The organism is Streptomyces sp. NPDC059373, assembly GCF_042751495.1.
Lineage (GTDB): Bacteria > Actinomycetota > Actinomycetes > Streptomycetales > Streptomycetaceae > Actinacidiphila.
In genome coordinates this window covers 1-55,105 of record NZ_JBHYXC010000005.1, presented here as the reverse complement: position 1 = coordinate 55,105, position 55,105 = coordinate 1, and the positions used below count along the sequence as shown (strand labels likewise).

Sequence of the window (55,105 nt, the reverse complement as noted above, 5' to 3'; positions counted from 1 at the left end):
GACCTCTGGAAGCCGGTCATCGCCGCAGTCAACGGCATGGCCTGCGGCGGCGCCTTCTACCTCCTCGGCGAGAGCGAGTTTGTCATCGCCGCCGAGCACGCCACCTTCTTCGACCCGCACACCACCTACGGCATGGTCAGCGCGTACGAGGCCATCTCCATGGCCCAGCGCATGCCGTACGGCGAGGTCATGCGCATGTCCCTGATGGGCACCGCCGAGCGGATCTCCGCCCACCGCGCGTACGAGACCGGGCTGGTCAGCGAGGTCGTCCCCGGCCACGCCCTGCTCGACGCCGCCTTGCGGGCCGCCGCCGTCATCGCCTCCCACCCCACCGAGGCCGTCCAGGGCACCGTCCGCGCCGTCTGGTCCGCCCGGGAGGCGGCGCGGGCACAGGCCCTCGCCCATGCCCCGCACCTCATCGCCCTCGGCAACCTGCCGCCCGACCGCCAGACGGAGCTGTTCACCGGCCGGTCACGGCACTTCCGGGTGCGCTGAAACTCAGGCCGCTTCCTTCGTGGCGCTGCTGATGGAACAACCGCTCGACGTGGTGGGCGCCTCGACCCCGCCCGCGCTGTCCGTCACGACGGCCCCGACGGTCTTGATCTCCCCCGCCCCGACCAGCGTGTCCTTCAACGTCGCCGTCCCGACCGCGCTGCCGCCCTCCCCACTCATCCGGACCACCGCGCTGAAGTAATAGCCGCCGGACCCACCGCTGTTGTCGATCCTCAGCTGGGGCGCCGGCTTGCCCGTGTCGGGATCCGTGCAACCGACGACGGTGATCTGGGAGGTGGCGTCCGTCGAGCCGGCAGTGCTCGACGTCGAACTGCCACTGCCGGCAGAACTGTACGAATGCGAGGTGCTGTGACTGCTGCTGCAGCCGCCTCCCCCACTACTGGTGTGGTGACTGTGGATGCGGCTGCGGGACTGGAACCCGGTCAACGAGACGACTACGACGGCGAGTACGGCGACAAGCCGCAGCCTGCCGAGACGGCGCTGCATGAAATGAACCCCCGTGGATACCTGACAAAACGTCGATCACCCTAGCAGCGCGCTCATGTGGCGCCCTGCCGCCTCCGGGCGTAGCGTCTGGCCCGGGGCGGAAGAGAGCGAGGTACTCCGGTGATGCTCCGCAACGTCGTCGGGTCCATCATCGCTCTCGCCGGAGCGACGGCCGCCGTCCTGAGCCCCTTCCGAGCCTGGTACGACGGCCGTCACGGCTCCGACTTCCGCGTCGAGAACCTCTTCTCCGGCCTCACACCCGCCCACGCCGTGCTGCTCGGCTCCGTCTTCCTGCCCCTGGCCCTCGCCGCGCTTCTCACCCTCGCGGCGATCCTCTTCGGCTCACGCACCGTGATGGCGATCTCCGGCCTCCTGGTCCTCGCCACCGCCGTCCTGTGGATGGTCCAGCGCTCCCGCCTCCCCGCCGGCCTCAACACCAACTCCGTCGGCCCCGGCCTCGCCTACGTCCTCATCGGTGCCGCGCTCCTCCTCCTGGCCGCCGTCGTCATGCGCGGCCGGCGCCCCCACCGCGTCCCCGACGCCACCCACGGCCACGACCACCCGCTGCCGGGCTCGTACGACCCGTACGGGGACACCCAGACGATGTGGCGGCCCCCGGAGCAGTAGTACAGCGGGCCGGCAGCCGCCAACGGGCGCTCAGACCCGGCGGGCGGCCGCCCCGGTCCCCTTGACCGCGTCGAGGGCGTAGACGCACCGGTCCTTGCTGCTGGCGTAGACAACGCCGCCGCTCACCACGGGGGACCCGGTGATCTCGCCGCCCGTCTCGAGCTTCCAGCGCAGTTGCCCACCCCCCGCGTCGACCGTGTACAAACAGTGATCCTTCGATCCGAAGTGCACCCGCCCGTCCGCCGCCACCGGCGAACCGACGATCTCGGCCTGCGCGGCGAACCGCCACTTCGGCGTGCCGGACACCGCGTCCAGCGTGTAGAGCGCGTTCCCCGCGCCCAGCATCACGGCCCCGCCGACAGCGAGCACCGGCTCGACCGACTGCCGTTGCTCCGTGGCGACCCGCCACCGGTCCCGCCCGTCCACCGGGTCCAGGGCGTACACCGTGCCGAGGTAGTCGGCCACGTAGACACCGCCCCCGGTCACCCCGGCCCCCGGCACATACGTCGGCGGGCCGAACATCACGGCCGGCGCGTCGAAGCGCCACCGCTCACCACCCGTACGAGCGTCCAGCGCGAGCACACGCGCCCCCGCCGTGACGTACACGGCCCCGTCGACGACCACCGGCCGCGTCGGCATGCTGCCGGGCGCGCCAGGACCGCGGACCGGGTAGGCCCACATCTCGGTGCCCGATTCCGCGTCCAGCGCGCGCAGCCGGCCGCCGCCGTGGAAGTAGACGATCCCGCCCACCACGCACGGCCCGGACTCCGGCGTCTCGAACTCCGTCTGCGCGCCGCCCCGCTCCCACTTCAGCCGCCCGCCTCCCGCGTCCCAGGCCTGTACGCCGCCGCCTCTGGTCCCGGTGACGACGACGCCGCCCTCGGCCCGCAGCGAGTAGATCCAGCCCTCCACGCCCGTACGCCAGCGCTCCGCGCCGTCCGCCGCGTCCAGCGCGTACAGGCTCGGCCCGTCCGACCCGTGGATCCGGCCCCCGTCGACGGCCATGGTCCACGCCACGTCACGCGTCTTGAACTGCCGCCGGCCGGTGGCCACGTCGAGAGCGTGCACCTCGAAGGACGTCACGTAGAGCCGCCCGCCCGAGACGACAGGCGTGCCCCAGACGTCGTTGGACATACGGAACCGCCACGGCCGCCACTCCCCGGCCGGTGGCCCCTGTACGGGCACCGGCGAGGGCGCGGGCCCCTGCGCGGGACCGTTCGCCTGCCCGCCGCCACCGCCACCACGGCCGACCCACCCCGGAACGGGAGCCTCCGCCTGCTGCTCCTTACGGTCGGCGACCCGCAGCCCAGGCCCTATCGGCGCCGACCCGGCGAACTGCACCGGCCCCGCCTCCGGCCCGCCCCCGGGTCCCGCCGCAGCCGCCGCGTGCCGCCCGCCCGCGCCACCGGGCCCACCGGCGCCACCCGGAGCCCCCTGCGGAGCCTCCTGCGGCATCGGCGGAGCCACCGGCGGCTTCGCAGGCATCGGCGGCACCCCAGGCCGTCCACCACTGCGCCGCTGCTCTATCAACGCCACCGCATCCGCCGGCAGCCACGCCGACGCCGTCCCCGTGTCGTCACCGCCCGCCGACGAGAAGAGATGCGGCGCGAGCTGCGCCTGCAGGTCAGCCGGGCTGGGCCGCTGGTCGGCCCCCATCCGCATACAGGATTCGATCAACGGGCGAAGCTCGCTCGGCAGCCCCTTGAGATCAGGCCCTTCCCTGAGCAGCATGAAGACCGTCTCGACGGGATTCGCCCCGTGGAAGGGCGCGTGGCCCGTCGCCGCGAAGACCAGAGTCGACCCGAGCGAGAAGACATCGCTCGCGCCGGTCACGCTCCGCGAGTCCTTCGCCTGCTCCGGCGACATGTACGCGGGAGTGCCCACCGCGACGTTGGTCATGGTCAGCCGGGTGTTGGACACCCCGCTCGCGATGCCGAAGTCGATCACGCGCGGCCCGTCCTCGACGACCAGCACGTTCGACGGCTTCAGGTCCCGGTGCACCAGCCCGGCGCCATGGATGGACTGCAGCGCCTCCGCGACGCCGGCCGCCAGCCACCGTACGGCCTGGGCGGGCAGCGGTCCGGACTCGTTGACGATCTCCTCGAGCGAGGGCGCGGGCACGAAGGCCGTGGCCAGCCACGGCACGGCGGCCCGCGGGTCGGCGTCCACCACGGCAGCCGTATAGAAGCCGCTCACCGCCCGCGCGGCCTCGACCTCACGGGCGAACCGGACGCGGAACAGCTGGTCCTCGGCGAGCTCGGCGCGCACTGTCTTGATCGCCACCCGCCGGCCCGATGCCGAGCGGGCGAGATAGACCAGCCCCATGCCGCCGGCGCCGAGCCGGCCCAGCACCTCGAAAGGGCCGATCCGTCTCGGGTCGTGCTGCGTCAGCTGCTGCACCACTGCCCTGCCACCTCCCCGTGGGTTCCCCCCGTCCCGGGGTCCGGAACCTGATTCTTCCTGGGATGCGTGCCAGTTGCGAACCCGGGGCGGTGTCGACACGGCGATTCTTGAGACGCATTGCCGTTACCCATGGGTACGGCTGCCGTCCGATCAGGGTTCAATCCGCGTTACGCGGCCTACTCGACCTACGCCGGGACCTGGCCCACGGTCGTCGACTGGTCGATGATCGAGAAGTTCGCACCCTGGTCATCCGCGACAACCGCGAAGCGCCCGAAGGGCGAGTCGTCGGGCCCCCGGTTGACCCGCCCGCCGAGCCGGCGGATCGTTTCGGCCGCCCGGTCGGCGTCCTCCACCGCGAAATAGACGTCGTAGTGGGCAGGCAACTCGGCGGGAAACTCCGAGCCCATGCGAAAGCGCCCCAGCACCACCTTGGCCGGCGCGACCTCAACGCCCTCCGGCGCGAAGACCTTGTAGTCGAAGTTCTCGCCGTCCCCGATCTGCCGGCTGCCGTAGCCGAACACCGTCTCGTAGAAGGTGTCCACCCGGTCCACCTCGCGCGTGAGGATCTCCGCCCAGGTGTACGACCCCGGCTCGCCGGACTTCTCGAAGCCCTCGTGCGTACCGGCCTGCCAGACACCGAACACCGCCCCGCCCGGGTCGGCGGCCATCAGCATCGTCCCGTACGACCCGACGGTCATCGGCTCCGTGACGAGCTGCCCGCCCGCCTCCCGGATCCTGGCGGCGGTCGCCCGCGCGTCCGCCGAGGCGAGGTAGAGGTTCCAGACGGTCGGCATCCGTCCGTCCGGCTTGGGCGAGAGCGCCGCCACGTTCTTGCCGTCGGCCGCGAACGCCTGGGTGTAGTAGCCGTACTCCTTGTCGCCGGCCTGGAAGGTCCAGCCGAACAACTCCCCGTAGAACCGCTTGCCGGCCTCCAGGTCGGACAGCATGGCATCCACCCAACAGGGGACCCCATCGGCGTAACCGGCCATGGCCTCGATTCCTCTCGATAGGTCGCGTCAGACGGAGTGTCTGACTTGACACGCTATCTGGGGATCTTCAACGCCGCCCGGGGAAAATTCGAACATTTGCCCTTCCCCATTTGCAGGCACCGAATCGCGCGCTGATCACCCGCCAGTAAACTGACGGCATGACAGGACAAGTTCGCACCGTCGACGGACGTGTGGCAGGACGTCGTGGACAGGCGACGCGGCAGAAGCTGCTCGACTGCCTCGGCGAAATGCTCAGCACGTCGCCGTACCGGGACGTCAAGGTCATCGACGTAGCCCGGATGGCGGGTACCTCCCCCGCAACGTTCTACCAATACTTCCCCGACGTCGAGGGCGCCGTCCTTGAACTCGCCGAGGAAATGGCCAAGGAAGGCGCCGGTCTCACCGACCTCGTCGCCGGACGGTCCTGGGTCGGAAAGTCCGGCGCCGCGGCCGCCGACGAACTGGTCGACGGTTTCCTTTCCTTCTGGCGCAAGCACGACGCGATTCTGCGCGTCGTCGACCTCGGCGCGGCGGAAGGGGACAAGCGGTTCTACAAGATCCGCATGAAGATCCTCAACGCCATCACCAACTCCCTTACGGATTCCATCAAGGAGCTCCAGGGGAAAGGCCGGGTCGACAAAGACGTCAGCCCCGCCGCCATCGCCGGCTCCCTCGTCGCCATGCTCGCCGCCGTCGCGGCACACCAAAAGGGCTTCCAGAGCTGGGGTGTCAAACAGGCCGAGCTCAAGCCGAATCTCGCCCTGCTCGTCCACCTCGGCGTCACCGGCAAGAAGCCGACGCGCTGACGCCCACCAGGGGCGCCTTGCCACAAGTCCTGCCTGCACCGACGCGGGCGTCGACCGACCGGTCCTCGGGGGAGGTTGCCGGCAGTGGGCGCCCGCGCCGCCATTTCCGCGGACCGCCACCCGGTTGTGGGAGAACGCACAACCCACCCACCCACCCATCCACCCGCACCGGACAACCGCACCCGGGGGTCCAGGGGCCCGCCCCCTGGTTTCGGGAAGGGGCGGGGTGGGGAAACCCAGCCCCCGCACGCGCAGCTACCGCGGTGTCAGCCGGAAGAGCCGGATCTCCCGCTCCACCCGCGCCGCATACGCCCCGTACGGCGGCCAGAACCGCAGCAGCGCCGCCCACGCCGCCTCCCGGTCCTCCCCTGCGAGCAGAACCGCCCGCACCGGAACGTCCCGCCCCTTCCAGCTCACCTCCGCCTCCGGATTCCGGAGCAGATTCGCCGTCCAGGCAGGGTGATCAGGTCGCCCGAAGTTGCTCCCGACCAGCACAAACGTGCCGCCTTCCTCGGGCATGCACGCCAGCGGCGTCCGCCGCGGCAGCCCGCTCTTCGCGCCGACGGCGGTGAGCACCACCCCCGGCAGCATCTGCGCGCTCAGCAGCACCCTCCCACCGCTCAGCCGGTGCACGGCCTTGTCCATCACCGGCACCACCCGTGGCGCGACTTTCGCGAAGCCCCGCGTAGCGGAAACCCGCTGCACCAGCGGCGTCATGCGCTCGATCAGTCGACGACTCCGACTCACGCCGCACTCTCCCCCTCGAAGATCCCCGCCAGCCCCGCCGCCTGCCCGCGCAACGCCCTGACCGGCCCGAACAGCAGGTCGTCGGCCACCGCCCGCTTGAAGTACAGGTGCGCGTGGTGCTCCCACGTGAAGCCGATGCCCCCGTGCAGCTGGATCGCCTCGCCCGCTGTGGCCCGCAGCGCCTCCAGCCCCTGCGCCAGCGCGAGGCGTGCGCTCACCGCACCCGCCTCCCAGGCCGCGTAGTACGCCGCCGACCGCGCCGCCTGGACCCGTACGTACAGGTCCGCGAGCCGGTGCTTGACGGCCTGGAAGGAGCCGATGGGCCGCCCGAACTGCTCGCGTACCCGGACGTACTCCACGGTCGAGGCCAGCGCGGCGTCCGCGGCGCCGACCGCCTCCGCGGCGAGGGCGGCAGCGGCACGTACGCCCGTACGGGTGAGGGCCGGGCCGGGGTCGGCATCGGGCTCGCCCAGCAGCTCGGCCGGGACGTCCCGGAGCTGGACGCGGGCCTGCGGGCGGGTCTCGTCGAGGACGGTGAGCCGCCGGCGTACGACCCCGGGGGCGCCGGCCTCGACCACGAAAAGCCGGGTACGGCTGCCCGCATAGCCGCCGACGTGCGCGGCCGCCAGCAGCAGCCCGGCGCTGTGGCCGCCGAGCACCTGGTCGGCCTGTCCGTAGAGCCGCCAGCCGCCTTCCGCCAGCCGCGCCTGGATACCGCCGGCCCGGCCGCCGCCCGCCCAGTCGCCGTCGGCCCCGCCGGTGAGCCCGAGCCCGGCGAGGGGCGCGGCGAAGGCGGCGGTCAGCGTGCCGTCGGCGAACCGCGGGAGCAGGGCGCGCCGCTGGGCCTCCGTACCGAGTTCGGCCACGAGGGGCGCGACGAGCAGCGCGGTGCCGAGCAGCGGCGACGGCAGCAGCACGCGGCCGGTCTCCTCGCAGGCCAGCGCGAGTTCGGTCGGCCCGAAGCCGGCGCCACCGTACTCGGCGCCCAGTGCCAGCCCCGGCAGCCCGAGTTGGCCCGCGAGGTGCTGCCGCCACAGGCCCTCGTCGTAACCGGCCTCCGCACGGGCTGCGGCCTTGACGTCGTCCGGGCCGCAGCGCTTGTGCAGCAATTCCCGCAGGGTGCGCCGGATTTCGTGCTGCTCCTCGGTGAACGCGGTATCCATCGGAACTCCACATCTGATGTACCGTCAGATTCATGCCGCTTCAGGGTACCCGCAACAGCCGCAAAGGCAGCCACCCGCGCCGCCGCGAAGTCGCCGTCCTCGGTGTGGCCCTCTCCGACTGCGGCCGCGTCGACGACGCCACCCCGTACGCCCTGCACGCCCAGGCCGCCCGCCGCGCCCTCGCCGACTCCGGCCTGGACCGCTCGGTCGTCGACGGCTTCGCCTCGGCCGGCCTCGGCACCCTGGCCCCCGCCGAGGTCGCCGATTACCTGGGCCTGTGCCCCACCTGGGTCGACTCCACCTCCGTCGGCGGCTCCACCTGGGAGGTCATGGCCGCCCACGCCGCCGACGCCATCGCCGCCGGCCACGCCGAAGCCGTCCTGCTCGTCTACGGCTCCACCGCCCGCGCCGACCTCAAAGCCGGCCGCCGCACCGCCAACCTGTCCTTCGGAGCGCGCGGCCCGCTGCAGTTCGAGGTCCCGTACGGCCACACGCTCGTCGCCAAGTACGCGATGGCCGCCCGCCGCCACATGCACCAGTACGGCACCACGCTCGCCCAACTCGCCGAGATCGCCGTCCAGGCCCGCGCCAACGCCGCCCGCAACCCCGACGCGATGTACCGCACACCGATCACCGTCGACGACGTGCTCTCCGGCCCGGTGATCGCCGACCCCTTCACCAAACTGCACTGCTGCATACGCTCCGACGGCGGCTGCGCCGTGCTGCTCGCCGCCGCCGAGTACGCCGCCGACGCCGCGAAGCCCCCGGTCTGGATCCTCGGCAGCGGTACCGCCCTCTCACACACCACCATGTCCGAGTGGGACGACTTCACCGTCTCCCCGGCCTCCGTCTCCGGTCCCCTCGCCTTCCGGCGAGCCGGCGTCAGCCCCGCCGACATCGACCTCGCCGAGATCTACGACGCCTTCACCTACATGACCCTGGTGACCCTCGAAGACCTCGGCTTCTGCGCCAAGGGCGAGGGGGGCGCCTTCGTCGAGAAGGGCCGTCTGACCATCGACGGCGACCTCCCCGTCAACACCGACGGCGGCGGACTCGCCGCATGCCACCCCGGAATGCGCGGCCTTTTCCTGCTCGTCGAGGCCGTCCGCCAACTTCGCGGCGAGGCCGGCGACCGCCAGGTCCGGAAGGCGGGCGGGCGGCTTCCCCGTCTCGCCGTCGCCTCGGGCACGGGCGGCTGGTTCTGCTCCTCCGGGACGGTGGTACTCGGCCGCGATTGAGTACCCGCACTCATGTGGGGGCCGGGCGCGCGACGGCACTCTCATGCCATGACCAACAGCAGCGTGCCGAGACGGATCCTGAGGACCGTCGCCGGCAACTGGGCCTCCGCCGCCTACCTGACCTTCGTCGCCGGTGTGATCGTCTGCACCGGAACCGATCTCTCCGACTTCGGCGCGGTGATGCCGCTGCTGTCGACGTCACCGACGAGCTGGCTCTTCCTCGGCCTGATCGAGACCGGCGGTATCGGCGCCCTCGGCTTCTACGGCATCATCGTCGCCGCCGCCCTGGTGAACTCCGCCGCCATCGGCCTGTTCGCCCACTGGATCGGCCGGGTTGCCGGGGCGGGCCGGGTGGGCGACCGCGCGTCGGCGGGGCGGGTCACGTCCCCGGCAGGGCATCCGTAGGCAGGGCATCCGTGGCCAGGGCATCCGTAGGCAGGGCATCCGTAGCCAGGCGGGCGTGCAGGTGGATGTCCCGCGGCATCCCGGCGATGTCGATCATCGCCCCCCGCAGCAGGCCCTCCAGGGCATACGCACAGCGCCGGGCGACCCCGCACGACGCGTCGTTGCCGATGGCATGGCCGAGCTCCAGGCGGTGCAGCCCCAGGTCGCGGAAGGCCCAGCGGGTGACCCCTTCGAGGGCGCGGGAGGCTATGCCGCGCCCTCGGCCCTCCGGCAGGACCCAGTACCCGACGCGGGCGTTGCGCATCGTGAAGTCGATCATGCCGAGGCCGACTTGGCCGATCACCGTGCCGCCCTCGGTGACGGCGAAGGAGGCCGTCGTACCGTGCTCCCAGCCCTCGGTGCGGCTGCGGATGAAGCGGCGGGCGCCCCCTTCGTCGGGAGTCGGGGAGTTCGCGGTGTTCCAGCGGCGGAAGTCGGGGTCGGAGAGGCCGCGCTGGGCGGCGCCCAGGTCGGACTCCTCCCAGGGCCGCAGCAGAAGTCCGTACGCCTCCAGCTCTACGGGTTGCAGCATGTCCCCATTCAAGCAACCGGGCGGAACACCGGCACCGCCGGGCCGCCGCGCTCTCCCGCCGCCCCCGCCTGCCGGAAGTGGACCCGCAGGCGCATCCCGATCCGCAGTGCGGCCCCCTCGCAGTCCGTCACCTCGGTCATCATCCGGGGCCCCTCCGCCAGGTCGACGACGGCGGCGACATACGGCACGCGATCGCCGAACGGCGGCAGGTCGTTCCGATGGACGACGGACCACGTGTAGAGCGTGGCGAGCCCGGACGCCTGCTCCCACCCGACATCGTCGCTCCAGCAGCGCGGACAGAACTCACGCGGGTAGTGATGCGGCGCCCCACAACCGGCGGCGCGACAGCGGCGGATCAGGAGACGCCCCTCGGCGGCGGCGTCCCAGTAGGCGCGGGTGAAGGCATCGGTCTCGGGAAGATCCGTCATCCGAAGATCCCGAAGGCGTTGTCGAGCGACCAGGTCTGCCAGCTCATCGCGAAGAGGGCGACGCATGAGATCAGCGCCATCATCGCGTTCTGCCCCTGCTCGGCCCAGTCGTGGATCATCAGCACGAGGTAGAGCAGGTTGAGCAGCAACCCTCCGACCAGGGCGATCGGCGTGAGGAAGCCCAGCGTCAGGCCGAGGCCGAGCGCCAGCTCGGCGTAGACGACGAGGTACGCCATCGCCTTGGGGCGGGGGGCGACCACTGCCGCGAAGCCGCCCTGGACCGTGCTCCAGCGGTGCTTGGCCGCGACATCGGCGGCCCAGGCGATCCCGGTGCCGCGCTCGAACCAGCCCTTCTTGTCCTTGTGCCGCCAGCTTTCCAGCCACCACAGGCCGAGGCCGATGCGCAGCACGGCGAGCCATTCGGCACCGGTGAGCCATATCGTCTCCACGGCGACCTCCTATCTGACGGTACGTCAGTTCACTGGATACGGACAGCCCTGCGCAAGGCCCTCTGGCGAAGCCGCGCTACCTTCCGTTAGGACGACTTTGCACGCTCTTTCCACCAACCCCACACATCCGGGAGCACGCCATGGCCGACACCTCCGCCACCACATCGGCAACGACCGGCGCCGCAGGCACGGCCGCAGGCACGGCCGCAGGCACGGCCGCAGGCACGGCCGCAGGCACGGCCGCAGGCACGGCCGCAGGCACGGCCGCAGGCACGGCCGCAGGCCCCGGCGCCGGCGCTTCCACGGCTGAGCCCGACGCCATCGTCATCGGCGCCGGTCCCGGTGGCCTCGCCGCCGCGGCGGCCCTGCAGAGGCGCGGCGTACGCACCCTCGTGCTGGAGCGGTCCGATGCCGTCGGCGCGTCCTGGCGGCAGCATTACGACCGGCTGCATCTGCACACCACCAGACGGCTGTCCAGCCTGCCCGGCTTCGCGATACCCCGGGCGTACGGGCGCTGGGTCGGCCGGGACAACGTGGTCCGCTACCTGGAGCAGTACACGGAAGCCCACGACCTCGACATCGCCACCGGCATAGAGGTGTCCCGGATCGAGCGCGCCCCGGAGGGCACCGAGGGCTGGGCGCTGCCCGCCACCGGTGGCCGCCGGCTGAGCGCCCGCGCCGTCGTGATCGCCACCGGGACCAACCACACCCCGCGCGTGCCGGACTGGCCCGGCCGCGACACGTACGGCGGCGAGCTGCTGCACGCCTCCGGCTACCGCAACGGCAAGCCCTACGAGGGCCGCGACGTCCTGGTCGTCGGCGTCGGCAACACCGGTGCGGAGATCGCCGTGGACCTGGTGGAGGCGGGCGCGGCCCGGGTCCGGCTCGCGGTGCGCACGCCCCCGCACATCATGCGGCGGTCCACGGCCGGCTGGCCGGCCCAGGCCACCGGGATCCTGGTGCGGCGCCTGCCGACCGGGCTGGTGGACCGGATCGCCCCGTACGTGGAGCGGATCAGCGTGCCCGACCTGTCGGAGTACGGCCTGCCGCGCCCGGACAACGGCCTCTACTCCCGCGTCCTGGACGGCTCCATCCCGGTCCAGGACGTCGGCCTCATCGCCGCCGTCCGTGCCCGCAAGGTCGAGCCCGTAGCCGCCGTCGAGAGTTTCGACGGTCACGAGGTACTGCTCGCCGACGGCTCCCGCATCACCCCGGACGCCGTGATCGCCGCGACCGGCTACCGCAACGGCCTGGAGCCACTGGTCGGCCACCTCGGCGTCCTGAACGGGCGCGGCCGCCCCACCGTGCACGGCTCCCGGACTCCCAAGGAAGCCCCGGGCCTGTACTTCACCGGCTACACCAACCCCATCAGCGGCATGTTCCGCGAGATGGCCATCGACGCGGAGCGCATCGCCAAGTCGGTCGCCAAAGCCGTGGCCAAGCGATAGGACACCCCCCTTTCCGGGTAATCGAACCTACGGAGGGCACTACAGGCGCCCGTACGGCGTGTACGGGCAAAGAACTCCACCCGCTCCCTCATGATCCGGCGGGTCGGCCGACCCACTCCCCCTCAGCCGACCGGCCCGCCCCGTGCACCGTCGGTGCACCGTCCCGTGGGCCGCCCGGCTGCCCTTCCCCTGCTGTCCCCAGCCGCTCCCGCCTCCCCTCGTAGGATCCTCCACAGGTTTCCCCCAACCGCACCCATTCCTGACGGTCCGTCAGTTCAAGTAATCTGACATCACGTCAGTTCTCGTGGACCTACCGGCAGGAGCGGGCGAGACCATGCTTGGATCGTCGTACAGCACCCGTGACCCCGACCCCTCCGGCCCCGGTCGGCTCGAACCACGCCCGGACGACGTGGACGTCAGCGGCCGTCCGTTGTACGCCGCCGTCCCGGACCTGGACCGGTTCTTCCGGCCCGAGGCCGTGGCCGTCGTCGGCGCGTCCGACGCCGAGGGGCGCCCCAACACCGGCATCACCCGGCAGCTCATCGCCTGGGCCGAGCGGGTCGGCGCCCGGCTCTACCCGGTCAACCCCGGCCGCGAGACCGTGTTCGGCCTGTCCTGCCACCCTTCCGTGGCGGGGTTGCCCGAGACCGCGGACCTCGCGGTGCTGCTGGTCGCCGACCCCCTTCCCGTCATCGAGCAACTCGGTGAGGCCAAGGTCAGGTTCGCCGTCGTCTTCGCCTCCGGCTTCGCCGAGACCGGCGAGGAGGGCGCCGCCGCGCAGACCCGGCTGGCCCAGGCCGCCGCCAGGGCCGGGCTGCGGCTGCTCGGCCCCAACACCAACCTCAACGCCTTCGAGACCTTCCGCGAGGACCTGACCGGACCTGCCATCGCCCTGATCACCCAGTCAGGCCACCAGGGCCGGCCGCTCCACACCCTCCAGGAACTCGGCATCCGGCTCAGCCACTGGGCGCCCACCGGCAATGAGGCCGACCTCGAAACCGCCGACTTCATCTCCTACTTCGCCCAGCGACCGGAAACCGGCGCCATCGCGGTCTACGCCGAAGGACTCAAGGACGGCCGCTCCTTCACCCTCGCCGCCGACCGCGCCGCCCGCAACAAGGTGCCGGTCGTCATGGTCAAGGTCGGCCGCACCGAGACCGGAGCCCGCACCGCCGCCTCACACACCGGCAAGCTGACCGGTGCCGACGACGTGATCGACGCCGCCTTCCGGCAGTTCGGCGTCATCCGCGTCGACGGCCTCGACGAGCTGCAGGACACCGCGACCCTGCTGGCCCGGGCCAGGCCCCCGGCCGCCGAGGGCGTCGTCGTGTATTCGATATCCGGCGGCACCGGCGCCCACTTCGCCGACCTCGCCACAGCGGCCGGCCTCCCCCTGCCCACCCTTTCCGAGGCCAAGCAGGCCGAGCTGCACCAGTGGATCCCGGAGTATCTGCAGGTCGCCAACCCCGTCGACAACGGCGGTCACCCCGTCGGCGACTGGCGGGGCCGCAAGATCATCGACGCGATCCTCGCCGACCCGGACGTCGGTGTCCTCATCTGCCCGATCACCGGCCCCTTCCCGCCGATGAGCGACAAGCTGGCGCAGGACCTGGCCGATGCGGCGGAGGCGACCGACAAGCTGATCTGCGTCGTCTGGGGCTCCCCCATCGGCACCGAGGACGCCTACCGCCACACCCTCCTCGGCTCCTCCCGGCTCGCCACCTTCCGTACCTTCGGCAACTGCATCACTGCCGTACGGGCCTACCTCGGCCACCATCGCTTCACCGCCGCCTATCACTCCCCCTTCGACGACGCCCCGCGCACGCCGTCGTCCTCCGCCCGCAAAGCGCGCGGCCTGCTCCGCCCGGGCACGCAGCTCAGCGAGCACGCGGCGAAGCAGCTTCTGCGGGCGTACGGCATCCGCGTCCCGCGCGAGCAGCTGGTCACCAGCGCCGCCGGCTCCGTCCGGGCGGCCGGGCTGGTCGGCTACCCGGTGGTGATGAAGGCCTCCGGCGCGCAGATCGCCCACAAGACCGAACTCGGCCTGGTCAAGGTCGGCCTCACCTCCGCCAGCCAGGTCCGCGACGCCTATCGCGAGCTCACCGACGCCGCCCGCTACGAAGGCGTCGACCTCGACGGCATCCTCGTCTGCCAAATGATCGAGCGCGGCGTCGAGATGGTCCTCGGCGTCACCCACGACCCCCTCTTCGGCCCCACCGTCACCGCCGGCCTCGGCGGCGTCCTCGTCGAGGTCCTGCGCGACACCGCCGTCCGCATACCGCCCTTCGGCGACGCCACCGCGCGGGACCTGCTCCGCGAACTGCGCGGCGCGCGGCTGCTCGACGGCGTACGCGGCGCGCCCCCCGCCGATGTCGACGGGCTCGTCGACATCGTCCTCCGCGTCCAGCGCATGGCCATGGAACTCGGCGACAGCCTCGCCGAGCTCGACATCAACCCGCTGATGGTCCTGCCCCGCGGCCAGGGTGCGGTGGCCCTCGACGCGCTCGCCGTCTGCCGCTAGGAGCTGCTCTCCCATGCCCTCCATGACCGATTCCCCCCGTGAAGATCCGGTTGATCCCGTTGATTCAGTTGTACGGCACGCCACTGACAACGGGGTCTCGTGGATCACCCTCGACCGCCCCGAGGCCATGAACGCCCTGACCTGGGACCACCGCGAGCGGATCATTCACCTGCTGGAGGAAACCTCCGCCGACCCCGCCGTACGCGCCGTGGTGATCACCGCCACCGGCCGGGCGTTCTGCGCCGGCGCGGACCTCCGCGGCGGCGCGGCCGCCACCGATCCCCGACCCGGCGACGTGGCCCGTACGATCCGGCGCGGCGCGCAGCGCCTCATCGCCGCCGTCCTGGACTGCGAGAAGCCCGTGCTCGCCGCCGTCAACGGCACCGCCGCCGGAATCGGCGCGCACCTCGCCCTGGCCTGCGACCTCGTGATCGCCGCCGACAGCGCCAAGTTCGTCGAGGTCTTCGTCCGCCGCGGCCTCGTGCCGGACGGCGGCGGCGCGTACCTCCTTCCCCGCCTGGTCGGCCCGCAGCGCGCGAAGGAACTGCTCTTCTTCGGCGACGACCTCCCCGCCGTCGCCGCCGAGCGCCTCGGCCTCGTCAACCGCGTCGTCCCCGCCGACGACCTCGCCAAGACCGCCCGCGCCTGGGCCGAACGCCTCGCCTCCGGCCCCACCCGTGCCTTCGCCCTCACCAAACAGCTCGTCAACGCCTCCCTCGACTCCGACCGCAGCACCGCCTTCGCCGCCGAAGCCGCCGCCCAGGAGCTCAACATGGCCACCGCCGACGCCCAGGAAGGCGTACGCAGCTTCATCGAACGCCGCCCGCCCGAATTCCGGGGCCGCTAAGGGCTCACGCCCACCCTCCCCCACCCTTCCTATCTGACGATGCGTCAGCTTCAATGGGAGATGTGATGGGACACGCAGGCATGGCGGCCGCGGCCGTCCGCTATCTACGGTCGGTCGGCGCCGCGACAACTGCCGGCCCGCTCGACCCGCTGCCACGCCCCGATCTGCGCGCGGTGCGGCCGGACGAGCGGGCACCGGTCGAGCCGGGCGAATTCCGCCGGGTGCTGGGCAACTTCGCGAGCGGGGTCACCGTGATCACCGCGCCGGGCGGCGCCGAGGACGGCCCTGCGGGCTTCGCCTGCCAGTCGTTCGCTTCGCTGTCCCTGGATCCGCCGCTGGTCGCCTTCATGGTGGGGCGTACGTCGACGAGCTGGCCCCGGATCGCCGGTGCGGGCGTCTTCTGCGTCAACGTCCTGGGCGCGGGACAGGAAGCCCTGTGCCGGCAGTTCGCGGCGAGCGGGACGGACAAGTTCGCGGGCGTGGCATGGGATCCGGCGCCCGTGACCGGCTCTCCACGCCTGGGCGGCGTGCCCGCATGGATCGACTGCACGATCCACGCGGTGCACACCGGCGGCGATCACCTGATCGTCGTCGGCCGGGTGGAACGTCTGGGCAGCACGGACGAGGCCGAGGGGCCGTTGCTCTTCCACCAGGGCCGCTTCGGGACTTACGCGCGTGAGTAGACGACGATCCGCCGTGTGTTCCCGGCCTCCTCGGTGACGAAGAGCCCCCGGTCGTCGAATACGGCGACCGGTATCTCCAGCCCCTTGGTGAGCGCCTTGGCCGAGCCGGAGGTGAGCGACACGGGGACGGGCGGTACGGAGAGCTTGGTGAGCGGTGAGGCGGACGCGCCGTTCCCGGACAGGCCGGCCGGGTCGGAGCCGTTCTTGCCGCCGCCGTCGGATCCTCCGCCGCAGGCGGCCGGTGACACAGCCACCGCGGCGGCAGTCACCGAGGCCACCGCGGCCACCAGGGTCCTCACGTGCCTCACCCGATGCCTCCCTCCGTACCGAAGGAGGCCGGCATGTGCCGCCGCAGTCGTCCCCCGGCGACGCGAACAATGTGCCGCCAGGCTACCAACAGCCTCAGACAGTCGCCGGAGCTGCCGTCGGGGCCGCCGTGACCCCCCGCTGCCGGATCACCAGAGCCATCAGCGCGGCCACCGCGCACAGCGCGCCGGAGCTGTACCAGACGACGTCGTACGAGCCGAAGGCGTCCCGCGCGACGCCGCCGAGGAAGGCGACAAGGGCGGCGCCCACCTGGTGGGAGGCGAGGACCCAGCCGAAGACGATGGCGGCGTCGTCACCGTAGTGCTCGCGGCACAGCGCGATGGTGGGCGGGACGGTGGCCACCCAGTCGAGGCCGTAGAAGACGATGAAGAGCACCATGGGCGGGTGCAGGGTGTCGGCCAGCAGCATCGGCAGGAACATCAGCGACAGACCACGCAGTCCGTAGTAGACGGCCAGCAGCCGCCGAGGACTGAAGCGGTCGGTGAACCATCCCGAGGCGACCGTCCCCACGATGTCGAAGATCCCGATGACCGCGAGCAGGGACGCGGCGGCCGTCACCGGCATGCCGTGATCGTGGGCGGCCGGCACGAAGTGGGTTTTGACCAGACCGTTCGTAGAAGCGCCGCATATCGCGAACGTGCCGCCGAGCAGCCAGAAGGTCCCCGTACGGGATGCCGAGAACAGCGCCTTCACCGCCCGCCTGGCGGCCCCCGGCACAGGTGCGGGCTTCGGCACGAAGGCCTCGGCACCGTACGCGGCCAGGCCCACGTCGGCCGGGTGGTCGCGCAGCAGCAGCCATACGAAGGGGACGACCGCGAGCGCCGCACAGGCGACGGTGAGCGCGGCCGGACGCCAGCCGGAGTGCTCGACGATCACCGACAGCAGCGGCAGGAAGACCAGCTGGCCTGCCGCGCCCGCCGCCGTCAGGACGCCGGTGATCAGGCCGCGCCGGGCGACGAACCAGCGGTTGGTGACGGTCGCGGCGAAGGCCAGCGCCATGGAGCCGCTGCCGAGTCCGACCAGGACGCCCCAGCACAGCACCAGTTGCCAGCTCTGCGTCATGAAGACGGTCAGCCCGGCGCCGACCGCGATCGTGGTGAGTGCGCACGCCACGACCCGCCGGATGCCGAAACGATCCATCAGCGCGGCGGCGAAGGGTGCCGTGAACCCGTACAGCGCGAGGTTGACCGACACCGCGAAGCCGATCATGCCCCGTGACCAGCCGAATTCGGTGTGCAGCGGGTCGATCAGCAGGGAGGGGAGGGAGGCGAAGCCGGCCGAGCCGATCAGCGTGACAAAGGCGACCGCCGCCACCGACCAGGCGCGGTGGACGCGGGGCTTGCGTGGCAACGGAGGGCGGGTGTCCTGGGCGGCGGCGAGTTGAGGTGTCTGCGTCACCGGATCAGCCTCGGCCATCGGGTCGTACGAAACGAGTGGCCCGATAGCCATGATGTGCAAGGATCGGGCCATGACAGTCGTCAGCAGCGTAAGGACGCCCCACCGCGTCGCCGTCCTCGTCCAGCACGGCGTCATCCCCTTCGAGCTGGGCATCCCCTTCCGGATCTTCCGGGGCGCGAAGACCCCCGGCGGTGAGCCGCTCTACGAGGTGCTGACCTGCACCCCGGACGGACCTGGGACGGTCCGTGCCGACGCCGACTTCGAGATCGACGTCCACCATGGACCGGAGGCCCTGGAGACCGCCGACACCGTCATCGTCCCCGCCGCGCACGAGCAGTCGCGCGCCCATACGGAAGGCCGTAACCCGGAGCCTCTTGCCGCCGCCTTCGACCGGATCCGGCCGGGTGCGCGCCTAGTTTCCATCTGCACGGGTGCGTACTTCCTGGCCGCCGCCGGCCGGCTCGACGGCCTGCGGGCCACCACCCACTGGAACAGCGCCCAGCACTTCCAGTCGCTGTTCCCCAAGGTCAAGGTCGAGCCGGACGTCCTCTACGTCGACAATGGCGACGTCCTCACCTCCGCCGGCGTCGCTTCCGGCATCGACCTGTGCCTGCATCTCGTACGACGCGACCACGGCACCGCCGTCGCCAACTCCAGTGCCCGCTCCAGCCTCGTCCCCCCACACCGCGAGGGCGGCCAGGCGCAGTACGTCCAACGGCCCGTCCCCGAGCCGCAGCTCGCCACCACCGCCGCCGCCCGCGCCTGGGCGCTGGCCCGCCTCGAACGGCCGCTGGTGCTGCGCGAACTGGCCGAGCACGAGTCGATGAGCGTTCGGACCTTCACGCGCCGCTTCCGTGAGGAGGTCGGCGTCAGCCCGGGGCAATGGCTGGTCGCGCAGCGCATCGAACGCGCCCGCGGGCTGCTGGAGTCCAGCGATCTGTCTGTCGACCAGGTCGCCCGGGAGGCCGGCTTCGGAACCGCCGCTTCTATGCGGCAGCACCTTCAAACGGCGCTCGGGGTCTCCCCGACGGCGTACCGGCGCACTTTCAGAACGTGACCTTCAGAAGCCTCAGAAGGTGAGTACGCCCCGCGCCACGCGCCCGTGGTGAGCGTCGTCGGCAGCCTTGGCGAAGTCCTCGACCGGGTAGGTCTCGGTGACCAGTTCGTCGAGGAGGAGCTGCCCTCTGCGGTAGAGCTCGGCGTACAGGGCGATGTCGTGCTGCGGTCGCGAGGATCCGTAACGGCAGCCGAGAATCGCCTTGTCGAGGTACATCGAGGAGACCAGGAAGGACGCCTCGGCATCGGCGGGCGGGACGCCCAGGAGGACGGCCTGCCCGTGGCGGTCGAGCAGGTCGACGGCCTCCCGGATGAGCGAGGTGCGGCCGACGCATTCGAAGACGTGGTCCGCGCCGGTGCGCAGCAGGCGGCGTACGTCCGCCGCCGAGCCGACGAAGTCCGTGGCGCCGAACTGCCTCGCCAGCGCCTCCTTGGCCGGATTCGTCTCGACGGCGACGATCCGGACCGCCCCGGCGAGGCGTGCGCCCTGAAGGACGTTGAGGCCGATGCCGCCGGTGCCGATGACGACCACGGTCTCGCCCCGGGCGACCTTGGCCCGGTTGAGGACGGCGCCGACGCCGGTGAGCACGCCGCAGCCGATCAGGGCTGCGGAGGTGAAGGGGATGTCCTCGGGGATCCGGACCGCCTGGACGGCCTTGACGACGGTGCGCTCGGCGAAGGCGGAGTTGGAGGCGAAGTTGAACACGCCCTCACCCTGCCGGGTGAACGGTCTGGTGGGGCCGCCGATCGCCTTGCGGCACATCGTCGGGCGGCCCCGGTCGCAGTCCGCGCACGTACCGCAGCTGGCCAGGGTGGACAGCGCGACATGGTCGCCCGGCACGACATGGCCGACCCCCGGGCCGACCGCCTCCACGATCCCGGCGCCCTCATGGCCGAGCACGACGGGGGCGGGGAAGGGGATGGTGCCGTCGATGACGGACAGGTCGCTGTGGCAGAGGCCGGCGGCCTGGATGCGTACGAGCACCTCACCGGGACCCGGATCGCGGACGGTCAGGTCATCGACAACCGCGGCTGCCGTACCGTCGAAGATCACGCCTCTCATGACCACACCACCGCCTGGAGTTCGCTGTACGCATGGAGGCCGAAGGAGCCGCCGTCGCGGCCGACACCGCTCTCCTTGAAGCCGCCGAACGGCGTCTCGGGGTGCCGCTGAGCGGTGTTGATGCCGACGTTTCCGGTGCGGAGCCGGGCGGCCACGGCCCAGGCACGGCCGGGGTCGGCGGAGAAGACGTAGTCGTAGAGGCCGTAGGGGGTGCCGTTGGCGATCTCGACGGCCTCGTCCTCGGTGTCGTACGCGATGGCGACGACGACGGGGCCGAAGATCTCCTCCTGGGCGACGGTCATGTCGGGGGTGACGTCGGCGATGAGGGTGGGGGCGGCGTAGAAGCCCGGTTTGAGGTCCGGGCGTTGACCGCCAGTGACGATGCGGGCGCCCTGGTCGCGGGCGCCGGCGATGAATGTCTCTACACGGTCGCGCTGAGCTGCGCTGATGAGGGGGCCGACGATGGTGGAGTTATCCACAGGGTCCCCGATTGTCAGTGACTGAGCGTATTGTTCAAGTGTGGTGATCACCAGCTCGTATTGATCACGGTGTACCAGCACGCGTGTTGGCGCCGTGCAGATCTGACCGGAATGGAAAGCCCATGTCGAACCGACAGCAGATATCGCTGATCTGAGGACCGAGGCGTCGGCCTCGGCGTCCCGCAGGACGATGGCGGCGCCTTTGCCGCCGAGTTCCAGCAGGGTCCGCTTCATCGTGGTTCCGGCCGAGCGTGCGATCGCCTTCCCGACCGCCGTCGAGCCGGTGAAGCTGACCATGTCGACGCCCGGGTGCGCGACCAGTGCCTCGCCGGCCGCCGCACCCGAGCCGGTGACGACATTGAATACGCCGTCGGGCAGGCCTGCTTCCTTCATGACCTCACCCAGCAGGAGGCAGGTCAGCGGGTCCTGCTGGGCCGGCTTGGCGACGACCGTATTACCCATGGCCAGCGCGGGTGCCACCTTGCCCGCGAGATTCACCAGAGGGAAGTTGTAGGAGGTGATGCATCCGACCACACCCACAGGACGGCGTACGGCGGCGGCGCCGATGAGCCCGCCCGCTGCGAGCGGCGTGGCCCTGACCGGCTGCGGCGCCAGCGGGAGCGTGTCCGGCTCGACGGCCCCGCGCGCATAGCGCCGGAAGCGCTCGACAGCCGTAGGAATCTGCATGCTTGACGCGACCCGGATCGTCGCCCCCGTCTCCGACTGGAGCAGCGGTACGAGATCCGCCGACCGCGAGGCGAGGACGTCCGCGATCCGCTCCAGGACCGCGGCGCGCCCCCGAGGGCTCGTACGGGACCACTCCCCGTACGCCTCCCGGGCCGCGCGCACCGCAGCGTCCACGTCCGCCGGGCCCGCTTCGGGGGCGTGCCCGACGGTCTCCTCAGTGGCCGGATTGACAACTGCATAGTGTGCTTCCGCCTGGCGCCACTGCCCGCCGATCCAGTGCCCGTACCGATGCCCGTACGCCTGCCCGTACGCCTGCCCGTCCGTCTGCCCGTGCCTTTGCTGGGTCATCCTCGGGGCTCCTTCGGGAGGCCGAGCACCCGCTCGGCGATGATGGTGCGCTGGATTTCGTCCGAGCCGCCGTAGATCGTGTCGGCACGGCTGAAGAGCAACAGCCGCTGTGTCCGGTCGAGTTCGTACGGCGCCTCCGGGGACCACGCCGTCGGTCCGGCGGTCGCCGCCGCCCCGCGTACGGCCACCGCCAGCTCGCCCAGCCGCTGATGCCAGCCGCCCCACAGCAGCTTGGCCACGCTGGGGGCGGCCTGGTCGGCTGTCCCCAGCGTGCGCAGGGCGTTCCAGCGCATGGTCTTCAACTCGGCCCACTGGCGGACGATGCGGTCGCGGATGACAGGGTCATCGGCGGCGCCCGAGGTGATGGCCTGCGCGATCACCTCATGCAGTTCGAGCCCGAATCCGATTTGCTGGACGAGGGTCGACACCCCCCGCTCATAGCCCAGCAGGGCCATGGCCACGCGCCAGCCGTTGCCCGGACCGCCGACGATGTGATCGGCGGAGGCCTGCGCACCGTCGAACCAGACCTCGTTGAATTCGGCGCTGCCCGTCAGCTGGCGGATCGGCCGGACCTCGATCCGGCCGGGCTGACGCATGGGGACCAGGAGGAGGCTCAGGCCGTAGTGGCGCCGGGAGTCCGGCTCCGTGCGGGCCAGCACGAAGCACCAGTCCGCCTCGTGCGCGAGGGACGTCCAGATCTTCTGGCCCGTGACCCGGTAGGTGCCGTGGCCGTCGTGTGCCGCCGAGGTCCGGATCCCGGCGAGATCCGAGCCCGCACCCGGCTCGCTGTAGCCCTGGCACCACAGCTCCTCGCCGCGCGCGATGGCCGGCAGGAAGCGGCTTCGCTGCTCCTGGCTGCCGTGGGCCTCCAAGGTGGGCGCGAGCAGGTTCTCGCCGATGTGCCCCGCCCTGCCGGGCGCCCCCGCCCGGGCGTACTCCTCGCCCCAGGCGACCTGTTGGGCGAGGTCGGCGTGACGGTTACCGTAGTCGCCCTGCCAGGCGAGACCGATCCACCCGTCGGCGCCCAGTGTCCGCTCCCACTCACGTCCGCCGTCCCCGGCGGGGTGCGCGGCGAGCCATGTGCGGGCCTCAGCGCGGAAGGTCTCGGCCTCAGGGCCGAAGCTGAAGTCCACGTCACGACTCCGCCGTGCCCGAGGCACGGGACGCGGCGGCTGCCCGCATGGCCTCGAGCTGGGCGAGCATCGGCATCGGGTCGGTCCCGACCGTGCCGGGCAGGCAGTCCGCGATCCGCTGCGGCGTCCAGGCCCCGCCCTCGGCGTAGGCCGAACGCAGTTCACGCGGCTGCGCCCACACCGCGATCTTGGGTCCTGCGACCGTGTAGACCTGCCCGGTGATGCCGGCCGCACGGTCGCTCAGCAGGAACACCACCATGGCGGCGACGTCCTCGGGCTCGCCGATCTCCGTCAGCTCCATCGGCACGTTGGCGGACATCCGGGTCCGCGCCACCGGGGCGACGCAGTTGGCGGTGACCCCGTAGCGGTTCAGGCCGAGTGCCGCGCTGCGCACCAGGGAGATGATGCCGCCCTTGGCCGCGGAGTAGTTGGCCTGCGAGACGCTGCCCTGGTGGTTGCCGCTGGTGAAGCCCACCAGCGTGCCGGCGCCCTGTTTCCGCATGACCGCGCCGGCCGCCCGGAAGACGGTGAAGGTGCCCTTGAGATGGGTGGCGATGACCGGATCCCACTCCTCCTCGGCCATGTTGAAGAGCATCCGCTCCCGCAGGATTCCGGCGACGCAGACCGCGCCGTCGATCCGCCCGTACGTCTCGACGGCCGTCGAGACGATCCGCTCGCCGCCCGCCATCGTGGCCACGTCGTCGGCGACGGCGACGGCCTCGCCGCCGGCCGCCTCGATCTCCTTCACGACCGCTGCCGCGATCTCGCTGGTCGGTTCGCTGCCGTCGATACCGACTCCGTAGTCGTTGACGACCACTTTCGCGCCCTCGGCCGCACAGGCCAGGGCCACTGCCCGCCCGATGCCGCGACCGGCGCCGGTCACTGCCACGACCTTGCCCGCAAGGAAATTGCCCACGTCCCGTCCCAGCCCTTCTCAGAGTTTCTGACGGACCGTTAGATTCTAGAAGCAGATACGCGCCCCAGCACAAGCCCTACGACCGGCCCTACGACCAGGAGGCATCGATGTCCCTCCCCGCCGAGTTCCACGCCATGGCCAAGCGCGTCAACAACTGGGGCCGCTGGGGCGAGGACGACGAGATCGGCACCCTCAACCTGATCACCGATGAGGTGGTCCGGCAGGCGGCGGCCACCGTCCGCACCGGGCGCCGGATCCCGCTGGCACTGCCCCTGCAGCAGGACGGCGTGCAGACCGGGATGATCCCGGGCCGGGTCAATCCCCTGCACACCATGGTGATGCTGAACTGGGAGATGTTCGGCCCCGGCACCGTCGCCACCAGCGACGACGCCGTCACGATGGGCCTACAGGCGGCGACCCACTGGGACGGCCTGACCCATGTCTCGCACTCCGGCCGGATATACAACGGCCGCCCCGCCGACTCCGTCACCGCTCACGCCGGCGCGGCCTTCAGCGGCATCGAGAAGGTGACCAGCCTGGTCTCCCGGGGCGTACTTCTCGACGTGGCCCGGGCCCGGGACGCCCAACGCCTGCCGGGCGGCCACGCAGTGACCCCCGAGGACCTGGAAGCGGCCGAGGAACTGACCGGCACCAGGGTCCGGTCCGGGGACATCGTGCTGGTCCGCACCGGGCAGATCCAGCTCTGCCTCGCCGGGGACAAACATGCCTACGCGTTCCCGTCACCGGGCCTGTCGGTGCGCACACCGGAGTGGTTCCACGCGCGGGACGTGGCAGCCGTCGCCAACGACACGCTGACCTTTGAGATCTTCCCGCCGGAGATCGAGAATCTATGGCTGCCCGTGCACGCGCTCGACCTCGTCGAGATGGGCATGCTTCAGGGCCAGAACTGGAATCTGGAGGCGCTGTCCGAGGCGTGCGCCGATGCCGGGCGGTACGAGTTCCTGCTGGACGCCACCCCGGAGCCCTTCGTCGGCGGCACGGGCAGCCCGGTCGCACCGGTGGCCGTTCTCTAGGCCCCTGAGGCTCAAGGCTCTCGAGGCTCTAGGCCTGGCGGCTGAGCAGCCCCCCGGGCTGCTTGGGCACGGTCGCGGACGGCAGCGCGGCACGGTCGATCTCGCACCAGATCTGCTTGCCGTGACCCTCGGGCTCCCAGCCCCACCGGTCGGCCAGCCCGTCGACCAGTTCCAGGCCCCGGCCGCCCGTCTCGTCCCGTTCGGCGTGCCGGGGGCGGGGCGGGCAGTCGCTGGTGTCGGCGACCTCGACGCGCACGGTGTCGCGCTCCGGGGACTGGGCGGACTCGAAGAGCATCCGCAGGACAGCCGGGCAGCCGGTGTGCACGACGGCGTTGGTGACCAGCTCCGAGATCAGCAGGATCAGCGTCTCGGCAAGTGGCTCATCGGCCCCTATCCCGGACCCCATGAGCCGCGAGCGCGCCCACCGACGGGCTCGCCCCACCTCGGCAGGGTCGGGACCCACTTCAAGCTGAACCTGAAGGACCTGCACCTCTCACACCATCCGAACCGGCGGACACATCGCCTGGCGCCCTGCCACGCTCACCGAGCGTGACCTCGACGCAACACAGCATGATTTACCTGCGGTCACCCCAACAAGCGCTTCAGGCATATTCCAGCGCAAAGGGGCATCAGTGCTGCATACTGTGCGGGGCTCATTACAGAGAGTCGGACAGCGCGAAGCTCGCGGGACCTCATTCCTGAGATCCACGCAATTGCCGCGCCTCGTCACTACTCGCACCCGATGGAGCGTACCCGAGCCGGGCCTCGACTCCACCGCGTGACAAGTCACACCTCGGACACAACCCGATATCAACACTCGGGCACCACTTATCCCTGCCCTATCGGACATAGCTCGCAAATCACCTCACATGCTGACATCGAGCAACCGCTCGGCGAGTGCCTCCTCGTAGTCGCCCGCACCCCCACAGCGGGCCGCCAACACCCAGGAACGCTTAATGTGCAGGTGCACCTCCGCCTCCCAGGTGAAGCCCATCCCCCCGAATATCTGCAGACAGTCACGGGCGTTGCCGCCGGCCGCCTGGTCGGCGAGGAGCTTCGCGGCGGCGGTCTCGCCGCGGTCGCCGGTCACCGCAGCCGCGTACACTGCGGTACGCGCCATCTCGACGCGCAGCAGCATGTCCGCGCACAGATGCTTGACGGCCTGGAAGGACCCGATGGGCCGTCCGAACTGCTCTCGCGCCCGGGCGTGTTGTACGGCCAGTTCGAGGGTCCGGCCGGCACTGCCGAGCTGTTGGGCCGAGGTCAGCAGAACGATCTCCGGGCCGGGCGGCCGCACCGGTCCACCCGACGCGAGGTGCAGGGGGGTGAGCGGGTCGACGGACCGGATGGGCTCGGCGCTCTCGTAGGAGCCGACGACTTGGTCCGCCTCGTCGAGCCACTCGATGAGTTCGCCGTCCACAGCGGTGACGACGGCCTCGCCGCTCGCGGCGCCGGGGATCCGTCCGGCCGCGAGGTGTGTCGCCGCCAGAGGCCCGGGCAGTAGCGCCCGGCCCGCCTCCTCGAAGAGCAGCACCGCCTCCGGGAGGCCCAGCCCCACCCCGCCCTCCGCCTCCGGCAGCCGCAGCGCGAAGAAGCCGGCCCCGGCCAGCTCCCGCCACAGCCCTCGGTCGAGCGCGGGAGCACCGGTCGGTGCCCCGGCAAGAGCGCGCAGCGCCTCGGGCGGGAACCGGGCTGCCAACAGCTGGCGCATACCCGTCCGCAGGGCCCGCTGTTCCACGGAGAGCTGGAAGTGCACCGCCGCTCACCTTCCCTTGGGGAGGCCGAGGATCCGCTCGGCGACGATGTTCTTCTGGATCTGCGAGGTGCCCGCCGCGATGGTGTACGACAACGAGGACAGACGGTCGGCGGTCCAGGGGCGCCCGCCGCCCAGATCCAGCGCGCGGGGGCCCAGGATGTCGGCCGCCGTGTCGTACAGCTCCTGCCGGGCGTGCGAGTACCGCAGCTTGAACACCGAGCCGCCGACCCCCGGCTCGCCCGCGCTGACGTTCCACTGGATCAGCCGCCACAGGACGGAGAACTCGGCGGCGAGCCGGCCGAGGCGTCGCCGCAGCACCGGGTCGTCCCAGGTCCCGGTCTCCCTGGCGGCGCGGGCGAGCTCGCCCAGCACCCGACGGCAGGCCACGACCTCACCGACGAAGGCGGTGCCGCGCTCGAAGGAGAGGGTGACCATGGTGACCCGCCAGCCGTCGTTCTCGGCGCCGACCCGGTTGGCGGCCGGCACCCGCACCTCGTCCAGGAAGACCTCGGCGAACTCCGCCGTCCCGGCAAGCGTGCGCAGCGGGCGGATGGTGATGCCGGGAGCGTCCATCGACATGGCCAGCCAGGTGATGCCCCGGTGCTTCGGCCCGGTGGCGGCGGGGCCGGTGCGCACCAGCAGCTCGCACCAGTCGGCGACCTCGGCGTGCGAGGTCCAGATCTTGCTGCCGCTGACGATGTAGTCGTCGCCGTCCCGGACCGCCCGGGTTCGGAGGGACGCCAGGTCCGAGCCGGCCTCCGGCTCGCTGAAGCCCTGGCACCACACCTCGTCACCGCGCAGGATCGGCGGCAGCCACCGCTCGCGCTGCTCCGGCGTTCCCTCGGCGGCGATCGTCGGCCCGGCGTGCAGCAGCCCGACGAAGTTCGCTCCCACATAGGGTGCCCCGGCCCGCTCGGTCTCCTCAAGGAAGATCAGTCGCCGGGTCGGCGGGGCGTTCCAGCGCAGGTCGGCGTATCCGGCGACGTACAGCATCCGCTGCCATCCGGCGTCGTACGCCCGCCGCCCGGGCCAGTCCGCCGGGTCGGGCTTCGGGGGAAGGGTGGGCAGCGCCTTCCCGAGCCAGTCCCGCAGCTCATGCCGGAAGGCTTCCTCGGCCTCCGTGTATCTCAGGTCCATCTCAACTACCCACGGTCCGGCTCCAGCCCCAGCATCCGGATGGCGTTGCCGCGCATGAGCTTGTAGACGGTCTCGTCGTCGAGCCCCTTCACATGGTCGAGGGCGACTTCCTTGGTGTGCGGGAAGGTCGAGTCGACGTGCGGGTAGTCGGTCTCGAAGGTCGCGTTGTCGCGGCCCACGACATCGATGGACGCGACGCCGTGCTTGTCGCGGAAGAAGCAGCAGAAGATCTGCCGGTAGTAGTACGTCGACGGGGGCTCGGGGATCAGGTCGCGCACCCCGCCCCAGGCGCGGTGCTCCTCCCAGACGTCGTCGGCGCGCTCCAGGGCGTACGGGATCCATCCCATCTGGCCCTCGCTGTACGCGAGCTTGAGGCGGGGGAATTTCACCAGCACCCCGCTGAAGAGGAAGTCCATCATCGAGGCCATCGCGTTGTTGAAGCTCAGCGAGGCCTGGACGGCGGGCGGCGCGTCCGGGGATGCGGCCGGCATCTGCGAGGACGAGCCGATGTGCATGTTGACGACCGTGCCGGTCTCCTCGCAGACCGCGAAGAAGGGGTCCCAGTAGCCGGAGTGGATGCTGGGCAGGCCCAGGTGGGTCGGGATCTCGCTGAAGGTCACTGCCCGCACCCCCCGCGCGGCATTGCGGCGGATCTCCGCGACGGCGAGGTCGACGTCCCACAGCGGGATCAGGCAGAGCGGGATCAGCCGGCCGCCGCTGTCGCCGCACCATTCCTCGACCATCCAGTCGTTGTAGGCGCGTACGCAGGCGAGGGCGACCTCCTTGTCCTTGGCCTCGGCGAAGGTCTGGCCGCAGAAGCGCGGGAAGGTCGGGAAGCAGAGCGAGCCCTCGACGTGGTTGAGGTCCATGTCGGCGAGGCGGGCCTTGGGGTCCCAGCAGCCGCGTCGCATCTGGTCGCGGGTGATGCCCTCCAGGGTCATGTCGTCCCGGTCGAAGCCGACGGCCGCGATGTTCCGCTTGTACGGGAACTTCAGGTCCTCGTAGATCCACCAGTCCGTCGGCGGCCCGTCCGGGTCCATCGTGATCTGGTACTTCCCGCCCACATAGGCGAGCTCCCCGATTCCCGCGGTGAGCGGCTGCGGACCCCGGTCCCGGTATGCGGCGGGCAGCCAGGTCTCGAAGAGGTGTGCGGGCTCGATCACGTGATCGTCGACACTGATGATCCGGGGCAGTTCCATCGGCCTCTCCCACCGTTTCTGACTATCCGTCAGATCCAAGGTACGCCCCGCCAGGACGGTCGTCCATGCGCGCACCCTGGACCCGCACGGCAGGTGCGCCTACGCTCCGGGCGGGCAGATCTGACAGACCGTCAGCCGAATGCGGGGAGGCGTGCCATGGACGACACCGTCAAGGCCCTGAATGACTCACCCACCCTCTGGGCACTCATCGCGGGCCGGGCGGCGGCGAGCCCGCTGGCACCCGTGCTCCTGGACACCGACGACCGGAGGATGACCTTCGGCGAGCTGGCCCGACGGGCCGAGCGCGTGGCGGCGGGCCTGTACGGACTCGGCGCGCGGCCCGGCACCAGATTCGCCTGGCAGCTCCCGACCCGGATCGAAAGCGTCGTGCTGTCGGCGGCGCTCGCCCGCCTCGGCGCGGTCCAGACGCCCGTCATCCCGATCTACCGGGACCGCGAGGTCGCCCACATCATCCGCCGGACCAGGGCGGAGTTCTTCGTCGTGCCCGGCGAGTGGCGCGGCTTCGACTACACGGCGATGGCCCGCCGCGTCTCCCGCGAGCTGCCCGAGCCACCGCTGCTGCTGACCGCCTACGACCGGCTCCCCGAGGGCGATCCGGCCCTCCTGCCCGAGCCGCCCACCGACGGCACCGCCGTCCGCTGGATCTACTGGACCTCCGGCACCACCTCCGAACCCAAGGGCGTCCTGCACACCGACCGCAGCCTCATCGCGGGCGGCTCCTGCCTCGCCCACGCCCTGGAGATGCGCCCCGACGACGTGGGCTCGATCGCCTTCCCCTACGCCCACATCGGCGGCCCCGACTACCTCGTCATGCTGCTGCTGTACGGCTTCCCGGCGCTGCTGCTGGAGAAGTTCGCCCTTCCCGACTGCCTGGACGCCTACCGCCGCCACGGCGTCACCATGGCCGGCGGCAGCACCGCCTTCTACTCCCTCTTCCTCGCCGCGCAGCGCGGACTGCCCGCCGGTGAGAAGCTGATCCCCACCCTCCGGCTGCTCTCCGGCGGTGGCGCCCCCAAGCCGCCCGAGCTCTACCACGAGGTGGCCCGCGAGCTCGGCTGCCGGCTCACCCACGGCTACGGCATGACCGAGGCCCCGATGATCACCATGGGCTCGCCACGCGATCCCGAGGAGCGCCTCGCCGCCACCGAGGGCCGCCCGCCCGCGTCGATGGCCATCCGCATCGTCGACGGTGAGGTCCGGCTGCGCGGCGAGGCCGTCTGCCAGGGCTACACGGACCCGCTGCTCACCGCCGAGGCCTTCGACGCCGACGGCTGGTTCCGCACCGGCGACCTGGGCCGGCTCACCGAGGACGGCTACCTCGTCCTCACCGGCCGCCTGAAGGACATCATCATCCGCAAGGGCGAGAACATCTCCGCCAAGGAGATAGAGGAACTCCTCTACGCCCATCCCGACATCGCCGACGCCGCCGTCATCGGCCTGCCCGACCCGGAACGCGGGGAGCGCGTATGCGCGGTCATCGAGCAGCCCGCCGACGCCAAGCCGGTCGGCCTCGCCGACATCACCGCGTATCTGCGCGAGGCGGGCCTCGCCCCCCAGAAGCTCCCCGAGCAGTTGGAGGTCGTCGACGCGCTGCCGCGCAACGAGACCCTTCGCAAGGTGCTGAAGTACCAGCTCCGCGAGCGCTTTGCGAAGCGGTGACACGACAGGGGTTTATCCGGTGCGCAGCCGCAACACAGCCGCTGTAACCTCCTCCGCATGACGGAGATATCCGCGACGGAGGCCGACGCGGAACAGGCCTTCGCCCTGCTGCGGCTCGGCGAGGCGGCACTTGATGCCGGCGAACTCAACCAGGCGCGAGAGCACTTCGCCGCCGCCGAAGAACGTTTCGCCGACGGCCCCGTCGCGCAGCGCTCCGCGGCCGTACGCGGCCGGGCGGTCTCCCACCTGCTCGCCGGCGAAGTGCGCTACGCCTCCCACCTGCTGGAACAGGCCATCGCCCAACTGGAGCTCGACGAGCGCCCCGACCCCGACGCCCTGCTCCTGCTGCATGTCGCCGCCATCGGCCCCTACACCGACCTCGGCGCCTACGCACGCGCCGCCCGCGCCGCCGAGCAGGCGCTCAACCTCGCCCCCAGCGCCACCGATCCTGCGCTCGTAGCCCTGATGCACCGCAGCATCGCCCGCACCCTCATCGTCGCCGGCCGCACGAGCGAGGCCGAGGCCTCGCTCGCCAGGGCCCAGGAGATCTTCCAGCGCCTGGAGCTCCACACCGACCTCGCCCACTGCCATTGGATGCGCGGTTACGTCCACGCCCAGGACGGCGACCTCGAACAGGCCGAACGCGAGCTGCGCACCGCCCGTGACATGCTCGCGGCGGGCAACTCGGTGCTCTTCACCGTCCAGGTGGAGGTCGAGCTCGCCGACGTCCTCCGGCGGCGCGGCAAGGGCCCCGAGGCGGAACGCCTGCTGCAGGCCCTCCTGGACGAACTCACCCCCTGGCGTGGCGCCGTCCACGCGGGCGGCGCCCACCGCCTGCTCGGGCTGCTTGCGGAGGAACGCGGCGACAACGAGGCGGCGGAGGAGCACTACGTATCCGCCCTCGCCCTGCTCGAACGCGCCGGCGCCGCAGGGGATCTGGCCGACATCTGCCGGCTCCTGGGTGACCTGATGCGGCGTACGGGCCGTGTCGAGGCCGCACTCGACGCCTACCGGACCGGGCTCGGCCACCGCGCGGCGATCGGCACGACCACCCTGGGCCCGGCACCGGCCGACTCCTGAACCGACTGCCGGGGCAAGCCGCGCCCGGCAGTCCTAGGCGGACAGCGGGCGGGCCGCGTCATCCGTGGCGGCGGCGAGATCGGGGAAGACCTCGAAGAGCCGGCGGACACCCAGCGCCGACAGGACCCGGTTGACGTGCGAGCCCTCCAGGCCGCCGTCGGGCGGGAGGATGAGGCGCAGCCGGCCCGCGCAGGAGCGCATCAGGCGACGGGCCGCGATCAGGACACCGACGCCGCTGGAGTCGCAGAACTGCACGTCGGCGAGATCGAGAACGATGTCGCGGCGGCCCTCGGCCACCGCGTCATGCACTTGCTGCCGGACAGCGGGCGAGGTCACCAGGTCCATTTCGCCCGATACGGACACAATCGCCCAGCCGTCCTGTTCGGCCTGCGTCACCTTCAGCGCCACTGTCTTGGGCCTTTCGTCCGGCAGTGGGTCCTCCGACCTTATGCCCTGCCCGCAGCCGCTTGTCGCCCTCATCCGGTCACACCCGCATAACGCATTATCAAAACCGGTCCGCATCGGCAGCAGGTTGGCGCAAAGGGGCGTACGCCGTCGGAACCGCCGGTTACATTCGATCTGAGGCAGTGGACACAGCCGCATCGGGCTACGAGGGCGATGAGGGGGACGGCCGCATGGTGACACCCGCACCACCTCGCTGGGACCGCAAGATGCAGCAGCGGCTGGCGCGTGGCGAAGAGGCGGCACTGGGCGAGCTGTACGACCGCTTCGCCTCCCTTGTGCACAGCCTCGCCCACCGGGTGATGGACGACGAGGACGCGGCGGCGCAGATCACCCGCGAGGTCTTCGGGTACATCTGGGAGAATCCGGACGCGTACGACCCCAAGCACGGCTCGCTGCGCTCCTGGATCGCGGGCCTCACCCAGCGGCAGGCCGTGCACCGGCTGCGGCAGTTCGAGAACTCCGGCGAGGGCACGCCGGACGAGGTCGAGGCCAGGGTGCGCGAGGCCTCGGCGGCCGCCCGCGCCGACTACATCGTGACCTCGATGCCCGCCCCACTGCGGCAGGCCCTCGACCTGGCCTACCGCGGGCGCCAGGACTACCGGCAGACCGCCGCCGACCTGGGCGTCACCGAGGACGAGGCGAGGCGCAGGCTGCGGCTCGGGCTGCAGCTGCTGTCCACGGCCATGGACCATCCCGCCAGGCTCAACGGGCCGCACGGCCAGGGACGGGGACGGCTGCTGTGAACGGCCACGCCGACAACGGCGACCCGGCCTCCCACGGCGGCGCCCCGCTGCCCCGGGTGCCGCAGCCCCGGGAGGCCGCCGAGGACGCCGGAGCGTTGCCGGAGCTCCCGCCCGAGCCGACCACACCGGCCGGCCCACCGCCGCCCCCACCGCCCGCGCCGGACCCGGCGGAGCTGACCGCCTACAACCACAACACCCTGCGCTCCCTCCTCGGCGCCTGGGCGCTGACCGCCTGCTCCCGCGACGAGGCCGCCGCGGTCGAGGTGCACCTGGGCGACTGCGCCTCCTGCGCGGACGAGGCGCTGCGGCTGCGCGACGCCGTCGGCCTGCTGCACCAGGAGGAGTCCCTCGACCTCGATCCGCTGCTGCGGGCCCGGGTCCTGGAGAACTGCCTCGGCCGCCGCCCGGCGCGGATCCCCGTCCCCGAGTGGGCCGCGCCGTACGACGCCGAGACCGCCCGGCTCGACGCGCTCCTCGGCGACCTCGGCATCCCCGAGTGGGAAGTGCCGATCAAGCTCACCTGGTCCCGCGGCGAACGCGTCCTCACGCTCTGCGGAGTGCTGGCCCACCTCGGCTCGGTGGACGGCATCGTCGCCACCTCCCTCGGCCTGGACGACCCGCTCGGCCCCGGCGCGCCCCGCACGATGCTGGACCGTACGAACGCGGCGGTCGACCGGTGCAGGCAGCATCCGAAGGACTTCGTACGGAACAAGTGGCGCAACCAGACCCGCAGCATCGTGCGGACGCTGTCCTTCGCGGGCTCCTCGACCGGGGGACTGCCGGTCGGCTTCACCGAGTTCGAGGTGCCGATGCGCGACGCGCTCATCGACCGGGCCTTCGAGTGCTGGATCCACGCCGAGGACATCGCCAACGCCCTCGACTACCCGGAGTACGGACCGCCCGCCCCGCGTCACCTCAACCGGATGATCGACCTCGCCGCCCGCATGCTGCCCACGGCGATAGCCGAACGACGCCGGGCGGGACTCGCCGCCTCGGCCACCCGCCTGGTCACCGCGGGATCCCCGGGCCGGGCCCTGCATCTCCATGTCGAGGGCCCCGGCGGCGGCCGCTGGAACATCTCGCTCGACTCCCCGGGCGCGGTGGCCTCCGAGGACAACATCGTCGCCGAAATCGCCGTCGACCAGCTGGACTTCTGCCAGCTCACCGCCGGCCATCTCGCTCCCGAGCGGATCGCCGCAGGCCAGCAGGGCGACCGCGCCGCGATCCGGGACGTGCTCTTCGCCGCGGCGAACCTGTCGCGGCTCTGAACGCCCCCAGGACCCAAGGGCCCCAGGGCTGAGCAGCGGGCCTAGGCGAAGACGACCGTACGGCGGCCGTTGAGCAGCACGCGGTGCTCGCTGTGCCACTTCACAGCCCGCGCCAGCGCCTGGCACTCGACATCGCGGCCGACGGCGACCAGCTGCTCGGGCGTGACCTCGTGCCCCACGCGCTCGACCTCCTGCTCGATGATCGGGCCCTCGTCGAGGTCGGCGGTGACGTAGTGCGCGGTGGCGCCGATCAGCTTCACACCTCGGGCGTGCGCCTGGTGGTAGGGCTTGGCGCCCTTGAAGCTCGGCAGGAAGGAGTGGTGGATGTTGATGATCTTGCCCGACAGCTCCTTGCAGAGGTGGTCCGAGAGCACCTGCATATAGCGGGCGAGCACGACCAGTTCGACGCGCTCCGCCTCCACCAGCGCGAGCAGCTCGGCCTCCGCCTCCGCCTTGTTCTCCTTCGTCACCGGGATATGGCGGAAGGGAACGCCGTACGAGCCGACCAACTCTTCGAAGTCGGTGTGGTTGGAGACCACCGCGGCGATCTCGATCGGCAGCGCGCCGATGCGGGTGCGGAACAGCAGATCATTCAGGCAGTGCCCGAACTTGCTGACCATGAGGATGACCCGCATCCGCTCCTCGGCCAGGTGGATCTGCCAGTCCATGTGATACGAGTCACCGATCGCCGCGAAGCTGGCGCGCAGCTTCTCCGCGGTCACCGGAGCGTCTGCCGAGAAGTGCACCCGCATGAAGAACAGACCCGTGTCGTGGTCCCCGAACTGCTGGCTGTCCTCGATGTTGCAGCCGGTCATGAAGAGGTAGCTCGACACGGCGTGCACGATGCCCTGCTTGTCGGGGCAGGACAGGGTCAGGACGTACTGCTCGGGCTTGGGCTGCGACTCGTTCACGAGGCTAGCGTCGCATACCGCGTTTGCCCCGGACCAAGCCGTCCGTCAGGCGGAACGCGTATAGATCTTCAGCACGTCCAGCGAACGCGGCGGCGTGTCCGGGTCCTCCCCGTCGGCCGTCGCGAGGCGTACGTGGGCCTCGCGCGCCGCGCGCACGGCCTCCGGCCACGCGTGGTGCTCCAGATAGGTGGAGACCGGGGCGTCGGCGCCGACCTGGTGCAGGATCTTCAGCACGCGGAGCACCGCGAGGTCGACCAGCGCGGCCTCCTGTGAGTCACGGAAGATCGTCCCGACGTACTTCTCGGCGGACCAGTTGTCGAGCCAGGTGTCCTCGACGAGCCGGTAGACCGCGTCCGTGACGTCCCCGTAGCCCGGCAGGCCTGCCTGCCAGCACTCCTGCTGGAAGACCGGATCGCTGATCATGTGCAGCGCCGAGCGCACATTGCTGCGCCAGCGCCACCAGGGCATGTCATTGAGGGGCATGCCACCCATCGTGGATGAGCGGGCGCCTCGACGGGAAGACTTTTGCGGACTCTGCACGATGCACGATCGTACGTGCCGTCGGATCCGGTCCCGCGGGCACAGTCTGTTCACCGGAATGTGACCCTCTGTTCCCCTTCAGTCACCCGAGCGTTGAGTCCGGCGCGGAATCTTCACTTGCCATGGGTGACAGGCGCGAGGGGCGCGACCGTCGTAAGCGCAAGGCCGTACTTTTCGGCATCGCCATGGCCAGTGCCGCGCTACTCAGCGGCTGCGGTGTGGTCCCGGGGAGCGCGGGGGGCTCCCCGGCACCCATCACCGTCATGACCTGGGCCCCCGAAAAGACCGAAGCGACCAATATGCCGGGTATGCCCGCAATGGCGACGGCGTACGCGAAGTACATCAACGCCAAGGGCGGCATCAACGGCCACCAGTTGAAGGTGCTCACCTGCAACGAGCACAACACCACGACCGGCGCCGCCGCCTGCGCCCAGCGCGCCGCCGACGAGGGCGTGGCCGCCGTGGTCGGCTCGTACAGCCAGCACGGCAGCAGCTTCCTGTCCACGCTGGAGGCGGAGGGCATTCCGTACCTCGGCGGATTCGGCGTCACCGACGACGAGTTCGACAGCCCGCTGTCCTACCCCGTCAACGGCGGCCTCACCGCCCTGCTCGCGGGCAACGGCCAGCAGCTGGCCCCGGATTGCGCCTCGGTCGCCCTCGTACGCCCCGACACCGCCGCCGGCGACCAGTTCCCCGCCTTCATCGACGCCGGGCTGCACGTCAGCGGCCGCGCGAACGCCGTCGACCTGCGCGCGGCCGAGGACTCCACCGACTACACGTCCACCGCCGAGCGGGCCATCGGCGACAACACGGACGGGCGGTGCGTCACCGCCGTACTCGGCGACAAGACGCCGACCTTCTTCGACTCCTTCCGCCGGATCACCACGACCGACCCGCTCACCGGCAAGGAGATCCCGCCCAAGGCCCGGATCGCCTCCGTCCTCGGCAGCGTCCAGCAGTCCACCGTCGACAGCAGCGGCGGCAGCGAGAGCCCGCTGGAGGGCGCGTACGTCACCGGCTGGTACCCGCCCGCGTCCGACCCCCACTGGGCGACGATGAAGCAGGCCATCACCAAGTACGCCTTCGACGACAACCGGATCGACGCCGACGATCCCGGCGCGCAGACCACCTGGATCGCCTACCGCGTCCTCACCGAGGTCGTCGAGTCCATGGGGAGCGAAAGCGTCGACGCCACCAGCCTCAAGCGGGCCCTCGACAACGCCCACGGCATCTCCACCGACGGCCTGACACCCAACCTCGGCTGGCGTGACCAGGATCTCGCCTCCGTGGAGAACCACCCCCGGATGTGCAACGGCAAGGTCACCTACCAGGTCGTCTCCAACGGCCGCCTGGTCGCCGCCCGCAAGGGCTTCGTCGACGTGACGCGGACGCTGGAGAGCTCGACGGGCTAGGGCGAAGGCCAGGGCCCGGGACAGGACTGGGCCAGGACTGGGGCAGGGCAGCCGGGCCCTGGGCTCAGAGCTGGGTGTACGAGCGCTGGGTCAGGCCGTACTTCTTGGCGATGGTGTTCCAGAGCCGGACGGCGGTCTTCTTGTTCTGCGTGGCGGTGCCGCTGGCCTGGGTGCCGGCGGAGGTCTGGCCGGTGTTGCGGGCCGAACCGTGCTTGCAGTACTTCTTGCCGTCGTTCGCGACCTGGTCGCCCCAGGCCGCGTAGTGGGTGTCGGCCTCGGCGGAGGCGTTCCACGCCTTGGTGAGGGCGTCGGTGAGCGCCTGATGATTCGGGAGCTGGTCGACCGAGAGGGTGCCGAGCTGGGTGACCAGGCTCTGGCGCTGGGTGGCGGCCGAGCGCAGGTCGGAGGCGGCCGTACCGGCGTTCTGGCAGGACTCGATGCTCGCCACGGCGCTGATCACGGACGCCCGGCTGCTGCCGCTGGTCTTGAGCAGCGCGTCCAGCTTCTTCGCCTGCTCCTCCGCAGCACTCGAGCCGCTGCCCGAGTCCGACGACGCGGCCGTGTTCGCCGCCGCCGACGGCGAGCCGGTCGCCGCCGCCTGCGCGTCGCCTCCGCCACCGCTGAGCAGGGCGCCCGCCGCGAGGCCCGCGATGGCGCAGCCGGCCACCACGATGCCGATCACCGCGGCCGGGGACAGCTTCTTGCGGCCGGCCGGCCGCGGGGCGTAGGGGGGCTCGTAGGCCTGCTGTTCGTAGGCCTGCTGCTGGTACGGCTGCTGGTAGGGCGCCGCCTGGGGAGCGGGAGGCGCCTGCGGGGCGCCCTCCTGCCGGTAGAGGTGCGCGAAGTCGTCCTGCGGCTGCTGCTGGGGCTGGGCCTGAGGCCCCCCGTAGCCGCCGTAGTCGTCGAAGCGCGGCAGGTGCTGGGTCGGCTCCGCGTCGCCGGGCGCACCCGGCCGTATCGCGAACGGCGCTGCCTCCGGAGGCAGCGCCGCCGGCACCGGCCGGAGGATCTGCGTGGCGTCCGCCACGGGAGGCATGGTCTGGGGCATGCCCTGCGGATACGGAGGCAGCATCTGCGTCGCGTCCGCGGCTACCTGCGCCGGTGCCGGGGCCTGCGGGTAGGGCGGGAAGAGCTGCGTGGCATCGCTGTCCGGCAGCGGCAGCGGCGGCGGGGACTGCGGCTGCGGGGGGTGCAGGGGCTGCGACTGCTGTACGTAGCCCCCATCGAAGGGCGAGTACGAACCCTGCGGGAGCTGCTGCGGCGGCTGGCCCCAGGGCTGGCCGCCTACCGGCGCCACGTCCCACGGCTCGCTCTGCGCGGGCAGCACCACACCCTCACGCACCTCCGGCGTCTCCTCGTCGCGCCCGTTGTGCATCACCGGAACTCCTGCCTCAACCGCACGTACGGAATCGTCAGCTCACGCTACCCGGTGCCGTTCGGGCCCCACCACGCCGCAGGGTGGGCGCGGGACGGCGTGCGTCCCGATCACTCTGCATATCAGCCCAATTGGGCTGGCCGGGGCGCCGCGACGCCCCGGTGTCGGTCCCGTAACGATTCCGGATGACGGCCAGGCCTTGTCTGACAAATAGCGCCGGCCGCCCCGAGGGCGGGCCCCGCGGCGTCTGGTGCGTGTGATCGCAAGGCGCAGGATCGCCCTCGTAGTGGGCTACTCGGGCGACTCCGACAACGCAGCGAGCGAGCGCAAGGCGTCGCGGGGCAGGCGGGATTTGTCAGACAGGCCTAGGCCACAGCGTCCAGTTCCTCCAGCCGGGAGCCGAATTCGCGGACGACGGGCTCCTGGGCGTACGGCTCGAGGCGCCGGCGGAAGTCGTCGAGGTATTCGGCGCCGCGGGTGGAGCGGAGGCCGGAGAGGAGTTCGACGGCCTGGGTGCCGGAGTGGCAGGCCTGCTCGAGCTCGCGCTGCTGGACCTGGGCCTGGGCGAGGACCAGGAGGCCGATCGCGCGGCGCCGCGCCTTCGTGGGGCCGTGTCCGGCGAGGGCCTCCTCGGCGCGGCGGACGGCGAGGGCGGACTGGGCGAGGTCGCGGTGGCAGTGGGCGAGTTCGTCGGCCAGGTAGGCCTGGTTGAAGTGGGCGATCCAGTCGGGGTCGTCGTCGGGGGTGGCGCGTTCCAGCGCCTCGACAGCCTGGCCGGCGACGGCGGTACAGGCGCGGGCGTCGCCGAGCAGCGCATGGCCGCGGGCCTCGGCGGCGTAGAACATGGCCTGGGCGGTGGGAGTCACCTGCCCCCGGGCGCCTTCCTGCGCAGCGCGGGCGAGTTGGGCGATCTCCCGCGGATTGCCGAGTTGGGCGGCGAGGTGGCTCATCCCGGCGGCGAGCACGTAACCGCCGTAGGCACGGTCGCCGGCGGCCTGGGCGAGGCGGAGGGCCTGGATGTAGTAGCGCTGGGCCAGGCCGGGCTGGCCGGTGTCGACGGCCATGTAACCGGCGAGTTCGGTCAGGCGCGCGACGGCGGCGAAGAGTTGACGGCCCGTCGACTCACGGTACGAGCCGGCGAGCAGCCCGGAGACGACGCTGTTGAGGTAGTGCACGACGACGGGCCGCACATGCCCGCTGCCGAAGCGGTGGTCGAGGTCGGTGAGCGCCTGGGTGGTGGCCCGAACCGCGTCGACGTCCGACATGCCGACCCGGGGCCCGCCGGTGCGGGCGACGGCCGCGTCGGTGCGGGTGATCAGCCAGTCGCGGCTGGGCTCGACGAGGGCGGAGGAGGCGACGGTCGAGCCGGTGAGGAAGTCACGGCGGCCGACGTCACTGCGCCAGAGCTCGCAGACCTGCTCGATCGCGCCGAGCACGGTCGGCGCGAAGTGCAGGCCGACGCCGGTGGCGAGGTTCTTGCCGTTGGCCATGCCGATCTCGTCGATGGTGACCGTATGGCCCAGCTTGCGGCCGATCGCCTCGGCGATGACGGCCGGGGCGCGCCCGCGCGGCTGCTGGCCGCGTAGCCAGCGGGCGACGGAGGTCTTGTCGTAGCGGAGGTCGAGGCCGTGCTCCGCGCCGCACATGTTGACCCGGCGGGCCAGTCCGGCGTTGGAGCAGCCTGCCTCCTGGATCAGCGCCTGCAACCGTTCGTTCGGCTGCCGGGCCACGAGTGGACGTGCGGCCATCGGATCCCCCTCATCACTGCCGCGGCTGGCATCTTCAAGATCCATGCCCGGTGCGCGGCCTATCAATTCGCCACAATCGCTATTATTTGCGGCTGGATGTATGTCTACGCACCCAAGGGTGATTACCCGGATCATGGGGCCCAGCCTCACGCGCGCCCCCGTTCGTGCATCCGTGCGCCCGGCATGAGACCGACGGTTCACCGCGCATCGGCACGTAACTGCCCGTAACCCATGCTGTACGTCGGAGTTGTGAAGGTCGTGGACGACACCATCACGACCGGCGGCCAACTGCTCAACGCGGCGGTCCGATACGCCGAGGAGCGGCACTGGGACGTGCTCCCCGGCGCCTGGCTCGAGGACGGCCCCGGCACCGGCGCGCTCTGCTCCTGCGGCGAGCCGCGCTGCGGGGCGCCCGGCGCGCACCCCAACCGCCCCGACTGGGCCACGCAGGCGGGCGGCAGTGCGGTGGCCGTGCGCCGGATGTGGACCAAGGAGCCGCGCGCCTCGATCCTGCTGCCGACCGGGCGGACCTTCGACGCGATCGATGTGCCGGAGGTCGCGGGCTGCCTGGCGCTGGCGCGGCTGGAACGGATGGATCTGCCGCTCGGCCCGGTCCTGGGCACCCCCGCCCGCCGGTTGATCTTCCTCGTCCTCCCCGGCGCGACGGTCAAGGTCCCCGGCCTGCTGCGCCGCCTCGGCTGGCCGCCCGCGTCCCTCGACCTCACGGTGCACGGCGAGGGCGGCTACGTTCCGGCGCCGCCGACCCGGCTGGCGGGCGGGGCCTCGGTGCAGTGGGCCCGCCGTCCGACCGCCCTCAACCGCTGGCTGCCGGACGTGGAGGAGCTGCTGAGCCCGCTGGCGTACGCGTGCGGGCGCGAGGCGGCCGAGACGCGCGGCCGGTAGCGAACCGCCTGCAACTGTCGGCGGCTGCGCTGTCGGCGGTCGGGCTGTCGGCGGTCGGGCTGTCGGCGGTCGGGCTCTTACCGGCTGGGCTGTTGGCGACCACCGGCGGTCGGTGGGCCGGGGGGCGGTCGTACGCTGGGCCCGTGTCTGACGATGTGGTGGCGGAGGCGGACCCTGCGGTCCGGGTGCACGGGCTGTGGAAACGGTTCGGGCAGCAGGTCGCGGTGGCCGGGATCGACCTGACGCTGCCCGCCGGGCGCTTCGTCGGCCTGGTCGGTCCCAACGGCGCCGGGAAGACCACGACCCTGTCGATGGTCACCGGGCTGCTCCGCCCGGACGGCGGCACCGTCGAGGTCCGGGGCACGGACGTGTGGAGCGACCCGGTGGCGGTGAAGGCACGGATCGGCGTACTGCCCGAAGGGCTGCGGCTGTTCGAGCGGCTCAGCGGCCGCGAGCTGCTCGCGTACACCGGCCGGCTGCGCGGCATCCCCGGCGCGGAGACCGACCGCCGCGCCGCCCAACTGCTCGACGTACTGGACCTGACGGCGGACCGGCACAAGCTGGTGGTCGACTACTCGACCGGCATGCGCAAGAAGATCGGCCTCGCGGCGGCGCTGCTGCACAACCCCGAAGTGCTGTTCCTGGACGAGCCGTTCGAGGGTGTCGACCCGGTCTCGGCGCAGGTCATCCGGGGGGTGCTCGAACGCTATACGCAGTCCGGGGCGACCGTCGTCTTCTCCTCGCACGTCATGGAGCTGGTGGAGAGCCTCTGCGACTGGGTCGCGGTGATGGCGGCCGGCCGGATCGTCGCGCAGGGCCCGCTCGCGGACGTACGCGGTACGGCGCCGAGCCTGCAGGACGCCTTCCTGACCCTGGTCGGCGCGACCGGGCGCAGCAGCGGCCAGGACCTGGACTGGCTCGGCAGCGGGGGCGGGGGCGGCGTCGGTAACCGCAACGGCAACGGCGGCGGAGCGAACGGACCGAGCCGAGCGAGCGGACCGAGCGGAGCGAAGTGACCGGCACCTTCGTCCGGCTCAAGCTGGCCATCATCCGCAACGGCCTGCACCAGTCCACCGGCCGCACCGTCGGCTGGGTCCTGGGCACGGTCTTCTCGCTGCTCTACGCCCTCAGCGCGGCCACCGGGTTGGTCGTGCTGCGCGGCAACGACCACGCGCCGTCCGCCGCCGTCGGTCTCGCCGTCGTCCTCGTCGTCGGCTGGGCGGTGATGCCGCTGTTCCTCTTCGGCGGCGACGACACCCTCGACCCGACGCGGCTGGCCATGCTGCCGCTGCGCCCCCGCCCGCTGGTCACCGCCCTGCTGGTGTCGTCGCTGGTCGGCGTCGGCCCGCTGGTCACGCTGCTGGTGACGGCGGGCGCGGCCGTCGCCCTCGCGGGCGGTGCGGCGTCGGTGGTGGTGGCGGTGGTGGCCGTACCGCTGGTGCTGGTGCTGTGCGTCGCGCTGTCGCGGGCCGTGGCGGCAGCGAATACCCGGCTGCTCACCAGTCGCAAGGGCCGTGATCTGGCCATCCTCAGCGGGCTGTTCGTCGCGGTCGGCGTGCAGCTGGTCAACCTCGCCGTGTCGTCGCTGTCCTCCTCCGGCGGCCTGGACCGGGTCGCCTCCATCGCCTCGGTGCTGCGCTGGGTCCCGCCGGCCCCGGCGCTGGACGCCGTGCGGTCGGCGGCGCACGGCTCGTACGGGGTGGCGGTGGCCCAACTCGCGTACGTGGGCGTGGTGCTGGGTGCGGTGCTGGTGTGGTGGTACCGCAGCCTCTACCGGCTGATGGTCGTGCCGGACGCCTCCACGCTGCAGGCCGCCGAGGGGCGGGACCGGTCCGGGCGCTCGACCGGGCTGCACCGGCTGCTGCCCGCCGGGCGCACCGGCACCGTCATGGAGCGGCAGTTCCGCTACGCCTGGCGTGACCCCCGTTCCAAGGCCGCCTGGGCGTCGGCCCTCGCCGTGGGCCTGCTGCTGCCGGTGGTCTCCGCCGTGCAGCACGGCAGCGTCTACTCCTCCTGCTGGGCGGCCGGGCTGCTCGGCATGCAGATGTACAACCAGTTCGGCGTCGACGGCTCCGCCTTCTGGACCGTCGCCGCGACCCTCGCCACGCGTGACGACGCCCGGGCCGAGCTGCGTGGGCGGGCGGCCGTCATCGCGTCCGTCGCCGTCCCGTACGTGGTGCTGGTGACCGTCGGCGCGGCCCTGCTGCTGCATCGCGCCGCCGCCGTTCCCGAGGTCCTGGGGCTTTCGTTCGCGCTGCTGGGCGCCCTGATCGCCACCGGTGCGTACGCGAGCGTCCGCTTCCCCTACGCCATGCCGCAGGAGACCCGCTTCGGCGGCGGCTCGGCGGCCCCCGGCCAGGGCGGACTGGCCGCCCTGAGCCTCTTCGGCGGCGGTGTGCTGGGCGCCGCGCTGTGCGTGCCCGTCCTGGTGCTCGTCGTCGCCCTGCATGTCAGCGGGCGGCACGGGCTGCTGTGGCTGGTCCTCCCGGCCGGTCTGGCGTACGGGGCCGGGCTCGCGGCGGCCGGGCTGCGCTTCGCCGCGCCCCGGCTGACCCGGCGGCTGCCTGAGATCCTTACCGCGGTCAGCCGAGGCTGAGCCACTGAGGGGGCCGGCGTCAGACCCGGGCGCTCCCGGCGGCTCCGGCCATCTCGGCGAGGAAGCGCTCGACCACCTCGTACCAGGCCTCTGGCTGGTCCCAGGGCACGAGATGCCCGGCGTCGGGGATCTCGGCGTACGAGCCCCGGGGCAGCACGCGGACCATCTCCTGGGCCTCGGCGCGGCCGAGTTCGCCGTCCCAGCCACGGACGACGAGCGCCGGGCAGCGGACCTGGGACAGCTCCTCCCAGTGCGAGTCGGAGACCCAGGGCTCGCGGGAGCGGAGCATGTGGCGGCGGGCGAAGACGGGGCGCCAGCCGTCGCCGCGCTCCTCCATCAGCTCGGCGAAGAAGGCGCCGCGCGTGGGCCGGGGCTGTTCGAGGACCCAGGCGTCGTCCTCGGCGAACCAGCGGCGCACGTCGTCGAGCGAGGCGAAGGGCAGCGGCCAGCTCTTGAACCAGGCCTCCCAGGCACGCTGGCTCTCCTCGCCCAGCGCCGAGGCCCGCATGTCGCAGATGACCACGGCGCTGACCAGGTCGGGCCGGCGGGCGGCGAGCTGCCAGGCGGTGAGGGCGCCCATGGAGTGGCCGATGAGGACGGCGGGGCCGAGGTCCAGTTGTTCGATTACTGCCTCGGCATCCGAGACGTACGCCTCGCGCGAGTACGGGCCCTCGGGCTTGCCGCTGGCGCCGTGGCCGCGCTGGTCGAGGGCGACGGCCCGGTAGCCGGGGGCGAGTCGGCGGGCGGTGCCGACCCAGTGCGAGGCGCGGCCCATCAGGCCGTGCAGGAGCAGGACTCCGGGCAGGTCGGAGGGGGTTCCGGGGGCTGCCTGACGAGGCACCGGGGCGGCGGTGTGATCCCACGCGATCAGCGGAACGGCGCCCGCTCCGGTGACCTCGACGCGCCTGGCCATATCCCGCACCCCCTTCGTGACGTTCTAGACAGCCACGTTATCGAACTCAGGTTCGAAACGCCTCTTCACACGCGCAACACCGCTCTTTCGAGTGACAACGCTCAAGGATTGGCGGCCCGCGCCGAGGGGAGGACTCCAGCGGGACGCGGCCCGGCGGGGAAGACGGGCAGCGGGGAGCCACCCGGAAAGCTCGGGGTTCCGGGTGTCTCCAGGGGAGCACCAAGGGAGGGACAGGGGGAGGAGGGGCCCCGGCGCCGAAAAGCGCCGGGGCCCTCAAAGCCCCGATCAGAGCCGTCGGGACCGTCGGAGCCCTCCGGCCCCCTGAGCGCACAGCCGTGCCGCCCCGGTCCCTGTCTACCGCTTGGCCACGAACACGTGAGAGGCGACCTCCGAGCTCAGCTCCGCCGCCTCTCCCCCGCTGCCGACCAGCACACCACCGGCCGACGGCGTCACGCTCACCACCGCGCCCGGCTGCACACCGGCCCGCCGCAGCGTGTACATCAACTGCGCGTCCGTCTGGATCGGCTCCCCGATCCGCCGTACGACGACGCTCGATCCGGCCGGCCCCGGGTCCAGCTCGGACAGGCTGACCATGCCCTCGTCCAGGAAGGGATCGGCGCCGTCCTTCTCGCCCAGCTCCTCCAGGCCCGGGATCGGATTCCCGTACGGCGACTCGGTCGGGTGCCGGAGCAGCTCGAGGACGCGGCGCTCGACCGCCTCGCTCATCACGTGCTCCCAGCGACACGCCTCCGCGTGCACCTGTTCCCACTCCAGGCCGATCACGTCGACCAGCAGGCATTCGGCCAACCTGTGCTTGCGCATCACGCGCGTCGCGATCCGGCGGCCCTCCGCCGTCAGCTCCAGATGGCGGTCCCCCGCGACGTGCACAAGCCCGTCGCGCTCCATCCGCGCCACCGTCTGGCTGACCGTCGGGCCGCTCTGGTCCAGCCGCTCGGCGATTCGGGCGCGCATGGGGACCACACCCTCCTCCTCCAGCTCCAGGATGGTGCGGAGATACATCTCCGTAGTGTCAATGAGTCCTGACATGCGTGCCCCTCGATGGCTGGTGCGTGGCCCTGCCCCAATTCTGACGCATCCCGCGGACAACCGGCCCCCACATGGTTGACAGCGGGCCCGGCAGCCCTTCATGGTCCTCGGCATGAGCGATCCGGCAGGGCACTTCGCAGGGCGGTACCTCGACGCCGCCATCACCTTGCTCCAGCGCGTACGGGACGAGGAGGGCGGCCCCATCGCCGCCGCCGGCGCCGCCATCGCCGACACCGTCGCCGCCGGTGGACGGATCTTCGCCTACGGCGCCGGCCACTCCTCGCTGGCCGCGCAGGACCTCGTCTACCGGGCGGGCGGGCTGGCCCTGGTCAACCTGCTGGTCGTCCCCGGCACCGTCGGCGTCGACGTCATGCCCGCCACCCTCGGATCCGCCCTGGAACGGGTCGAGGGCCTCGCCCGCGTCTGCCTCGACTCGTCACCGGCCCGGGCCGGTGACCTGCTCATCATCATCTCCCTGTCGGGCCGCAACGCCCTGCCGGTGGAGATGGCCCAGCACGCGCGGACCCTCGGGCTCACGGTGATCGGCGTCACCTCGGCCGCGTACGCGAAGGAGTCGACGCCGAACAATCCGTCCGGGACCTTCCTGAAGGACCACTGCCACGTGGTGCTGGACTCCAAGATCGCCCTCGGCGACGCGGAGCTCACGGCGCCGGAGATCCCGGCACCCTTCGCCCCCGCGTCGACCGTCGTGACGTCCGCACTGCTCCAGGCCGTCATGGCGACGGCCGCGATCAGCCTCGCCGAGCGTGGTTACGCGCCGCCCATGCTGCGCTCCGGCAACGTGGCAGGCGGCCTCGAGTGGAACGCGGAAATCGTCGAGCGGTACGCGGACCGCGTGTTCTGGCGGCAGTGATCCCCGGCAAGAAGGTCGGCTTTCCGCCGTCGGCGGTTTCCCGCCGACGGCCGGATCGGCCCCGAATCAGCCCCGGATCATCCCGGATGAGCCCCGAATCAGCGCCGGATGAGCCGGATCAGTGCTTGATGTCGCCGAAGCCCTCCACGTCGCGCGGGCTGCGCGACCCGGGGCCGATGTAGCGCGCCGAAGGCCGTACGAGGCGACCGGTGCGCTTCTGCTCCAGGATGTGCGCGGACCAGCCGGCGGTCCGCGCACAGGTGAACATGGAGGTGAACATGTGCGCCGGGACCTCCGCGAAGTCCAGGACGATGGCCGCCCAGAACTCGACGTTGGTGGCCAGCACCCGGTCCGGGCGGCGGGCGTGCAGCTCCTCCAGGGCGGCCTTCTCCAGGGCCTCGGCCACCTCGAAGCGGGGGGCACCCAGCTCCCTGGCCGTACGGCGCAGCACGCGCGCCCGGGGGTCCTCGGCGCGGTAGACGCGGTGGCCGAAGCCCATCAGGCGCTCGCCCTTGTCGAGGGCCTGCTTGACGTACGCGACCGCGTCGCCGGTGCGCTCGATGTCCTCGATCATGCCCAGCACCCGCGAGGGCGCCCCGCCGTGCAGCGGTCCCGACATCGCGCCCACGGCGCCCGAGAGAGCGGCCGCGACATCGGCGCCGGTCGAGGCGATGACGCGGGCGGTGAAGGTGGAGGCGTTCATGCCGTGCTCGGCCGCCGACGTCCAGTAGGCGTCCACCGCCGCGACATGCTTGGGGTCGGGCTCGCCGCGCCAGCGCACCATGAAGCGCTCGACGATGGAATGGGCCTTGTCGATCTCGCCCTGCGGCACCATCGGCAGTCCCTGCCCGCGCGCGGACTGGGCGACGTACGAGAGTGCCATCACCGCGGCCCGCGCCAGGTCGTCGCGCGCCTGCTCGGCATCGATGTCGAGCAGCGGTTTCAGGCCCCACACCGGCGCGAGCATGGCCAGCGCCGACTGGACATCCACCCGGATGTCACCGGAGTGCACCGGGATCGGGAAGGGCTCGGCCGGCGGCAGGCCGGGGTTGAAGGCGCCGTCCACGAGAAGGCCCCAGACGTTCCCGAAGGAGACGTGGCCCACGAGTTCCTCGATATCGACGCCTCGATAGCGGAGGGAGCCGCCTTCCTTGTCGGGTTCGGCGATCTCCGTTTCGAACGCGACGACTCCTTCGAGTCCGGGTACGAAGTCGGACATCAGGCGGCTCCTCTTGATGCGGTCGACGTGCCTGGCCTTCCGGGTGATGCCCCGCCGGAGTGAAGGTCACCCTGCTCCATCCGGGCCAGGATCCGGGGAAGAAACGATATCTCTTGATGTCAAGAGTCAATAGGGCAAGATGGCCGCGTGCAGCACCTCCGTGACGAAGCCCACGACCCCGCCGCCATGCGCAAGCAGTACCGCGCCCAGGGCCTGGCCGAGGCAGACCTCGCCGCCGATCCGTACACGCAGTTCGCGCACTGGTTCGCCGACGCGGTCAACGGCGGCATCACCGAGCCGAACGCCATGATCGTCTCCACCGCGGACCCCGACGGCCGGCCCAGCTCGCGCACCGTGCTCCTCAAGAGCTACGACCACCGCGGCTTCGTCTTCTACACCAACTACGCGTCCCGCAAGGGCCGCGAACTCGGCGCCAACCCCTACGCCTCGCTGCTCTTCCCCTGGCACCCCATCGCCCGCCAGGTGATCGCCGACGGCCCCGTGGAGCGCGTCTCCCGCGAGGAGACCGAGGCCTACTTCCGCAGCCGCCCCCACGGCTCCCGCCTCGGCGCCTGGGCCAGCGCCCAGTCCCGCCCCGTCGCCCGCGAGGAGCTGGAGCGGGCGTACGAGGAGCTGGCCGCGCGCTACCCGGAGGGCTCCGACGTGCCGGTGCCGCCGCACTGGGGCGGCTTCCGGGTCCGAGCGGACCGCGTGGAGTTCTGGCAGGGGCGGGAGAACCGGCTGCACGACCGGCTGCGGTACGAGAACGGCGACGGAAGCTGGTCCGTACAGCGTCTGGCTCCCTAGAAGGCCTCTACTGCGCCTCCGGTAAGCCTCCAGCAAGCCTCTGGAAACGCCTCGAGAACGCAGACGACCCGCGGGCTGCTCCCCGGAGCGACAAGCGCTCCGAGCACCGGCCGAACGAATCCGGCGAGCCCGCGGGTCGGATGACTGCGTTGGATTTGGCCCGTCGCGCACAGCGCCACAGGCAAGGTGCGCGGCCTTAGCCCGCAGCCACCTCACGCGTCCGAGTGCTACTCATTCTCGGGACCACCTCCTTTCGTGTGTGCTCGACAGCCTAAGAAGCCACCTCGCGCATCACAAGCGATTTAGGGCCTGTCTTTCGGATCATGCTGGGCTCGCGACGCCTGGCACGGCACCTCGCGGCGTTGTCGTCGGTCGCCGACGCTCCGCGTCGTCTCCCTCCTCCGCCTTGCGATGCACCGCACCAGACCCCGCTCCCTGATCCAGCCTGATCCGAAAGACAGGCCCTAAGCCACCCGTCACCAATAGGCATCGATTTTCCCGAAGGACGTGTGTCCTGGGTCACATCGGAGTTGAATGGTTCGACGTGCAGTCATTCGATGCGACGCCGCTCAGTGACGGGGACGAGCAGCTGCTCGCCGCCCTCCTCGACGGTATGGAGGCCGGTCTGTGCGCCTTCGACCGCGACGGGGTCATCACGCACTGGAACTCCGAGGCCGCCCGCATCCTGGGCTGGTCCACCGAGGAGGCCGTCGGCCGCCACGGCTTCTCCGGCTGGGCTGCGCGCAGCGCCGACGCGGCCGAGGTCCAGGAGCGGCTGCTGGGCGTCATGGGCGGGCCCGGGCGGCAGGTCCATGAGTTCGCTCTGCTGACCAAGGACGGTCGGCGGGTGCTCGTACGGACCCAGTCCGCGGCCGTCCAGTCGGCCGGGGGGCAACCGGTCGGCGTCTACTGCGCCTTCTCCGAGGTGCACGCCCAGATCGACCTGGAGCGGTCCATCGCGCTGAGCGAGGCGCTCTTCGACGACGCGTCGTCGGGGGTCGTCCTGATCGACGCCGACCTGCGGCCCGCCGTCGTCAACGCCTACGCCGCCCGCGTACTGCACAGCAGCCGTGACGCCCTGCTCGGGCGGCCGCTCGGCGACCTCCTCGACCAGGGCGTCGAGGAGCTGGAGACCGTCCTCCAGCACGTCCTGGCAGAAGGCGCCCCGCCCGCCCCCTCCGACCTGTGGATCAGCCTGCGCGGCGACGACGGCGGCCACCGCTACTGCTGGCGCAGCGGCTTCGTACGCCTCGGCTCCCCGCTCGGCGAGGAGCCGGTCCCGTTGGGGGTCGGCTGGCTCTTCCACGACATCACCGACGCGAAGCTCGCCGAGCAGGAGGCGTCGCTGCTGCGCTTCCGTACGAACCAGTTGCAGCGCGCGGCCCGGGCCGCCGCCGAGTGCGCGGTGCCGATGGAGGCGGCGACGACCTACGTCGACTTCGCGCTGGCCGGGTTCGCCGAGCACGCGCTGCTCGACATGGTGTCCGGCTCCGACTCCGGCAAGCTCGTACGCATCGCCGCCACCCCCACCGGTGGCGCGGCCGGCCCCTGCCTTCCCGTCCCCGGCGCCATCCCCGTCCGCTACACCGAGGGCCATCCCGCCCTCCAGGCCGTCGACCGCTGCGGCGCCATCCGCGCCAGCTTCGGCGCCGAACCCCCCACCTCCCCCGCCCAGATCGACGCCTGGGCCGCCGCCCGCCGCTGGCCCGACGGCACCATGCACGGCCTCTGCGTCGTCCTGCGCAGCCGCGGCCGCACCCTGGGCGCCCTCACCTTCCTGCGCGGCGCCGGCCGCCGCCAGTTCGACCGGGGCGATGCCGCCTTCGCCGAGGACGTGGCTCTGCGGGTGTCCGCGGCGCTCGACCTGGACGAGGCACTTCGTACGTAGCCGGAGCCCTGCCCCACCCGGCACGTCTCATCGGCTGGACCTCGCCCCGAAACCCGGCCGTAACGGATTAGGCTGCGGCCGTGGCCGATATCCAGATCCCCGCTGACATCAAGCCCGCCGACGGTCGCTTCGGTTCGGGTCCCTCCAAGGTGCGGCCGGAGTCGCTGAGCGCGCTCGCCGCGACCGGTACGTCCCTGCTCGGCACGTCCCACCGCCAGGCCCCGGTGAAGAACCTGGTGGGCCAGGTACGGGACGGCATCCGGCAGCTCTTCTCCCTCCCCGAGGGATACGAGGTGGTGCTCGGCAACGGCGGTTCGACCGCGTTCTGGGACATCGCGACGCACGGTCTCATCCAGCAGAAGTCGCAGCACCTCTCCTTCGGTGAGTTCTCGTCGAAGTTCGCCAAGGCGGCCAAGCTCGCGCCGTGGCTGGACGAGCCGACCGTGATCTCCTCCGACCCGGGTTCCCACCCGGAGCCGGTGGCCGAGGCGGGCGTGGACGTCTACGGACTCACCCACAACGAGACCTCGACCGGTGTCGCGCTGCCCATCAAGCGCGTCGGTGGAGCGGACGAGGGCTCGCTGGTCCTGGTCGACGCCACCTCCGGCGCCGGCGGCCTGCCGGTCGACATCACCGAGACCGACGTCTACTACTTCGCCCCGCAGAAGTCCTTCGCGGCGGACGGCGGCCTGTGGATCGCCGTCTTCTCCCCGGCGGCGCTGGAGCGGGCCGAGGCGATCGCCGCCTCCGGCCGCCACATCCCGGCGTTCTTCGACCTGCCGACCGCGATCGACAACTCGAAGAAGAACCAGACGTACAACACCCCCGCGCTGGCGACCCTCTTCCTGCTCAACGACCAGCTGGAGTGGATCAACGGCCAGGGCGGACTGGACTGGGCGGTCTCCCGCACCGCCGACTCCTCCTCGCGCCTCTACAACTGGGCCGAGAAGTCCGAGCACGCCACGCCCTTCGTCACCGACCCGGCCAAGCGCTCGCAGGTCGTCGGCACGATCGACTTCGCCGAGGGCATCGACGCCGCCGCCGTCGCCAAGGTGCTGCGCGCCAACGGCATCGTCGACACCGAGCCGTACCGCAAGCTGGGCCGCAACCAGCTGCGCGTCGCGATGTTCCCGGCCGTCGACCCGGCGGACGTCGAGGCGCTGACGGCCTCGGTCGACTACGTCATCGACCGCCTCTGACAGGGACGTACGTCTCCGGCCGAGGGGCCCGGCACGCGCACCACGCGCGTACCGGGCCCCTCGCCGTTCAGCGGCCCCGCCGCAACCGCCGCGCCGCCACCAACACCGCGACGACCGCCGCCAGGGTGACCGCGCCGACCGTGAAGTTCCGGGTGGATGTGCCGTCCGAGGCCGTCGGCCCGGACGGCGACGATCCGGACGCGCCCGTACCCGCGGAAGCCGACGCCGAGGCCGACGTCACCGAGTCCGGCAGGTCGTCCCCGCTGAGGTTCTTCCGCGTGACGTCGCTGTCCTTGCCCTCGCTGCCGTACATCAGCGCGCGGCCGTCGGGCGTGAAGGACACCGACTCGCCCTGCTGCTGGATCGGCACGTCCAGGTCGCCGATCTTGTGCGGGGCGCCACCGGACCAGCGGTACATCAGCCCGCCGAAGTAGCCGCGCACCGCCAGCCGGGTGCCGTCCGGCGAGAAGGCGGCGTCGGTCGCCCACAGCGGGATGTCGGCGATCCGGCGGAAGATGTTGACCCCGCTCGCGCTGAGCTTCTGCGGGCCGACGTACAGGCCGCCGCCGTTCTCGTTCTTGCTGATGATGTAGGCCCGGCCGGTCTTGGGGTCGATCATCAGCGACTCGGCGTTGCGCGCGCCGTCCCGGTAGCGGACGACGTACTGCGTCGCGGTGACCGTCATGTTCTTGAGCTGGGACGGCTCCGGGAAGCGGTAGATCCAGACGTGGTCCCAGGCGCCGTCCAGGTTGTCGCCGATGTCGCCGACGTAGATCTGGTCGTCCGGGCCGATGGAGATCGCCTCGACGTCACGCGGGGTGCCGACGCCGCGCATGGTGACGGTCGCGACGGTCTTGCCGGTCGCCGAGTCGACGGCGTAGATGTACGGGCCGTCGCCGCTGTCGTTGTGCGTCCAGTAGATGCCCTTGTGGAGGTGGCTGGCGGCGAGCCCGCTCGATTCCTTGATCCGCGAGTCGGTGATCGTGAAGGAGGACGGCGAACCGTCGTCGGCCATGGCCGGGCCCGCGACGAAACAGGCCATGAAGAGGGCGACGGCAACGGCCGCAAGGTGACGCATGGGGCAAGCCTGCCATCAAGGGCTGAGGATCCGGCCGTCGGCGGGGGCCGTGGCGGACCTCACGCCGCGCCGCGTGGCCCGGGGGCGCTCGGATCCGCGATGATGCAACGTGCTCCGGGCACCGGTCCCGGCGGATGGTCGACCCGGACCCGGAGGCAACACCGTGCGTTTCATGTTCGTCGGCGACAGCATGACGATCGGCGCCGCCGGGGACTTCACCTGGCGCTACCGCATGTGGCAGCACCTGCGCACCAGCCTCGGCGAGCCCTTCGCCATCGTCGGCCCGCGCACCACCCTGCACGACAAGGCCGCCGACGCCCCGGTCTCGTACGACTACGCCGACCCGTCCTTTCCCGAGCGCGCCCGGCGCCATCTCGCCGGCTGGGGCGAGGGGTGGCAACACATGGCGCCGGTGATCGCGGACGAGGTGCGGGCACACCGGCCGGACATCCTGCTGGTCTCCCTCGGCCTGATCGACCTCGGTTTCTACACCAACGCCGGGCAGACGGACGCCAATCTGCGGGCCTTCATCGAGCAGGCCCGGACCGCCAACCCGGACATCGCTGCCGTCCTGCTGCCCGTCATCCCCAACACCCGGGCGGACCTCGACCCGGATTTCGCCGGTGAGTGCGACGAGCTCAACACCCGCATGGCCAAGGCCGTCGCCGACCTCGACACCCCCGCCTCGCCGCTGCTGCTCGCCTCCCGCCCGGCGGACTACGACATCCTGCTCGACACGTACGACGGCACCCACCCCAACGCCTCCGGCGAGCACCGGCTGGCCGCCGCCTTCGCGGACGCGATGCACCAGGCGTGGGGAATCGGCACGCCGTACGGCGCCGGAGCCTGAGTCCTCTTGATTCGAGTGCACTCCAAGCGATTGGCTTGTGCACCATGGAGTACACACAGCTCGGACGCACCGGTCTCAAGGTCAGCCGACTCGTACTGGGCACCATGAATTTCGGCCCACAGACGGACGAGGCGGACAGCCACTCGATCATGGACTCGGCGCTCGCCGCGGGCGTCAACTTCTTCGACACCGCGAACGTCTACGGCTGGGGCGAGAACAAGGGCCGCACGGAGGAGATCATCGGCAGCTGGTTCGCCAAGGGTGGCGGCCGGCGCGAGAAGACGGTCCTGGCGACCAAGGTCTACGGCAGCATGGGCATCGAGGGCTCGCCCTGGCCCAACGAGGACAAGCTGTCCGCCCTCAACATCCGCCGGGCCGCCGACGCCTCGCTCAAGCGGCTGGGCACGGACCACATCGACCTCTACCAGTTCCACCACATCGACCGGGCCACGCCCTGGGACGAGATCTGGCAGGCGATCGACGTCCTGATCCAGCAGGGGAAGATCCTCTACGCGGGGTCGTCCAACTTCAACGGCTGGGGCATCGCCCGCGCCAACGAGGCGGCCGCCCGCCGCAACTCCCTCGGACTGGTCAGCGAGCAGTGCCTCTACAACCTCGCCGAACGCCGCGCCGAGCAGGAGGTCATTCCCGCCGCCCAGGTCTACGGCCTCGGCGTCATCCCCTGGTCCCCGCTGCAGGGCGGCCTCCTCGGCGGCGCGCTGCGCAAGGAGCGCGAGGGCGGCGGCGCCCGCTCGACCTCCGGTCGCAGCGGCGACGCGCTCAAGGACTCCGCCCTGCGCGAGCAGGTCCAGGCGTACGAGGACCTGGTCGACAAGCACGGCCTGGAGCCGGGTGACGTGGCCCTGGCCTGGCTGCTCGCCCAGCCCGGCGTGACCGGCCCGATCGTCGGCCCGCGCACGCAGGAGCAGCTGGACTCGGCCCTGCGGGCGGTGGAGTTGAAGCTGTCGGAGGAGTTCCTGGCCTCGCTGGACGAGATCTTCCCCGGCACCGGTCCGTCGCCGGAGTCCTTCGCCTGGTGAGTGAGGACGCGAGGACAGCCATCCGCCAGGGTGGCGAGGACGACCTCCCCGTCATCCTGGCGATGCTCGACGGCGCCGTGGAATGGCTGGTCGCCAACGGCCGCGAGGGCCAGTGGGGCACCGAGCCCTGGTCCGCGCGGCCGAAGGCGGCCGCGCGCGTGCTGGAGCTGGTGCGGACCGGGACGCCATGGATCGCGGAGATCGACGGCGTCCCCGCCGGGACGGTGACGCTCAGGCAGGCGAGCCAGGACTACGTGCCTCCGGCCGACGAACCCGAGGTCTACGTCCACCTCCTGGTCACCGACCGCCGCTTCGCGGGCCTGGGCGTCGGCGCCGCTCTCCTCGCCCACGCCGTCAAGGAGACCCGCCGCCTGGGCGTCGGGCTGCTGCGGGTCGACTGCTACGCCGGAAGCGAGGGCCGGCTCGTCGACTACTACCTACGCAACGGCTTCGAGCCCGTCCAGACCTTCAAGGTCGGCGACTGGCCGGGCCAGTTGCTCGCGCAGCGGGTCTAGGGCCAATGCCGGTGACTTAGGTGGCTTTGCCTCGTTGTCTTTCGTATGGCGAGGGTGGGGCAGGTCAGGGCGCCTGCGGGTGAGCGGTTGTCGGACC

At 71.6% G+C, this 55,105-nt stretch carries 53 protein-coding genes (1 of these 53 cut by a window edge); 26 read left to right on the top strand and 27 right to left on the bottom strand.

The window, feature by feature from the left end; genetic code table 11:
* Window positions 1-495, top strand: the 3' portion of a protein-coding gene (locus ACFXJ5_RS11685; RefSeq protein ID WP_384630162.1) for an enoyl-CoA hydratase/isomerase family protein. Its footprint begins 285 nt before the window's first position; the window shows 495 of its 780 coding nt (coding positions 286-780); the start codon falls outside the window, past its left edge; its stop codon occupies window positions 493-495.
* Between the two features lie 3 nt (window positions 496-498).
* Here the strand turns inward: ACFXJ5_RS11685 and ACFXJ5_RS11680 are convergent, their stop codons facing one another.
* The gene (locus ACFXJ5_RS11680) at window positions 499-999 is read right to left on the bottom strand and encodes a hypothetical protein (protein ID WP_384630161.1); all 501 of its coding nucleotides are present in this window, start codon (window positions 997-999) and stop codon (window positions 499-501) included.
* A gap of 123 nt (window positions 1,000-1,122) precedes the next feature.
* On the opposite strand from ACFXJ5_RS11680, the gene ACFXJ5_RS11675 reads away from it, so the two are divergent.
* On the top strand, window positions 1,123-1,626 hold the full coding sequence (locus ACFXJ5_RS11675) for a hypothetical protein (RefSeq protein WP_384630160.1): 504 nt from the start codon (window positions 1,123-1,125) through the stop codon (window positions 1,624-1,626).
* A 30-nt stretch (window positions 1,627-1,656) separates the two neighbouring features.
* Here ACFXJ5_RS11675 and ACFXJ5_RS11670 read toward each other — a convergent pair whose 3' ends face one another.
* Window positions 1,657-4,029, bottom strand: coding sequence for a serine/threonine-protein kinase (locus ACFXJ5_RS11670; protein WP_384630159.1), 2,373 nt, complete (start codon window positions 4,027-4,029; stop codon window positions 1,657-1,659).
* Between the two features lie 185 nt (window positions 4,030-4,214).
* On the bottom strand, window positions 4,215-4,976 hold the full coding sequence (locus ACFXJ5_RS11665; protein ID WP_384630158.1) for a VOC family protein: 762 nt from the start codon (window positions 4,974-4,976) through the stop codon (window positions 4,215-4,217).
* 200 nt (window positions 4,977-5,176) lie between these two features.
* Between ACFXJ5_RS11665 and ACFXJ5_RS11660 the strand changes: the two genes are divergently transcribed.
* Window positions 5,177-5,824: a TetR/AcrR family transcriptional regulator gene (locus ACFXJ5_RS11660; RefSeq protein ID WP_384630157.1), complete on the top strand. Its 648-nt coding sequence runs from the start codon at window positions 5,177-5,179 to the stop codon at window positions 5,822-5,824.
* 255 nt (window positions 5,825-6,079) lie between these two features.
* Here ACFXJ5_RS11660 and ACFXJ5_RS11655 read toward each other — a convergent pair whose 3' ends face one another.
* Both ACFXJ5_RS11655 and ACFXJ5_RS11650 read right to left on the bottom strand, forming a co-directional pair.
* Complete coding sequence (locus tag ACFXJ5_RS11655) at window positions 6,080-6,541, bottom strand: nitroreductase/quinone reductase family protein (RefSeq protein ID WP_384630352.1); 462 nt, start codon at window positions 6,539-6,541, stop codon at window positions 6,080-6,082.
* Window positions 6,542-6,567: 26 nt separating this feature from the next.
* The gene (locus tag ACFXJ5_RS11650) at window positions 6,568-7,734 is read right to left on the bottom strand and encodes an acyl-CoA dehydrogenase family protein (protein WP_384630156.1); all 1,167 of its coding nucleotides are present in this window, start codon (window positions 7,732-7,734) and stop codon (window positions 6,568-6,570) included.
* Window positions 7,735-7,766: 32 nt separating this feature from the next.
* On the opposite strand from ACFXJ5_RS11650, the gene ACFXJ5_RS11645 reads away from it, so the two are divergent.
* Both ACFXJ5_RS11645 and ACFXJ5_RS11640 read left to right on the top strand, forming a co-directional pair.
* Complete coding sequence (locus ACFXJ5_RS11645) at window positions 7,767-8,972, top strand: thiolase C-terminal domain-containing protein (RefSeq protein WP_384630155.1); 1,206 nt, start codon at window positions 7,767-7,769, stop codon at window positions 8,970-8,972.
* Window positions 8,973-9,020: 48 nt separating this feature from the next.
* Window positions 9,021-9,377, top strand: a complete 357-nt coding sequence (locus ACFXJ5_RS11640) for an SCO4225 family membrane protein (protein WP_384630154.1) — start codon at window positions 9,021-9,023, stop codon at window positions 9,375-9,377.
* Here ACFXJ5_RS11640 and ACFXJ5_RS11635 read toward each other — a convergent pair.
* Genes ACFXJ5_RS11635 through ACFXJ5_RS11625 form a run of 3 tightly spaced genes read right to left on the bottom strand, consistent with a single transcriptional unit; the run spans window position 9,352 to window position 10,825 of the window.
* Window positions 9,352-9,948, bottom strand: a complete 597-nt coding sequence (locus ACFXJ5_RS11635) for a GNAT family N-acetyltransferase (protein ID WP_384630153.1) — start codon at window positions 9,946-9,948, stop codon at window positions 9,352-9,354. The two genes, ACFXJ5_RS11640 and ACFXJ5_RS11635, sit on opposite strands and share 26 nt — an antisense overlap.
* Before the next feature lie 8 nt (window positions 9,949-9,956).
* Window positions 9,957-10,376, bottom strand: a complete 420-nt coding sequence (locus tag ACFXJ5_RS11630; protein ID WP_384630151.1) for a Zn-ribbon domain-containing OB-fold protein — start codon at window positions 10,374-10,376, stop codon at window positions 9,957-9,959.
* Window positions 10,373-10,825, bottom strand: a complete 453-nt coding sequence (locus ACFXJ5_RS11625; protein WP_384630149.1) for a DoxX family protein — start codon at window positions 10,823-10,825, stop codon at window positions 10,373-10,375. The genes ACFXJ5_RS11630 and ACFXJ5_RS11625 overlap by 4 nt, the downstream gene beginning before the upstream one ends.
* 140 nt (window positions 10,826-10,965) lie before the next feature.
* Here ACFXJ5_RS11625 and ACFXJ5_RS11620 point away from each other — a divergent pair, with 140 nt between their 5' ends.
* From ACFXJ5_RS11620 to ACFXJ5_RS11605, 4 genes are all read left to right on the top strand, one after another.
* Window positions 10,966-12,273, top strand: coding sequence for a flavin-containing monooxygenase (locus tag ACFXJ5_RS11620; protein ID WP_384630148.1), 1,308 nt, complete (start codon window positions 10,966-10,968; stop codon window positions 12,271-12,273).
* A gap of 334 nt (window positions 12,274-12,607) precedes the next feature.
* A complete protein-coding gene (locus ACFXJ5_RS11615; RefSeq protein WP_384630146.1) occupies window positions 12,608-14,794 on the top strand; it encodes an acetate--CoA ligase family protein in 2,187 nt (728 codons plus the stop codon).
* 22 nt (window positions 14,795-14,816) lie between these two features.
* The gene (locus ACFXJ5_RS11610; protein ID WP_384630144.1) at window positions 14,817-15,641 is read left to right on the top strand and encodes an enoyl-CoA hydratase/isomerase family protein; all 825 of its coding nucleotides are present in this window, start codon (window positions 14,817-14,819) and stop codon (window positions 15,639-15,641) included.
* Between the two features lie 65 nt (window positions 15,642-15,706).
* Window positions 15,707-16,324, top strand: a complete 618-nt coding sequence (locus ACFXJ5_RS11605; RefSeq protein ID WP_384630142.1) for a flavin reductase family protein — start codon at window positions 15,707-15,709, stop codon at window positions 16,322-16,324.
* On the opposite strand, the gene ACFXJ5_RS11600 is transcribed toward ACFXJ5_RS11605, so the two are convergent.
* Together ACFXJ5_RS11600 and ACFXJ5_RS11595 are read right to left on the bottom strand one after the other, a co-directional pair.
* On the bottom strand, window positions 16,309-16,632 hold the full coding sequence (locus ACFXJ5_RS11600; protein WP_384630140.1) for a hypothetical protein: 324 nt from the start codon (window positions 16,630-16,632) through the stop codon (window positions 16,309-16,311). The two genes, ACFXJ5_RS11605 and ACFXJ5_RS11600, sit on opposite strands and share 16 nt — an antisense overlap.
* Window positions 16,633-16,726: 94 nt before the next feature.
* Window positions 16,727-18,100 (bottom strand): MFS transporter, encoded by a 1,374-nt coding sequence (locus ACFXJ5_RS11595; RefSeq protein ID WP_384630138.1) that lies wholly within the window; start codon window positions 18,098-18,100, stop codon window positions 16,727-16,729.
* Between the two features lie 19 nt (window positions 18,101-18,119).
* Between ACFXJ5_RS11595 and ACFXJ5_RS11590 the strand changes: the two genes are divergently transcribed.
* Complete coding sequence (locus ACFXJ5_RS11590) at window positions 18,120-19,106, top strand: GlxA family transcriptional regulator (RefSeq protein WP_384630136.1); 987 nt, start codon at window positions 18,120-18,122, stop codon at window positions 19,104-19,106.
* A 12-nt stretch (window positions 19,107-19,118) separates the two neighbouring features.
* Here the strand turns inward: ACFXJ5_RS11590 and ACFXJ5_RS11585 are convergent, their stop codons facing one another.
* The 4 genes from ACFXJ5_RS11585 to ACFXJ5_RS11570 are packed head-to-tail and all read right to left on the bottom strand — an operon-like array spanning window position 19,119 to window position 23,731.
* Complete coding sequence (locus ACFXJ5_RS11585; protein ID WP_384630135.1) at window positions 19,119-20,168, bottom strand: Zn-dependent alcohol dehydrogenase; 1,050 nt, start codon at window positions 20,166-20,168, stop codon at window positions 19,119-19,121.
* A complete protein-coding gene (locus ACFXJ5_RS11580) occupies window positions 20,165-21,682 on the bottom strand; it encodes an aldehyde dehydrogenase family protein (protein WP_384630133.1) in 1,518 nt (505 codons plus the stop codon). Before ACFXJ5_RS11580 ends, ACFXJ5_RS11585 begins: the two co-directional genes overlap by 4 nt.
* Window positions 21,679-22,815: an acyl-CoA dehydrogenase family protein gene (locus ACFXJ5_RS11575; RefSeq protein ID WP_384630131.1), complete on the bottom strand. Its 1,137-nt coding sequence runs from the start codon at window positions 22,813-22,815 to the stop codon at window positions 21,679-21,681. The genes ACFXJ5_RS11580 and ACFXJ5_RS11575 overlap by 4 nt, the downstream gene beginning before the upstream one ends.
* 1 nt (window position 22,816) lies before the next feature.
* Window positions 22,817-23,731 carry an SDR family oxidoreductase gene (locus ACFXJ5_RS11570; protein WP_384630129.1) on the bottom strand — a complete coding sequence of 305 codons (915 nt, stop codon included), beginning with the start codon at window positions 23,729-23,731 and terminating at the stop codon, window positions 22,817-22,819.
* Window positions 23,732-23,838: 107 nt separating this feature from the next.
* Here ACFXJ5_RS11570 and ACFXJ5_RS11565 point away from each other — a divergent pair, with 107 nt between their 5' ends.
* On the top strand, window positions 23,839-24,765 hold the full coding sequence (locus tag ACFXJ5_RS11565) for a cyclase family protein (RefSeq protein WP_384630127.1): 927 nt from the start codon (window positions 23,839-23,841) through the stop codon (window positions 24,763-24,765).
* Between the two features lie 28 nt (window positions 24,766-24,793).
* Here ACFXJ5_RS11565 and ACFXJ5_RS11560 read toward each other — a convergent pair whose 3' ends face one another.
* The 4 genes from ACFXJ5_RS11560 to ACFXJ5_RS11545 all read right to left on the bottom strand — a co-directional run bounded on the left by ACFXJ5_RS11560 (window position 24,794) and on the right by ACFXJ5_RS11545 (window position 28,857).
* Entirely contained in the window at window positions 24,794-25,255 is a 462-nt protein-coding gene (locus ACFXJ5_RS11560; protein ID WP_384630125.1) for an ATP-binding protein, read from the bottom strand.
* 375 nt (window positions 25,256-25,630) lie between these two features.
* The gene (locus ACFXJ5_RS11555) at window positions 25,631-26,521 is read right to left on the bottom strand and encodes an acyl-CoA dehydrogenase family protein (protein ID WP_384630124.1); all 891 of its coding nucleotides are present in this window, start codon (window positions 26,519-26,521) and stop codon (window positions 25,631-25,633) included.
* Between the two features lie 6 nt (window positions 26,522-26,527).
* Window positions 26,528-27,658: an acyl-CoA dehydrogenase family protein gene (locus ACFXJ5_RS11550; protein ID WP_384630122.1), complete on the bottom strand. Its 1,131-nt coding sequence runs from the start codon at window positions 27,656-27,658 to the stop codon at window positions 26,528-26,530.
* A gap of 5 nt (window positions 27,659-27,663) precedes the next feature.
* Window positions 27,664-28,857: an amidohydrolase family protein gene (locus ACFXJ5_RS11545; protein WP_384630120.1), complete on the bottom strand. Its 1,194-nt coding sequence runs from the start codon at window positions 28,855-28,857 to the stop codon at window positions 27,664-27,666.
* A 156-nt stretch (window positions 28,858-29,013) separates the two neighbouring features.
* On the opposite strand from ACFXJ5_RS11545, the gene ACFXJ5_RS11540 reads away from it, so the two are divergent.
* Together ACFXJ5_RS11540 and ACFXJ5_RS11535 are read left to right on the top strand one after the other, a co-directional pair.
* Complete coding sequence (locus ACFXJ5_RS11540) at window positions 29,014-30,537, top strand: class I adenylate-forming enzyme family protein (RefSeq protein WP_384630118.1); 1,524 nt, start codon at window positions 29,014-29,016, stop codon at window positions 30,535-30,537.
* 57 nt (window positions 30,538-30,594) lie between these two features.
* Window positions 30,595-31,617: a tetratricopeptide repeat protein gene (locus ACFXJ5_RS11535; protein ID WP_384630116.1), complete on the top strand. Its 1,023-nt coding sequence runs from the start codon at window positions 30,595-30,597 to the stop codon at window positions 31,615-31,617.
* A 33-nt stretch (window positions 31,618-31,650) separates the two neighbouring features.
* On the opposite strand, the gene ACFXJ5_RS11530 is transcribed toward ACFXJ5_RS11535, so the two are convergent.
* Window positions 31,651-32,025 (bottom strand): STAS domain-containing protein, encoded by a 375-nt coding sequence (locus ACFXJ5_RS11530; RefSeq protein WP_384630114.1) that lies wholly within the window; start codon window positions 32,023-32,025, stop codon window positions 31,651-31,653.
* Window positions 32,026-32,252: 227 nt separating this feature from the next.
* On the opposite strand from ACFXJ5_RS11530, the gene ACFXJ5_RS11525 reads away from it, so the two are divergent.
* Both ACFXJ5_RS11525 and ACFXJ5_RS11520 read left to right on the top strand, forming a co-directional pair.
* Window positions 32,253-32,825 carry a sigma-70 family RNA polymerase sigma factor gene (locus ACFXJ5_RS11525; protein ID WP_384630351.1) on the top strand — a complete coding sequence of 191 codons (573 nt, stop codon included), beginning with the start codon at window positions 32,253-32,255 and terminating at the stop codon, window positions 32,823-32,825.
* Window positions 32,822-34,093, top strand: a complete 1,272-nt coding sequence (locus tag ACFXJ5_RS11520) for a maleylpyruvate isomerase N-terminal domain-containing protein (protein WP_384630112.1) — start codon at window positions 32,822-32,824, stop codon at window positions 34,091-34,093. The genes ACFXJ5_RS11525 and ACFXJ5_RS11520 overlap by 4 nt, the downstream gene beginning before the upstream one ends.
* A gap of 41 nt (window positions 34,094-34,134) precedes the next feature.
* On the opposite strand, the gene purU is transcribed toward ACFXJ5_RS11520, so the two are convergent.
* Together purU and ACFXJ5_RS11510 are read right to left on the bottom strand one after the other, a co-directional pair.
* On the bottom strand, window positions 34,135-35,004 hold the full coding sequence (gene purU / locus ACFXJ5_RS11515) for a formyltetrahydrofolate deformylase (RefSeq protein WP_384630110.1): 870 nt from the start codon (window positions 35,002-35,004) through the stop codon (window positions 34,135-34,137).
* Between the two features lie 45 nt (window positions 35,005-35,049).
* The gene (locus ACFXJ5_RS11510) at window positions 35,050-35,496 is read right to left on the bottom strand and encodes an SCO4402 family protein (protein WP_384630109.1); all 447 of its coding nucleotides are present in this window, start codon (window positions 35,494-35,496) and stop codon (window positions 35,050-35,052) included.
* A gap of 170 nt (window positions 35,497-35,666) precedes the next feature.
* Between ACFXJ5_RS11510 and ACFXJ5_RS11505 the strand changes: the two genes are divergently transcribed.
* Entirely contained in the window at window positions 35,667-36,956 is a 1,290-nt protein-coding gene (locus ACFXJ5_RS11505) for an ABC transporter substrate-binding protein (protein ID WP_384630107.1), read from the top strand.
* A 64-nt stretch (window positions 36,957-37,020) separates the two neighbouring features.
* Here ACFXJ5_RS11505 and ACFXJ5_RS11500 read toward each other — a convergent pair whose 3' ends face one another.
* Both ACFXJ5_RS11500 and ACFXJ5_RS11495 read right to left on the bottom strand, forming a co-directional pair.
* On the bottom strand, window positions 37,021-38,331 hold the full coding sequence (locus ACFXJ5_RS11500; protein WP_384630105.1) for a hypothetical protein: 1,311 nt from the start codon (window positions 38,329-38,331) through the stop codon (window positions 37,021-37,023).
* Window positions 38,332-38,696: 365 nt separating this feature from the next.
* Window positions 38,697-40,079, bottom strand: coding sequence for a transcriptional regulator (locus ACFXJ5_RS11495; RefSeq protein WP_384630103.1), 1,383 nt, complete (start codon window positions 40,077-40,079; stop codon window positions 38,697-38,699).
* Between the two features lie 231 nt (window positions 40,080-40,310).
* Between ACFXJ5_RS11495 and ACFXJ5_RS11490 the strand changes: the two genes are divergently transcribed.
* From ACFXJ5_RS11490 to ACFXJ5_RS11480, 3 genes are all read left to right on the top strand, one after another.
* Complete coding sequence (locus ACFXJ5_RS11490; protein WP_384630102.1) at window positions 40,311-40,982, top strand: bifunctional DNA primase/polymerase; 672 nt, start codon at window positions 40,311-40,313, stop codon at window positions 40,980-40,982.
* A 143-nt stretch (window positions 40,983-41,125) separates the two neighbouring features.
* Complete coding sequence (locus ACFXJ5_RS11485; protein ID WP_384630100.1) at window positions 41,126-41,998, top strand: ABC transporter ATP-binding protein; 873 nt, start codon at window positions 41,126-41,128, stop codon at window positions 41,996-41,998.
* Window positions 41,995-43,578, top strand: a complete 1,584-nt coding sequence (locus ACFXJ5_RS11480; RefSeq protein WP_384630098.1) for a transporter — start codon at window positions 41,995-41,997, stop codon at window positions 43,576-43,578. The genes ACFXJ5_RS11485 and ACFXJ5_RS11480 overlap by 4 nt, the downstream gene beginning before the upstream one ends.
* A gap of 19 nt (window positions 43,579-43,597) precedes the next feature.
* Here the strand turns inward: ACFXJ5_RS11480 and ACFXJ5_RS11475 are convergent, their stop codons facing one another.
* A complete protein-coding gene (locus ACFXJ5_RS11475; RefSeq protein ID WP_384630097.1) occupies window positions 43,598-44,491 on the bottom strand; it encodes an alpha/beta fold hydrolase in 894 nt (297 codons plus the stop codon).
* A gap of 354 nt (window positions 44,492-44,845) precedes the next feature.
* Window positions 44,846-45,538: a metal-dependent transcriptional regulator gene (locus ACFXJ5_RS11470; protein WP_384630095.1), complete on the bottom strand. Its 693-nt coding sequence runs from the start codon at window positions 45,536-45,538 to the stop codon at window positions 44,846-44,848.
* A gap of 112 nt (window positions 45,539-45,650) precedes the next feature.
* Here ACFXJ5_RS11470 and ACFXJ5_RS11465 point away from each other — a divergent pair, with 112 nt between their 5' ends.
* Window positions 45,651-46,412: an SIS domain-containing protein gene (locus tag ACFXJ5_RS11465; protein ID WP_384630093.1), complete on the top strand. Its 762-nt coding sequence runs from the start codon at window positions 45,651-45,653 to the stop codon at window positions 46,410-46,412.
* Window positions 46,413-46,530: 118 nt separating this feature from the next.
* Here the strand turns inward: ACFXJ5_RS11465 and ACFXJ5_RS11460 are convergent, their stop codons facing one another.
* A complete protein-coding gene (locus tag ACFXJ5_RS11460; RefSeq protein ID WP_384630091.1) occupies window positions 46,531-47,631 on the bottom strand; it encodes a citrate synthase 2 in 1,101 nt (366 codons plus the stop codon).
* Window positions 47,632-47,817: 186 nt separating this feature from the next.
* Here ACFXJ5_RS11460 and pdxH point away from each other — a divergent pair, with 186 nt between their 5' ends.
* The 3 genes from pdxH (at window position 47,818) to serC (ending at window position 51,525) form a co-directional block, all read left to right on the top strand.
* Window positions 47,818-48,438 (top strand): pyridoxamine 5'-phosphate oxidase, encoded by a 621-nt coding sequence (pdxH, locus tag ACFXJ5_RS11455; RefSeq protein ID WP_384630350.1) that lies wholly within the window; start codon window positions 47,818-47,820, stop codon window positions 48,436-48,438.
* A 544-nt stretch (window positions 48,439-48,982) separates the two neighbouring features.
* Entirely contained in the window at window positions 48,983-50,326 is a 1,344-nt protein-coding gene (locus ACFXJ5_RS11450; protein WP_384630089.1) for a PAS domain-containing protein, read from the top strand.
* Between the two features lie 80 nt (window positions 50,327-50,406).
* Complete coding sequence (gene serC, locus ACFXJ5_RS11445; protein ID WP_384630088.1) at window positions 50,407-51,525, top strand: phosphoserine transaminase; 1,119 nt, start codon at window positions 50,407-50,409, stop codon at window positions 51,523-51,525.
* A 67-nt stretch (window positions 51,526-51,592) separates the two neighbouring features.
* Here serC and ACFXJ5_RS11440 read toward each other — a convergent pair whose 3' ends face one another.
* Window positions 51,593-52,603, bottom strand: a complete 1,011-nt coding sequence (locus ACFXJ5_RS11440; protein ID WP_384630086.1) for a hypothetical protein — start codon at window positions 52,601-52,603, stop codon at window positions 51,593-51,595.
* A 163-nt stretch (window positions 52,604-52,766) separates the two neighbouring features.
* Between ACFXJ5_RS11440 and ACFXJ5_RS11435 the strand changes: the two genes are divergently transcribed.
* The 3 genes from ACFXJ5_RS11435 to ACFXJ5_RS11425 all read left to right on the top strand — a co-directional run bounded on the left by ACFXJ5_RS11435 (window position 52,767) and on the right by ACFXJ5_RS11425 (window position 55,008).
* Window positions 52,767-53,453, top strand: a complete 687-nt coding sequence (locus ACFXJ5_RS11435) for a GDSL-type esterase/lipase family protein (protein WP_384630084.1) — start codon at window positions 52,767-52,769, stop codon at window positions 53,451-53,453.
* A 44-nt stretch (window positions 53,454-53,497) separates the two neighbouring features.
* Entirely contained in the window at window positions 53,498-54,493 is a 996-nt protein-coding gene (locus tag ACFXJ5_RS11430) for an aldo/keto reductase (protein WP_384630082.1), read from the top strand.
* A 62-nt stretch (window positions 54,494-54,555) separates the two neighbouring features.
* Window positions 54,556-55,008, top strand: coding sequence for a GNAT family N-acetyltransferase (locus ACFXJ5_RS11425; RefSeq protein WP_384630349.1), 453 nt, complete (start codon window positions 54,556-54,558; stop codon window positions 55,006-55,008).
* Window positions 55,009-55,105 lie beyond the last annotated feature (97 nt).

Excerpts from the sequence above, each read along its gene's own strand:
- ACFXJ5_RS11610 (WP_384630144.1), top strand. The coding sequence starts at position 14,817 with ATGACCGATTCCCCCCGTGAAGATCCGGTTGATCCCGTTGATTCAGTT.
- ACFXJ5_RS11660 (WP_384630157.1), top strand. The coding sequence starts at position 5,177 with ATGACAGGACAAGTTCGCACCGTCGACGGACGTGTGGCAGGACGTCGT.
- ACFXJ5_RS11680 (WP_384630161.1), bottom strand. The coding sequence starts at position 999 with ATGCAGCGCCGTCTCGGCAGGCTGCGGCTTGTCGCCGTACTCGCCGTC.
- ACFXJ5_RS11470 (WP_384630095.1), bottom strand. The coding sequence starts at position 45,538 with ATGTCAGGACTCATTGACACTACGGAGATGTATCTCCGCACCATCCTG.
- ACFXJ5_RS11650 (WP_384630156.1), bottom strand. The coding sequence starts at position 7,734 with ATGGATACCGCGTTCACCGAGGAGCAGCACGAAATCCGGCGCACCCTG.
- ACFXJ5_RS11545 (WP_384630120.1), bottom strand. The coding sequence starts at position 28,857 with ATGGAACTGCCCCGGATCATCAGTGTCGACGATCACGTGATCGAGCCC.
- ACFXJ5_RS11630 (WP_384630151.1), bottom strand. The coding sequence starts at position 10,376 with ATGACGGATCTTCCCGAGACCGATGCCTTCACCCGCGCCTACTGGGAC.
- ACFXJ5_RS11585 (WP_384630135.1), bottom strand. The coding sequence starts at position 20,168 with ATGAGAGGCGTGATCTTCGACGGTACGGCAGCCGCGGTTGTCGATGAC.
- ACFXJ5_RS11440 (WP_384630086.1), bottom strand. The coding sequence starts at position 52,603 with ATGCGTCACCTTGCGGCCGTTGCCGTCGCCCTCTTCATGGCCTGTTTC.
- ACFXJ5_RS11535 (WP_384630116.1), top strand. The coding sequence starts at position 30,595 with ATGACGGAGATATCCGCGACGGAGGCCGACGCGGAACAGGCCTTCGCC.
- ACFXJ5_RS11550 (WP_384630122.1), bottom strand. The coding sequence starts at position 27,658 with ATGGACCTGAGATACACGGAGGCCGAGGAAGCCTTCCGGCATGAGCTG.
- ACFXJ5_RS11510 (WP_384630109.1), bottom strand. The coding sequence starts at position 35,496 with ATGGGTGGCATGCCCCTCAATGACATGCCCTGGTGGCGCTGGCGCAGC.
- ACFXJ5_RS11490 (WP_384630102.1), top strand. The coding sequence starts at position 40,311 with ATGCTGTACGTCGGAGTTGTGAAGGTCGTGGACGACACCATCACGACC.
- ACFXJ5_RS11505 (WP_384630107.1), top strand. The coding sequence starts at position 35,667 with ATGGGTGACAGGCGCGAGGGGCGCGACCGTCGTAAGCGCAAGGCCGTA.
- ACFXJ5_RS11580 (WP_384630133.1), bottom strand. The coding sequence starts at position 21,682 with ATGACCCAGCAAAGGCACGGGCAGACGGACGGGCAGGCGTACGGGCAG.
- ACFXJ5_RS11675 (WP_384630160.1), top strand. The coding sequence starts at position 1,123 with ATGCTCCGCAACGTCGTCGGGTCCATCATCGCTCTCGCCGGAGCGACG.
- ACFXJ5_RS11655 (WP_384630352.1), bottom strand. The coding sequence starts at position 6,541 with ATGACGCCGCTGGTGCAGCGGGTTTCCGCTACGCGGGGCTTCGCGAAA.
- ACFXJ5_RS11540 (WP_384630118.1), top strand. The coding sequence starts at position 29,014 with ATGGACGACACCGTCAAGGCCCTGAATGACTCACCCACCCTCTGGGCA.
- ACFXJ5_RS11605 (WP_384630142.1), top strand. The coding sequence starts at position 15,707 with ATGGGACACGCAGGCATGGCGGCCGCGGCCGTCCGCTATCTACGGTCG.
- ACFXJ5_RS11495 (WP_384630103.1), bottom strand. The coding sequence starts at position 40,079 with ATGGCCGCACGTCCACTCGTGGCCCGGCAGCCGAACGAACGGTTGCAG.
- ACFXJ5_RS11475 (WP_384630097.1), bottom strand. The coding sequence starts at position 44,491 with ATGGCCAGGCGCGTCGAGGTCACCGGAGCGGGCGCCGTTCCGCTGATC.
- ACFXJ5_RS11620 (WP_384630148.1), top strand. The coding sequence starts at position 10,966 with ATGGCCGACACCTCCGCCACCACATCGGCAACGACCGGCGCCGCAGGC.
- ACFXJ5_RS11665 (WP_384630158.1), bottom strand. The coding sequence starts at position 4,976 with ATGCTGTCCGACCTGGAGGCCGGCAAGCGGTTCTACGGGGAGTTGTTC.
- pdxH (WP_384630350.1), top strand. The coding sequence starts at position 47,818 with ATGCGCAAGCAGTACCGCGCCCAGGGCCTGGCCGAGGCAGACCTCGCC.
- ACFXJ5_RS11615 (WP_384630146.1), top strand. The coding sequence starts at position 12,608 with ATGCTTGGATCGTCGTACAGCACCCGTGACCCCGACCCCTCCGGCCCC.
- ACFXJ5_RS11640 (WP_384630154.1), top strand. The coding sequence starts at position 9,021 with ATGACCAACAGCAGCGTGCCGAGACGGATCCTGAGGACCGTCGCCGGC.
- ACFXJ5_RS11525 (WP_384630351.1), top strand. The coding sequence starts at position 32,253 with ATGGTGACACCCGCACCACCTCGCTGGGACCGCAAGATGCAGCAGCGG.
- ACFXJ5_RS11595 (WP_384630138.1), bottom strand. The coding sequence starts at position 18,100 with ATGGCTATCGGGCCACTCGTTTCGTACGACCCGATGGCCGAGGCTGAT.
- ACFXJ5_RS11430 (WP_384630082.1), top strand. The coding sequence starts at position 53,498 with ATGGAGTACACACAGCTCGGACGCACCGGTCTCAAGGTCAGCCGACTC.
- ACFXJ5_RS11460 (WP_384630091.1), bottom strand. The coding sequence starts at position 47,631 with ATGTCCGACTTCGTACCCGGACTCGAAGGAGTCGTCGCGTTCGAAACG.
- ACFXJ5_RS11645 (WP_384630155.1), top strand. The coding sequence starts at position 7,767 with ATGCCGCTTCAGGGTACCCGCAACAGCCGCAAAGGCAGCCACCCGCGC.
- ACFXJ5_RS11635 (WP_384630153.1), bottom strand. The coding sequence starts at position 9,948 with ATGCTGCAACCCGTAGAGCTGGAGGCGTACGGACTTCTGCTGCGGCCC.
- ACFXJ5_RS11565 (WP_384630127.1), top strand. The coding sequence starts at position 23,839 with ATGTCCCTCCCCGCCGAGTTCCACGCCATGGCCAAGCGCGTCAACAAC.
- ACFXJ5_RS11500 (WP_384630105.1), bottom strand. The coding sequence starts at position 38,331 with ATGCACAACGGGCGCGACGAGGAGACGCCGGAGGTGCGTGAGGGTGTG.
- ACFXJ5_RS11425 (WP_384630349.1), top strand. The coding sequence starts at position 54,556 with ATGCTCGACGGCGCCGTGGAATGGCTGGTCGCCAACGGCCGCGAGGGC.
- ACFXJ5_RS11465 (WP_384630093.1), top strand. The coding sequence starts at position 45,651 with ATGAGCGATCCGGCAGGGCACTTCGCAGGGCGGTACCTCGACGCCGCC.
- ACFXJ5_RS11590 (WP_384630136.1), top strand. The coding sequence starts at position 18,120 with ATGACAGTCGTCAGCAGCGTAAGGACGCCCCACCGCGTCGCCGTCCTC.